This is a genomic window from Cellulomonas sp. S1-8, from assembly GCF_026184235.1.
Taxonomy (GTDB): Bacteria; Actinomycetota; Actinomycetes; order Actinomycetales; family Cellulomonadaceae; genus Cellulomonas.
The window spans coordinates 115,343-173,013 of sequence record NZ_CP110806.1; the positions used below are offsets into that span (position 1 = coordinate 115,343).

General features: G+C 74.7%; 46 protein-coding genes and 2 riboswitches (2 of these 48 running past the window's edge). Of the genes, 27 read left to right on the forward strand and 19 right to left on the reverse strand.

Annotated elements, in window-relative coordinates:
• The 3 genes from OKX07_RS00520 to OKX07_RS00530 form a co-directional block, all read right to left on the reverse strand.
• A protein-coding gene (locus OKX07_RS00520) for an aldo/keto reductase family protein (protein ID WP_265629913.1) crosses the window boundary here: on the reverse strand, positions 1-344 show its 5' portion. Its footprint begins 667 nt before the window's first position; the window shows 344 of its 1,011 coding nt (coding positions 1-344); its start codon is at positions 342-344; its stop codon lies off the left edge, out of view.
• A gap of 44 nt (positions 345-388) precedes the next feature.
• A complete protein-coding gene (locus OKX07_RS00525; protein WP_265629914.1) occupies positions 389-1,477 on the reverse strand; it encodes a hypothetical protein in 1,089 nt (362 codons plus the stop codon).
• 103 nt (positions 1,478-1,580) lie between these two features.
• On the reverse strand, positions 1,581-4,199 hold the full coding sequence (locus tag OKX07_RS00530) for an alpha/beta hydrolase (protein ID WP_265629915.1): 2,619 nt from the start codon (positions 4,197-4,199) through the stop codon (positions 1,581-1,583).
• 568 nt (positions 4,200-4,767) lie between these two features.
• Here OKX07_RS00530 and OKX07_RS00535 point away from each other — a divergent pair.
• Positions 4,768-6,264 (forward strand): sigma 54-interacting transcriptional regulator, encoded by a 1,497-nt coding sequence (locus OKX07_RS00535; protein WP_265629916.1) that lies wholly within the window; start codon positions 4,768-4,770, stop codon positions 6,262-6,264.
• Here OKX07_RS00535 and OKX07_RS00540 read toward each other — a convergent pair.
• The 8 genes from OKX07_RS00540 to OKX07_RS00575 all read right to left on the reverse strand — a co-directional run bounded on the left by OKX07_RS00540 (position 6,201) and on the right by OKX07_RS00575 (position 15,235).
• A complete protein-coding gene (locus tag OKX07_RS00540; RefSeq protein WP_265629917.1) occupies positions 6,201-6,821 on the reverse strand; it encodes a hypothetical protein in 621 nt (206 codons plus the stop codon). The genes OKX07_RS00535 and OKX07_RS00540 overlap by 64 nt on opposite strands.
• A 31-nt stretch (positions 6,822-6,852) precedes the next feature.
• Entirely contained in the window at positions 6,853-7,641 is a 789-nt protein-coding gene (locus tag OKX07_RS00545) for an amidohydrolase family protein (protein ID WP_265629918.1), read from the reverse strand.
• Positions 7,620-8,666: an aminotransferase class I/II-fold pyridoxal phosphate-dependent enzyme gene (locus tag OKX07_RS00550; RefSeq protein WP_265629919.1), complete on the reverse strand. Its 1,047-nt coding sequence runs from the start codon at positions 8,664-8,666 to the stop codon at positions 7,620-7,622. The genes OKX07_RS00545 and OKX07_RS00550 overlap by 22 nt, the downstream gene beginning before the upstream one ends.
• 9 nt (positions 8,667-8,675) lie before the next feature.
• Positions 8,676-10,202, reverse strand: a complete 1,527-nt coding sequence (locus tag OKX07_RS00555; protein WP_265629920.1) for a hypothetical protein — start codon at positions 10,200-10,202, stop codon at positions 8,676-8,678.
• An 11-nt stretch (positions 10,203-10,213) separates the two neighbouring features.
• Positions 10,214-11,581, reverse strand: a complete 1,368-nt coding sequence (locus tag OKX07_RS00560) for a hypothetical protein (protein ID WP_265629921.1) — start codon at positions 11,579-11,581, stop codon at positions 10,214-10,216.
• Complete coding sequence (locus OKX07_RS00565) at positions 11,578-12,723, reverse strand: hypothetical protein (RefSeq protein WP_265629922.1); 1,146 nt, start codon at positions 12,721-12,723, stop codon at positions 11,578-11,580. The genes OKX07_RS00560 and OKX07_RS00565 overlap by 4 nt, the downstream gene beginning before the upstream one ends.
• Before the next feature lie 11 nt (positions 12,724-12,734).
• Entirely contained in the window at positions 12,735-13,379 is a 645-nt protein-coding gene (locus OKX07_RS00570) for a hypothetical protein (RefSeq protein WP_265629923.1), read from the reverse strand.
• Positions 13,380-14,008: 629 nt separating this feature from the next.
• A complete protein-coding gene (locus OKX07_RS00575) occupies positions 14,009-15,235 on the reverse strand; it encodes a hypothetical protein (RefSeq protein WP_265629924.1) in 1,227 nt (408 codons plus the stop codon).
• A 202-nt stretch (positions 15,236-15,437) separates the two neighbouring features.
• Positions 15,438-15,548, forward strand: a riboswitch (glycine riboswitch).
• Between the two features lie 345 nt (positions 15,549-15,893).
• Between OKX07_RS00575 and gcvP the strand changes: the two genes are divergently transcribed.
• The 6 genes from gcvP (at position 15,894) to OKX07_RS00605 (ending at position 22,236) form a co-directional block, all read left to right on the forward strand.
• On the forward strand, positions 15,894-18,773 hold the full coding sequence (gcvP, locus tag OKX07_RS00580; RefSeq protein WP_416220858.1) for an aminomethyl-transferring glycine dehydrogenase: 2,880 nt from the start codon (positions 15,894-15,896) through the stop codon (positions 18,771-18,773).
• Between the two features lie 59 nt (positions 18,774-18,832).
• On the forward strand, positions 18,833-20,008 hold the full coding sequence (gene gcvT / locus OKX07_RS00585; RefSeq protein ID WP_265629925.1) for a glycine cleavage system aminomethyltransferase GcvT: 1,176 nt from the start codon (positions 18,833-18,835) through the stop codon (positions 20,006-20,008).
• Between the two features lie 65 nt (positions 20,009-20,073).
• A complete protein-coding gene (gene gcvH, locus OKX07_RS00590) occupies positions 20,074-20,445 on the forward strand; it encodes a glycine cleavage system protein GcvH (RefSeq protein WP_265629926.1) in 372 nt (123 codons plus the stop codon).
• A 320-nt stretch (positions 20,446-20,765) separates the two neighbouring features.
• Positions 20,766-21,002 carry a helix-turn-helix domain-containing protein gene (locus OKX07_RS00595; protein WP_265629927.1) on the forward strand — a complete coding sequence of 79 codons (237 nt, stop codon included), beginning with the start codon at positions 20,766-20,768 and terminating at the stop codon, positions 21,000-21,002.
• A 156-nt stretch (positions 21,003-21,158) separates the two neighbouring features.
• A complete protein-coding gene (locus tag OKX07_RS00600) occupies positions 21,159-21,614 on the forward strand; it encodes a (deoxy)nucleoside triphosphate pyrophosphohydrolase (protein ID WP_265629928.1) in 456 nt (151 codons plus the stop codon).
• Between the two features lie 184 nt (positions 21,615-21,798).
• Positions 21,799-22,236, forward strand: a complete 438-nt coding sequence (locus OKX07_RS00605; RefSeq protein WP_265629929.1) for an Hsp20/alpha crystallin family protein — start codon at positions 21,799-21,801, stop codon at positions 22,234-22,236.
• Between the two features lie 279 nt (positions 22,237-22,515).
• Here the strand turns inward: OKX07_RS00605 and OKX07_RS00610 are convergent, their stop codons facing one another.
• The 3 genes from OKX07_RS00610 to OKX07_RS00620 all read right to left on the reverse strand — a co-directional run bounded on the left by OKX07_RS00610 (position 22,516) and on the right by OKX07_RS00620 (position 27,267).
• On the reverse strand, positions 22,516-23,670 hold the full coding sequence (locus OKX07_RS00610) for a MalY/PatB family protein (protein ID WP_265629930.1): 1,155 nt from the start codon (positions 23,668-23,670) through the stop codon (positions 22,516-22,518).
• A 142-nt stretch (positions 23,671-23,812) separates the two neighbouring features.
• On the reverse strand, positions 23,813-26,164 hold the full coding sequence (gene metE, locus OKX07_RS00615) for a 5-methyltetrahydropteroyltriglutamate--homocysteine S-methyltransferase (RefSeq protein WP_265629931.1): 2,352 nt from the start codon (positions 26,162-26,164) through the stop codon (positions 23,813-23,815).
• The gene (locus OKX07_RS00620) at positions 26,161-27,267 is read right to left on the reverse strand and encodes a methylenetetrahydrofolate reductase (protein ID WP_265629932.1); all 1,107 of its coding nucleotides are present in this window, start codon (positions 27,265-27,267) and stop codon (positions 26,161-26,163) included. The genes metE and OKX07_RS00620 overlap by 4 nt, the downstream gene beginning before the upstream one ends.
• 73 nt (positions 27,268-27,340) lie before the next feature.
• A riboswitch (SAM riboswitch) is annotated at positions 27,341-27,447 on the reverse strand.
• 241 nt (positions 27,448-27,688) lie between these two features.
• Here OKX07_RS00620 and OKX07_RS00625 point away from each other — a divergent pair.
• Positions 27,689-28,858, forward strand: a complete 1,170-nt coding sequence (locus OKX07_RS00625; RefSeq protein ID WP_265629933.1) for an NAD(P)/FAD-dependent oxidoreductase — start codon at positions 27,689-27,691, stop codon at positions 28,856-28,858.
• The gene (locus OKX07_RS00630) at positions 28,855-29,739 is read left to right on the forward strand and encodes an RNA polymerase sigma-70 factor (RefSeq protein ID WP_265629934.1); all 885 of its coding nucleotides are present in this window, start codon (positions 28,855-28,857) and stop codon (positions 29,737-29,739) included. Before OKX07_RS00625 ends, OKX07_RS00630 begins: the two co-directional genes overlap by 4 nt.
• An 11-nt stretch (positions 29,740-29,750) precedes the next feature.
• Here the strand turns inward: OKX07_RS00630 and OKX07_RS00635 are convergent, their stop codons facing one another.
• Both OKX07_RS00635 and OKX07_RS00640 read right to left on the reverse strand, forming a co-directional pair.
• Entirely contained in the window at positions 29,751-29,969 is a 219-nt protein-coding gene (locus OKX07_RS00635) for a hypothetical protein (RefSeq protein ID WP_265629935.1), read from the reverse strand.
• 51 nt (positions 29,970-30,020) lie between these two features.
• Positions 30,021-30,698, reverse strand: a complete 678-nt coding sequence (locus OKX07_RS00640) for a DNA-3-methyladenine glycosylase I (protein WP_265629936.1) — start codon at positions 30,696-30,698, stop codon at positions 30,021-30,023.
• Positions 30,699-31,141: 443 nt separating this feature from the next.
• Between OKX07_RS00640 and OKX07_RS00645 the strand changes: the two genes are divergently transcribed.
• On the forward strand, positions 31,142-32,689 hold the full coding sequence (locus OKX07_RS00645) for a collagen-binding domain-containing protein (protein WP_265631765.1): 1,548 nt from the start codon (positions 31,142-31,144) through the stop codon (positions 32,687-32,689).
• A gap of 98 nt (positions 32,690-32,787) precedes the next feature.
• Complete coding sequence (locus OKX07_RS00650; protein WP_265629937.1) at positions 32,788-33,069, forward strand: DUF427 domain-containing protein; 282 nt, start codon at positions 32,788-32,790, stop codon at positions 33,067-33,069.
• A gap of 18 nt (positions 33,070-33,087) precedes the next feature.
• On the opposite strand, the gene hrpA is transcribed toward OKX07_RS00650, so the two are convergent.
• Together hrpA and OKX07_RS00660 are read right to left on the reverse strand one after the other, a co-directional pair.
• A complete protein-coding gene (gene hrpA, locus OKX07_RS00655) occupies positions 33,088-37,698 on the reverse strand; it encodes an ATP-dependent RNA helicase HrpA (protein WP_265629938.1) in 4,611 nt (1,536 codons plus the stop codon).
• 124 nt (positions 37,699-37,822) lie between these two features.
• Positions 37,823-38,551 (reverse strand): DUF1361 domain-containing protein, encoded by a 729-nt coding sequence (locus OKX07_RS00660; RefSeq protein WP_265629939.1) that lies wholly within the window; start codon positions 38,549-38,551, stop codon positions 37,823-37,825.
• 248 nt (positions 38,552-38,799) lie between these two features.
• Between OKX07_RS00660 and OKX07_RS00665 the strand changes: the two genes are divergently transcribed.
• The 15 genes from OKX07_RS00665 (at position 38,800) to OKX07_RS00735 (ending at position 56,722) form a co-directional block, all read left to right on the forward strand.
• On the forward strand, positions 38,800-39,402 hold the full coding sequence (locus OKX07_RS00665; RefSeq protein ID WP_265629940.1) for a DUF6318 family protein: 603 nt from the start codon (positions 38,800-38,802) through the stop codon (positions 39,400-39,402).
• 228 nt (positions 39,403-39,630) lie between these two features.
• Complete coding sequence (locus tag OKX07_RS00670; protein ID WP_265629941.1) at positions 39,631-40,302, forward strand: hypothetical protein; 672 nt, start codon at positions 39,631-39,633, stop codon at positions 40,300-40,302.
• Positions 40,303-40,602: 300 nt separating this feature from the next.
• Complete coding sequence (locus OKX07_RS00675; RefSeq protein ID WP_265629942.1) at positions 40,603-40,875, forward strand: helix-turn-helix domain-containing protein; 273 nt, start codon at positions 40,603-40,605, stop codon at positions 40,873-40,875.
• Positions 40,862-42,112 (forward strand): type II toxin-antitoxin system HipA family toxin, encoded by a 1,251-nt coding sequence (locus OKX07_RS00680; protein WP_265629943.1) that lies wholly within the window; start codon positions 40,862-40,864, stop codon positions 42,110-42,112. Before OKX07_RS00675 ends, OKX07_RS00680 begins: the two co-directional genes overlap by 14 nt.
• A gap of 558 nt (positions 42,113-42,670) precedes the next feature.
• Positions 42,671-42,760: a K(+)-transporting ATPase subunit F gene (gene kdpF / locus OKX07_RS00685; protein ID WP_265629944.1), complete on the forward strand. Its 90-nt coding sequence runs from the start codon at positions 42,671-42,673 to the stop codon at positions 42,758-42,760.
• Positions 42,760-44,439: a potassium-transporting ATPase subunit KdpA gene (gene kdpA, locus OKX07_RS00690; protein WP_265629945.1), complete on the forward strand. Its 1,680-nt coding sequence runs from the start codon at positions 42,760-42,762 to the stop codon at positions 44,437-44,439. The genes kdpF and kdpA overlap by 1 nt, the downstream gene beginning before the upstream one ends.
• Positions 44,436-46,517 carry a potassium-transporting ATPase subunit KdpB gene (gene kdpB / locus OKX07_RS00695; protein WP_265629946.1) on the forward strand — a complete coding sequence of 694 codons (2,082 nt, stop codon included), beginning with the start codon at positions 44,436-44,438 and terminating at the stop codon, positions 46,515-46,517. Before kdpA ends, kdpB begins: the two co-directional genes overlap by 4 nt.
• A gap of 30 nt (positions 46,518-46,547) precedes the next feature.
• A complete protein-coding gene (gene kdpC, locus OKX07_RS00700; protein WP_265631766.1) occupies positions 46,548-47,120 on the forward strand; it encodes a potassium-transporting ATPase subunit KdpC in 573 nt (190 codons plus the stop codon).
• 25 nt (positions 47,121-47,145) lie between these two features.
• Positions 47,146-49,776: an ATP-binding protein gene (locus tag OKX07_RS00705; protein WP_265629947.1), complete on the forward strand. Its 2,631-nt coding sequence runs from the start codon at positions 47,146-47,148 to the stop codon at positions 49,774-49,776.
• Positions 49,773-50,453, forward strand: coding sequence for a response regulator (locus tag OKX07_RS00710; protein WP_265629948.1), 681 nt, complete (start codon positions 49,773-49,775; stop codon positions 50,451-50,453). Before OKX07_RS00705 ends, OKX07_RS00710 begins: the two co-directional genes overlap by 4 nt.
• Positions 50,454-50,676: 223 nt before the next feature.
• Positions 50,677-51,177, forward strand: coding sequence for a hypothetical protein (locus OKX07_RS00715; RefSeq protein WP_265629949.1), 501 nt, complete (start codon positions 50,677-50,679; stop codon positions 51,175-51,177).
• A 52-nt stretch (positions 51,178-51,229) separates the two neighbouring features.
• A complete protein-coding gene (locus OKX07_RS00720) occupies positions 51,230-51,751 on the forward strand; it encodes an aminoacyl-tRNA deacylase (protein WP_265629950.1) in 522 nt (173 codons plus the stop codon).
• Positions 51,752-51,978: 227 nt separating this feature from the next.
• Complete coding sequence (locus OKX07_RS00725; protein ID WP_265629951.1) at positions 51,979-52,329, forward strand: STAS domain-containing protein; 351 nt, start codon at positions 51,979-51,981, stop codon at positions 52,327-52,329.
• A 56-nt stretch (positions 52,330-52,385) separates the two neighbouring features.
• A complete protein-coding gene (locus tag OKX07_RS00730) occupies positions 52,386-53,555 on the forward strand; it encodes an exonuclease SbcCD subunit D (RefSeq protein ID WP_265629952.1) in 1,170 nt (389 codons plus the stop codon).
• Complete coding sequence (locus OKX07_RS00735) at positions 53,555-56,722, forward strand: AAA family ATPase (protein WP_265629953.1); 3,168 nt, start codon at positions 53,555-53,557, stop codon at positions 56,720-56,722. The genes OKX07_RS00730 and OKX07_RS00735 overlap by 1 nt, the downstream gene beginning before the upstream one ends.
• A gap of 36 nt (positions 56,723-56,758) precedes the next feature.
• Here OKX07_RS00735 and OKX07_RS00740 read toward each other — a convergent pair whose 3' ends face one another.
• A complete protein-coding gene (locus OKX07_RS00740; RefSeq protein ID WP_265629954.1) occupies positions 56,759-57,175 on the reverse strand; it encodes a hypothetical protein in 417 nt (138 codons plus the stop codon).
• A 168-nt stretch (positions 57,176-57,343) separates the two neighbouring features.
• On the opposite strand from OKX07_RS00740, the gene OKX07_RS00745 reads away from it, so the two are divergent.
• Positions 57,344-57,671, forward strand: partial view of a DUF2993 domain-containing protein gene (locus tag OKX07_RS00745; RefSeq protein WP_265629955.1) — the beginning only. 356 nt of this gene lie beyond the right edge of the window; only the first 328 of its 684 coding nucleotides appear in the window; it begins with the start codon at positions 57,344-57,346; its stop codon lies off the right edge, out of view.

Genomic DNA, 57,671 nt, shown 5'->3' on the forward strand with positions numbered 1-57,671 from the left:
TAGTCGGTCTGCAGCCGCTGCAGCGAGCCGTTGATCGACTCCATGATGTGCTTGCGCGACAGGCCGACGTCGTTCTTGCCCGCCGGGCCGGTCGGCCAGTAGACCTTCGTGAAGATCTCGAGCGACTCGCGCCGCTCACCCTTCAGCGCGTCGCCGAGGACGGTCTCGGCCTTCGTGTTCGCGTAGACGTCCGCGGTGTCGAACGTCGAGATGCCGACGTCGAGGGCCGCGCGGACGCAGGCGGTCGCGGTCTCGTTCTCGACCTGCGAGCCGTGCGTGAGCCAGTTGCCGTACGTGATCTCCGAGATCTTGAGGCCGGAGCTGCCGAGGTAGCGGAATTCCATGCCCCCATCTGACCACCTCCGCGCGGCCCCGGCCCACCGGCGCGTCAGGGCGGCGGGCTCTGCGCGCCCGTCGTCGAGGTCACCGGCTCGCGCGCCACCCCCGCCGCGGCGAGCGCCTCGTCGACCCGGGCCTGCACCTGCCGCGCCGACCGCCGCCGCCACCACCGGACCAGGACCACGGCACCGACGACGAGGACCAGGAGCGCGAGCTGCGGCCACGGCACGGCCCAGACGGTGACCGGCGCGGACCCGGCGCGCATGGCGGCGTCGACGACGTCCTCGCCGACGACCCACGGGCGGACGTCGACGTGCCCGGTGACCCGGACCACGGGCCACACGGGCAGGGACGCCTCGACGACCGCGGACTGGCCGGGCAGCACCTCGCGCAGCTCGGCGGTGTGCGACGCCGCGCCGATGCCGGCCGGGCCGGCGAGGGTCGTAGCAGGCCGGGCGCCGAGCCGCACGTCGCCGGTGTTGCGCACGACGTACCGCACGTGGACCGTGCCCGGGGCGAAGGGGTTCCACGAGGGTTCCCACCGGGTGGTGACGTCGTCGGGGGTGAGCGCGGCCTCGACGTCGCCAGTGACCCGTAGGTGCAGGCGGGTCCCGACGCGGGCCGCGAGCCGCACGGCGTCGTCGGCGACGAGCTCCGCGACGACGCCCGCGGGGTGGTCGCCCGGGGTCGCGTCGGCGGGGACGGTGATGGTCAGCGGGACGGTGGCGGCCGCGCCGCCGGCGAGCGTCAGGCTCAGCCGGCCGTCGTCGAGCGCCTCGGCGCCCTCGGGCGGGCTCAGCGCGATCCACGCGCCGCCGTCCTGTGGGGCGCCGCCCGGCGGGACGTCGAAGTCCCCGGAGTCGGACAGCGTGCCGTCGCCGGCGTACACCAGGAAGGTGGCGGCGCGGTCGCTGAAGTTGGTGACGGTGACGTGCTCGGTGACCGACGCGCCGGGGTCCAGGACGTGCCGCAGCGAGATCCGCCCGTCGGGCCCGTCGGCGGTGGCCGGTTGCACGGTCCACGTCACGGTCGTCGCGGACCCGTCGTCGGTCGTCGCGCCGACGGCGCCGGGCACCGCGACCAGGAACCCGCCGAGCGCGACGGCAGCGGCGACGACGGAACGCAGCAGGATGCGCACGATTGCTCTCTCACGGGCCGAGGGACGGGTGCCGAGCTCGTACTTCGGCGGCTTCCGGCGGGCCGTGGGCCGCCGAAGTACGAGCTCGACGTGGATCAACCCGTCAGTCGACGGGGAACAGCGACAGGCTCAACGTGCCTGCGTACTCACCGGGGTCCGTGTCGACGGGCACGTCGAGCACGAGGTCCGCGCCGATCGTCGCCGAGCCGAGCCGGCCCTCGGGCGTCGCCGAGGCGAGACGTCCGGGGATGACCAGGCCCTCCCCGCCGCCGAGCGCCGTGGCCCGGGCGTCGCCCGCGACGAGGCCCGCGCGCGGGCTCTCGATGCGCGGGGTCCAGCCCAGGTGCTTCGCGTCGAGCAGACGCGCACCGGAGTCGAACGAGTACGCCTGACCCGTGACGGCCCACCCGGTGACCCCCGCCTGCGCGACCGAGCGTGAGTCGGTGACCGTCACCGTGGGCAGCTGGCCCCGGAACCGCAGGGCGGTGCCGGTGTTCTGCGGCCCGTCCAGCGTCACGCCGGAGCCGTCGTCGGCCACGGACAGCGCCAGGACGCCGTTCTCGCCCTCGGGCACGACGGCCCGCAGCTCCACGCCCTCGGTGTTCTCGGGGTCGCGGAACAGCCGCGGCAGGAAGTCGATGAGGTTCTTCTGCCACACGTCGAACCCGTGCGGGCCCTGCGTGACGCCGGCGAACTCGTGGGTGATCCCGTTGGTCTCGAGCAGCTCCAGCAGGTTCATCGTCGCCTGGTAGGTGAAGTCGGTCTTGTCACCGGTGTAGACGCGGGCGAGCCGGGTCTCGGCGTTGACCGCGGCAGGGTCGAACTGCGGGGTGTTGAAGAACAGCCCACCCGAGAACGCGCCCATCCACCCGAACTGCCCCGGACGCGTGAGCCACGTGTTGAGCGTGTTCATGGCGCCCATCGACAGACCGGCGATCGCCTGGTTGGCGGCGTCGTCCGCGATGTTGTACTCGGCCCGCGCCGCGGGTGCCAGGTTCTCCATCAGCTCGGCCGGGAAGTCGGGCGAGTTGCCGTTGCCCATGACGACGACCATCGGGACGATCGAGCCGTCCTTGATGTAGTGGTCGAGGATCTGCGGCGCGCGGCCCACCTCGACCCAGTCGCCGTAGTTCTGCCCACCGCCGTGGTTGAGGTACAGCACGGGGTACGGCTCGGCGCGGTTCGCGTCGTAGCCCTTGGGCGTCCAGACGTACGCCGTGCGCTCCTCGCCGGCGACGGCGCTGTCGTACGTCAGCGTGGACAGGGTGCCGCGCTCGTCCGCGGGCAGGTCACCCAGCAGGCGGTCGGTCTCGCCGGGCACGAACAGCGGGCTGACGCCGGTGAGCGTGTTGACCGTGTCCTCGGGGTCCTTCACGTCCACGCCGTCGACGACGTACCGGTAGTAGTAGAAGCCGTCGAGCGGGCCCATCGCCAGGCGCCAGCGGTCCCCGACCTTCGTCATCGGCACGCGGAACCACGCGCCGTTGGGTGCCCAGTTGGCCCACACCGTGACGTCCTTGGCGTCGGCGAACTGCGTGCCGGTCTCGAACGTGACGATGCCGTTCTCGTCGACGTGCGGCGTCGAGATCGACCCCGTGGCCGGCGGCGTGTACTTCTCGTCGAGCGGGCCGTGCCCCTCGCGCGGGCCGTGGCCCGCGTCGTCCTGGAACACGCGGGACGCGAAGTCGCGCAGGCCCTCGCGCCACGTGTCCCACGTGTCTCCCGAGTCGGGGTCGACGCCGTCGAACTCGTGCTCGACGCCCGTGCGCTCGAGCGTGCGCAGCAGGTCGTGCGTCTTGTTGTACGACGGGTCGAGCACGTTGCCGACGTACACGCGCAGGCGGTCGGTGCCCTCGTTGATCTCGGCGACCTCGGTGCGGTTCGGGTCACGCGGACGTTCGGGGAACGTCACGGAGAACGCCCCGACCTCGCTGAACGTGCCCGGGTCGCTGCGCAGCACCTCGAGCGCCTGGTGCGCGCCCGTGCCGATGCCGGCCACGGCCTGGCCGGCGCCGTCCTCGCTGACGTTGTACGCCCCGCGCGCCGCCGCGACGACACCGTCGAGCAGCTCGGCGCGTGCGTCGTCGCCGCCCACCTGGGCCATCACGACGACCATGTCGGCGAGCGCACCCTCGGCGGCCAGGTTGTCGAGCACCTGCGGTGCACGGCCCAGCTCGGTCCACTCGTCGACGGACTGGTCGCCGTCGGCCAGCAGGTACAGGACGGGGTACGCGTCGGCGCGCTCGGCGTCGTAGCCGGGCGGCGTCCAGACGAGCGTGGTCCGCTCGTCGTCCGCGACGGGGCTGTCGTACGTCAGCTCCGCGACCTCGCCGCCGTTCGCGACGTCGGACATCCACTGCACCGACGGGCCGGGGACGAAGAACGTGTTCCACGTCGGGTGCGACGTGACCGCGACCGGGGTCGCGGGGTTCCGGAACGACTTCTTGGTGCGGTCCGGGAACGTCGCCGTGTACTGGTAGTAGTACAGGCCGGGCTCCAGGATCCCGACCTGCGTCGGGTAGTCGGTGCCGCTGGGGTCCATCGCCAGGTCCGACCATGTGCCCGCCGGTCCGATGTTGCCCTGCAGCTCCACGACCTGCGGCGTGCCCCCGACGATCTCCTGGACCGTCGCCTGCGGGGCGGTGAACCGGTAGTACCCCTCGGGCGTCACCGACACCCACGGGTCGGGCGCGACGCCCTCTGCTGCTGCGGGTGGTGCCATCACTGCCGCCGTTCCCAGTGCGAGCGCGGCCCCTGTGACCACGGCCGTCGTCCTGCGTCGCGCGCCCTGTGCGTCACGTGGCCCCCTGCGAGTCATCCCCATCGATACCCCTCCTCGGTCGCCGACCGGCAGGGCTGCGCATCGGGCCCGTCCCTCGACGTCGAGGGCTGTGCCGCGGTGCCGTCCCCCTGACGGCTGGACACGGGCGTCGTCGACGTCCGCGCCGTCCCCCCGCGGATCTGCAACGCTGCAGGAGCGGGTTGAGCGAATGCTCCCCGGTCGAGAGGTTTAACGTCAACCCTGTCGCGTTGTCGGTATTCGCCCGCGGGGCGCGCGACCCCGCTGGTCGGATCGATTTTTCATTCTTGACCCCGCCCCTGCCCAGGAACAGACTGCCGGAACGGGGCAAACCGGACGCAGCGCGGCAACCGCGACGGCCGACGGTCGCCGCAGGCGTGGTCCGCGGCTGCCCGGCGCAGGGGGAGCGTCGTCGGCGAGGCGCGGGCCGGACGGGTCGCGGTGCCGGGACCCGGGGGCCGCGTCCGGCCGCGTGTCGGACGGGGGCGGCATGGCGTGGTTTCGTGTCACCTCGTCATGCGCGCCGACGGTGCGCGCGCGCCTGTCCGCCGCCGGGCTGCACGACGCGACCGACGACCCGGTCGGCCCGACCGGGGAGCCCGGGGTGGTCGTCCTCGCCGACGCGCGGGCCGCGTTCGACCCGCGGCGCCTCGGCGGGGACGCGGGTCGCGTCCTGGTCGCCCTGGCGCCCGGCGTGGACGTCGACCCCTGGTACCTGCTCGCGGGCGGGGCGGCGGACGTCGTGCACCTGCTCGACGACGACCTGGGCCCCGTCCTCGAGCGGTTGCGCCGCTGGCAGGACGTCGACGCCCTCGTGCGCTCGGAGGCGCAGCGCGCCGGGATGGTCGGTGCCTCGCCCGCGTGGCAACGGTTCCTGCGGGACCTGGTCGAGGTCGCACGGTGGTCCACGGCGCCCGTGCTGCTGGTCGGCGAGACCGGCGCGGGCAAGGAGGTCGCGGCGCACGTCGTGCACCAGGTCGACGCGCGCCGCCGCGAGCGCGAGCTCGTGCTGCTGGACTGCACGACGGTGGTCCCGACGCTCGCCGGCAGCGAGTTCTTCGGTCACGAGAAGGGCGCGTTCACGGGTGCGACGACGGCCCACGAGGGGGCGTTCGCGCGTGCGGACGGCGGCACGCTGTTCCTCGACGAGGTCGGCGACCTGCCCCCCGCGCTGCAGGCCGCGCTGCTGCGCGTCGTCCAGGAGGGCACGTACCAGACGGTCGGTGGCACGCGTCGACGGCGCACGGACTTCCGGCTCGTCGCCGCGACCCACCGCGACCTGCGCGCCGACGGCTTCCGCGCTGACCTCTACCACCGGCTCGCGGCGACGACGCTGCGGGTCCCGTCGCTGCGGGAGCGCCCGGACGACGTGCTGCCGCTGTTCCGCCACTTCCTGTCCGAGCAGCGCGCCCGCGGGGCCCCCGGTGCGTCGGCGGCGGTGCGTCGGGCGGCCGCCGTCCCGCGCGACGCGGGCGCCCCCCGCGACGACGGACCGGAGGTCTCGCCCGAGGTCGTCGACGCGCTACGCGGGCACGACTGGCCGGGCAACGTGCGTGAGCTGCGCCAGCTCGCCGTCCGGGTCGCGGCCCGGCACGTCGGGGACGGCCCGGTGACACCGGGCGACCTCCCGCCGGAGGACCGCCCGGCGCCGGCGTCCGCGCCGCACGGGATCGCGCCGCACGGGATCGCGACGGACGGGATCGCGACGGACGGGATCAGCGCGCCGCACCGCGCGCTGCCGGAGGGTGACGCCCCCTGGGAGTCCGGGCTGGAGACGGCGGTCCGCGACGCACTGAGCGCGGGCGTCGGCCTCAAGGAGCTCAAGGCCCGTACCGCCGACGTGGCCACGCGCGTCGCGCTGGACGTGGGAGGCGGCACGCTCGCCGCCGCGCGCATGCTCGGGGTCAGCCGGCGCGCGCTCGACTACCGGACGGCGGGCCAGGCGCGTCCTGCGTCCACCGGCCCCAGCTCGGATGCGAGCTCGTAGAGGTACTCCGCGATCTCCTTCCACGCCACGTCCGCGCCGGGCTGCTCGGGCTGCTTGCCCGCCGTGAGGTCCCGCGCGCGCTTGTAGTCCGAGAACCGGAAGAACGCGTACCTGATCAGCGGTTCGACCATCGAGCCGCGCCCCGCGGGTCCCACGTCCCGGCCCCACCGGGGCTCGGGGTGCGCGGGCAGCACGAGCGGGACGGGGCTCAGCGCGAACCAGTTGCCGAGGGACCCGAGCCAGGTCACGACCGACGTCCTGCCCGGCCCGGTGATCGCCGGGGCGAGCGCCCCGGTGTGCGGCACCAGCAGGTAGGGCGTGACGGTGCGCGGCGCGAGGTCCTGCGGGTCGTGCCGGTAGGTGATGAGGAACGCCTGCGGGTACGGCGTGCGCGCCTGGCGCTCGCGGATGTACTTCAGTCCCTCGATGATCTCCCGCACGTTGTGCGGCTTGACCTCGGCGAAGCCGCGCACCCCGCCGCCGTAGCGCGGCTTGTTCGCCGTCGACAGCGGCGGGGGCGGCAGCATCGTGCGCCGGTTGTCGGTCTTGGTGGCCATCTCGGTCTCCTCGGCGGATCGGTCCCGGTGCTCACACCGGGACGGGGGTGGTGGCCGGCGCCCGGCGGACGCGGGCGACGAGGCGGCGGACGTTGCCCGCCAGGACGAGCGCGAGGTCGTCGCGCGCGAGGCCGAGCCCGCGGACCTTGGCGAGCTCAGCCGCCGGGTGCAGGTACGGGCCGTCGGTGCCGAACAGCACCTTGTGGGCCCCCGCGCGCCGCACGGCGTCGAGCAGCACGTCGACGTACCGCACGCCGGACGTGTCGGTGTGGACGTTGGGCCGGCGCTCCAGCAGGTCGACGAACCGGGTCTGCGCGCGCCAGTCGTCGGCGAACGACGACAGGTGCGGCACGACCCACGCGACGTCGGGGTAGCGGTCGGCGAAGTGCGCGACCTGGTCGACGTCGCCGCCGGGGTCGTGCACGACGGGCAGCGCGCGGGCCTGGGCGGCGCGGGCGACCTCGTCGGTCATGGGTCCGTCGCGCCAGTGCACCTTGATCGCGCGGAACCCCCACGCGTCGACGGCCGTGGTGACCATGGCGTCGATGCGGCCCGCGTCGGCGCGGGGGCCGACGAACACGATGCCGGTCCACCGCTGCGGGGCGCCCTGCACGATCCGGGCGACGTGCCGGTTCGCCGCGGGGTAGTCGTCGGACGGCGGCGCCATGAGCAGGGTGTGCCCGATGCCGACGTGCCGGGCGCGCGCGGTGTAGCGGCGCAGCGCGGCGTCGGGGTGGTCGTCGCCCAGGGGGTCGGGCATGACGTCCCCGAGCCCGGCGTGGCAGTGCGCGTCGACGATCATCGCGGCACCCCCGGCCATCGCGGCACCCCCGGCCGTGGCCCCGTCGGCGACGTGGCGGCCACGCGCACGGCGGCCAGGACGCGTCGGACGTCGGCGGGCGTGTGCTCGGCCGTGACGACGAACGTCAGGACGGGCGCGGGCAGGCACGCGGGCGCCAGGACGAGGGCCCGTACCCCCCGACCGCGCAGCACCCGCGCCGCCCGTGCGGGGTCGGGTCCGCGGGCGTGCACCACGGGGAACGGTCGTCCGACGATCCCGAGCCCCAGGCGCAGCAGGCCCGCACGCAGGGCCCCGACCAGCCACCACAACCGGCGCCGACGACCCTCGAGCGCGCGCTGCGCGGCCGGCGCGGTCGCGTCGTCGGCCGCCCGCAGGTCCGCGGCCGTCGGCGGGCTCGCGTGCCACCGCGTGCCGTGCACCGCGAGCCGGGCCACGACGTCCCGCGGCCCGGCCGTCACGGCCAGCGGCGCACCGAGGCCCTTGGCGAGCGACACCACCTGCACGGCGCCGACGGGCCGGCCGCCGGACCACCGCCACGTGCCGGCCCCGCCAGGCCCCAGGACGCCGAACGCCTGCGTGTCGTCGACGACGAGCGTGCCGCCCGCCGCCCGCGCCACGCGCTCCAGCGCCGTCAGCGGTGCCGGCCGGTTGCACGCCGCGCACCAGCCGTCGGTCACCACGACGGGCCGCGGCCCCGCCCCCGCGAGCGCGCGCACGAGGTCGTCGACGTCGTGGTGCGCGAAGGTGCGCACCACGGGCGCCGACGCCCCCGCCGCTAGCCTGACCAGCGGGTACGCACCCGCGTCGACGATCACGGCTGACGGCGCGAGCACGTCGACCACGTCGACGAGCGCGTGCAGCGCGGAGCGGTGGACGACCCCCGCGGGCGCCCCGAGGCGGGCCGCGACGCGCGCGGCGACCCGACGGGCGACCGCCGGCTCGCCGAGCGCCGCCGCGCGGCCCGTCGTGAGGGACGACCACCCGCCGGACCGCCCCGCGGGGTGGTGCACGCCCAGGAACAGCGACGACGTCAGGTCGAGCACGTCGCACCCCTAGGCGCGCTGGCGGGCGCGGTTGCGCCGCGCGAGCAGCACCGCGGGCATCGTCGCGTCGACCCCCAGCTGCAGGTCGACGCCCGTGACCGTGCGGTACGCGTGGACGTACCGGTGCACCGGGTCGCGCATGAGCCGCGCCCAGTTGGCCGCCGAGTCCGCCGTGAGGTTCACCGCCGACCAGTCGCCCCACCGCACGCTCATGACGAGCTGCTCGCCGTACACCGCCAGCTCGTGGAAGTGCGTGACGGACGTGTCGCCCCAGCCGCACAGCGAGCGCAGCGTGTCGACGCGGTCCATCCACGGCTCCTCGTACGGCACCATCGGCCGCCCGCCGAGGAACTCGCGCATCTCGGGCTGCGCCAGCACGTACTGCATCGCGAGGGTCTCGATCCGCGACTGCAGCGGCACCCCGTCGAACTGGTTCTCCGCACCCTCCGCGAGCACGCGGTGCGTGTCCCGCAGGGCGTTGAGCACGGGGAACGCGTCCGCGACGACCGTGGTGTCGTCGTCGAGGCGGTAGAACACCAGCGCCTCGTGCAGCAGCGTGTGGAACGACTCGAGGAACCGGCTGCGCCGCTCCACGTACTGCAGCGACCCGGGCACGGCGCGGCCGATGATGTCGAGCCCGTACTCGTACTGGTACTCGGCCGCGCGACGGCGCACCGTCAGCCGGTCGATCTCGTGGTCGCCCCACGTGTACAGCAGGTTCCGCAGCGGCCGCAGGTAGCTCAGCGAGAACCGCTGCAGGGCGTCGCCCCCGCGCGGCAGCCGGCGGTTCTGGAACCGGGCGAGGATGAGGTTGAGCACCTGGAAGATGCCCGACTCCTCGTTCCAGTACGTCCAGATGAGCTCGACCGGTGCCGGCCGGTCGAGCAGGTCGTCGTCGATGTCCGCGACGACGTCGGTGGCCGTGCGGCCGAACCGGGCGTCGGGGTAGCGGCTCGCGACGTTCTCGAGGTACGGCAGGTTGCCGCGCTCCAGGTAGTTGCCACCCGGGTCGATGATCGTCGTGGTGTCGCGCTCGAGGAACTCGCGCGTCGCCCGCAGGATCACCTCGTACGCGGCGGGCGAGAACGCGCCGCCCGTCTCGCGCACCAGCGTGCGGTCGACGTGCAGCTGGTAGTCCGCGAACCGCCGGGCGCGTGTCACCCGCAGGATCTCCTGCGTGAGGACGACGTCGCTCGTCGGGGCCATGGCCGTGCGTGCGAGCTGCACGCGGGCCGGCTCGGGCTCGTCCTGGGGCGTCGACGTGCCGACGACGTGGAACTCGCTCTCGGCGACGACCTGCTCGGGGTCGACCCCGAGGTCCACGACCTGCACGACGTACGAGCCGGACGGGGCGTCGACGATGGGCAGGCCGACCTTCGCGGTGGTGCCGCCCCCGGGGGGCGCCAGCTCACGGGTCGTCGTCCCGAACTCCGCCGGGCCGACCAGCCGGGCCTCGTAGCTGCGGTGGCGCGTGAGCTCGGAGGCGACGAACCGGACCTCGCCGTCCTTGAACCTGGGCGTCTGGATCTTGACCATGGGACTTCCCTTCAGGGCTGGGCGCTGGCCGCGACGGGTGCCGCGTGGCGCTGTGGTGCGGGACGGGTGTGCGGACGGGCCATGACGTCGATGGACGAGCGGACCGCCCACGCGGCCAGCACGTCCGCGAGCACCGCGGACTCCTGCTGCGGTGCGACCAGGCCGGCCCCGCGGGCCTGCCCCATGACCGCGAGCACGAGCGTCGGGGGGCGGCGGGCCAGCACGGCCAGGTCGTCGCCCCACGTGCGGCGCAGCGCCAGCAGACGCTCGGGCCGGCGGGTGCCCAGCGGCAGGACGTCGGCGATCGCCCGCCCACCGAGCGACGGCGGGCAGTGGCTCGCCATCAGGTCGGCGAACGCGTCGGCCGTGCCCTCGAGCCGCGCGATCTCCGCGCGGACCTCCGGGCTCACGTCCTGCTCCGGGTAGCAGGCCTTCCACGCCGCGACGAGCGCATCCCACTGCGGGTGCGGGTAGAACCGGCGGCCGATCGCCGCCGACAGCAGCACCCGCACGTACGGCATGGGGTGGGGGTCGCCGCGCGGCGGGCGGAACGTCAGCGCGCGCGGCAGGCTCACGACGGCCAGCAGGCCGAGCGTCGAGGAGATGCCGAGCTTGCCGACGGACCACAGGTCCGCGACGCACTCCGACACCGTCGAGTGCCACCCGTCCCACGCGGCCGCCTCCGCGGGACGCGCGCGGACGCGGCGCCGGGCGATCGCGTCCTGCAGCGACGGCACCAGCTCGAGCTGCGCCGCGACCTGGTGACCCACCTCGTGGATCAGGGACGACGCGACCCCGTGCCCGACCATCCGCTCCCGCGGGATGCGGATGATCGCCACGGGCGACAGGCGCCCGCCCGGCAGCCGCGTGCGCGCCCGCCGGATCGCGGCACCCGCACCGCGCGCCAGGTAGCAGACCAGGGGCGGCGGCTCGACCGGTGGGTCCGGCATGCGGATCGCGTCCGCCGCCAGCCGGTCGAGCCCCGACAGCCACACCCCGGTGCCCTGCTCGGAACGCTGCGTGACCACCTCGGCGAAGACGTCGAGCTGGGAGAGCACGTCGTTGAAGCGCATGCGGATCGCGACGAACCGGCGCTGCTGCTCCCACGCGGGCGCCGCGGCGCCCGGCCCGGTGAGCCAGTCGAGGAACCCCTCGACCTGGTCGCGCAGCGTCGTGCGCCCGGCGTGCAGGAACTGCTCGATCGCGCGGTGCGCGTCGTAGGGCAGCGCCGCCGCGAGCACCATCGTCTCGGTCATGACGAACGGCCGCAGCCGGCCCAGGCGCACCAGCAGCGCCTCGGCCTCCTGCGCGACGAGCGCGGGCGCCAGCAGGGCGCCGTCCAGGCCCCCGAGGGTGCGCTCCGCATGCGTGGCGGTCATGCGAACTCGAACCCGGTCTCGTCGGCGCCGTCCTCGACGCCGTCCCAGACGTCCGCGCCGTCGTCCCACGGGGTGGCCCAGCCGGGCCACGCCGGGACGGGCCAGGCGTCGCCGCCCCACGCGCCCCAGGACGGTCCGCCGCGCGGGGTCGGACGAGGGCGCCGGCGCGGCTGCCGACGGGGGTCGTACCCGCCGTCACCCGAGCCGCCGTACCCCGAGCCGCCGTACCCCGACCGGGTGCGGGACGTGCCGGACCCGCCGGTCCCGCGGTAGCCACCCGACCCGCCGGACGAGCTCGACCCGCGGTACCCGCCGGACGATCCGCCGCGGCTGGACCCACCACGGCCCGAGGCGCCGCGGGAGGCACCGGAGTGCGCCCCGGAACCACCCTGCGAACGTCCGGTGCGCGGACCGTACGCCGCGCCGAGCCGCTGCCCGCGCCGGTCGCGCCAGCCGGGCGCCGAGGGGCGCACCAGCGCCGGTGCGTAGCGTCGTGCCGCCGCGATCGTCGCGCTGCGGGCCACCGTGGCCGGCGGCACCGAGGGCGGCGCGGCCGCCGCGTACCGGGCGGTCGCGCGTCCGAGCTGCACGAACCGACGGGCGGCCTCGAGCTCGGCCTCCTCCTCGCCCAGCGCCTCGGCCTCCTCCGCCTCGAGCAGCTTGGACGCCATCGAGCCGAGCTTGCCGCCGATCGCGGTGCCCACGCCGGGCGCGACGAAGCTGCCGATCGCGGACCCGACCATGGGCAGCGCGACCTTCGCGACGCTCTTCAGCGCACCCGTGACGGCTTTGCCGACCCCCGACTTCAGGAACTTGCCGGCGCCCTTGACGAGCTTGCCGAGGAACTGGTCGAGCTCCTCCTCGGACGTGATCTCGAGCAGCTCGTACGCGAGCTCCTCCTCCGACTCGCCCTCGTCCTCGCCCTCCCACTCGCCCTCGGACTCGCCCTCGCCGGACCACTCGCCCTCGCCGGACCACTCGTTCTCGGACTCGCCGGTCCACTCGGACTCGCCGGACCACTCGCCCTCGCCGGACCACTCGCCCTCGGACTCGCCCTCGCCGGACCACCCGCCGGGGACCTCCCACTCCTGCAGGGCCACCTCGCCGGACCACTCCTGCCGGCCGTTGCTCTGGTACGTCATGGCACGTCTCCTCACGCGTCGAGCAGGACGATGTTGCGACCGCGGCGCACCCAGCGACCGCTGGCCTTGCGGGGGCCGCCCGGGCGGGTCGGACCCCCGGGCTGGGGCGGGCGCATGCCCGCGACGACGGGCGCGAGCGGCGGCAGGTGCCGGCGTGCGGCGGCGGTGGCGGCGCGCTGCGCGGCCACCTGCGGCGGCATCCCGGGCGGTGCGCCGGACGCGACGCGGGCGGTCTCGTCGGCGAACCGCACGAACGCGCGGCTCACCTCGAGCTCCCGGTCCTCCTGCGACAGCCCTTCGAGCTCGGCCTCGAGCTTGCCGGCGAGGTACCCGCCGGCCTTGCTGCCCGCGTCGGCGCCGAGCCACGGCACCGCCCCGCCGACGGCGCGTCCGACGTGCGGCAGCGCCTGCTTGGCCGCGGTCTTCAGCAGCCCTCCGACGGCGCGGCCCGCGTCGGACGAGACGAACGCCTTGCCGGCGCTCACCGCGCCCTTGAGCAGGGAGCCGAGGAACTGGTCCAGCTCCTCCTCCGACGTGACCTCGAGCAGCTCGGTCGCGAGGCCGATCTCGGCCCGCCCGTCCAGCTCGTCCTCGGACTCGCCCTCCCAGGCGCTCTCCTGGCCCATCTCGAAGAGGGCTCGGTCGATGTCATGCATGGGCACATCCCTTTCCCCGCTGCGGACTTCCGTCACAGCAGGTACATGCACGTTCCGTGCCACACCGCCGACCGCGTCCTCCCGGCGGCTTCCCACCGACCGCAGCCCCGCCGAGCTCGTCCTCCAGCGGCTCCCCAGGAGCCGGAAGCCGCTGGAGGACGAGCTCGACGGCCGTGGGTGGCGGTGGAACGGGGTGGAACGGGGGTGGAGCGGGGGGTGAGCGGGCGGTGGCTGGTGGTGGGGCCCGGGGCACACCCGCACGGAACCCCTCTTCCCTCGCGCGAACCCCCCTTCCACCGACAGACCCCCTTCCACCGACAGACCCCCTTCCACCGGCGAACCCCTTGCACCGGCGAACCCCTTGCACCGGCGAACCCCTTGCACCGGCGGACCCCTGGCACCGGCGGACCCCTTGCACCGGCGCACCCTCCACCGGCGCACCCCTTGCACCGGCGCACCCTCCACCGGCGCACCCCCCCACCCGGCGAGCCCTCCTCCTCGAGCGCGGGGGAAACGTGTCGAGCGCGGGGGAAACAACCCCCGCGCTCGAGCGTTGTCCCCCGCGCTCGGCGAAAGGGGCACACCGGGGGAGGTGGGTGGGTGCGGAGGGGGGCCGCGTCAGTGGGGTGTCAGGGGGTGGTGCGGTACTTGGCGACCGTGCGTCGGGCGACGTGGATGCCGCGGGACGCCAGGCGTGCGCAGGCCTCGGCGTCGGTGCGCGGAGGGTCGTCGGACGCGAACAGCGACCGGACCGCGTCGCGCGCGGCCTGCGACGTGCCGAACAGCGCCGCCAACGGCAGCACCCGCCGCCCGGGCAGCGCGACGACCGCCCCGCTGACCGCGCGGGACACGGTCGACGCGTGCAGCCCGAGGCGGTCGGCGACCTGCGCGCGCGTCAGCGGCCGGTGGGCCGACCGCCCGTGCCGCACGAACCCCTCCTGCACGTCGACCGCGACGGCCGTCACCCGGCGCAGCGTGTCGGCGCGCCGGCCCAGCAGGTAGATCAGGCGGTGCGCGTCGGCCACGTGGGCGTCGCGCCACGCGGCGGCGGCGGGGTCCAGGGCCAGGGCCGTGAGCTCGTCGTCGAGGCCGATCCCCAGGTCGTCGGGGCCGAGCGCGTCGACGACGAGCCGGCCGGCGACCTCGCGGACGACGACGTCGGGCGGGGTGGTGGGGCCGTCGCGGGCGGCCACGGGGAGCGGTGCCGGCGTCAGGCGCGTGCGGATCACGTGCATGGCCGCCTCCAGCGCGTCGGGCGTGGCGTCGACGTGGGTCGCGAGGTCCGGTGTCCCGAGGCGCGCGAGGTGGTCGCGCAGCAGCACGAGGACGAGGTCGGGTGCACCGTGCGCGACGTGCCGGGCGGCCTGGGCGACGAGGCTCGCGTGCAGGCCGCGCGCGGCGGTGCCCGGTGGCGCGGACGCGCGGACGGCGGCGAGTGCGGCGGCGAGCCGCGGCGGCGGGGGGTCGGGGGTGTCGGGCGGCAGGAGCCCCCGGTCGTCGAGGAGCGCCAGCACGGCGTCGACGTCGTCCTCGCGGCCGTGCGGGACGAGGGCGCGGGCGTCGAGCCGCACGCGCTCGCGGGCGTCGACGGGTGAGGCGGGGTCCAGCGACTGCACGTCGACGCCCGACCCGCTGCAGGTGGGGCACCGGCCGCCCCGCAGCGCCGAGGCGCACCACCGGCAACGGCGCGGTGACCCGCGGACGAGCACGGGGTTCGCCGCGACGCGGGCCTCGACGCCTGCGTCGACGTCGGCCTGGGTCGCCGTCAGCACGTCGAGCAGCTGCCGCGCGACGACGCTCAGCGTGCCGTGCTGCTCGAGCCCGTGCGCCAGCGCCGGGCCGTGGGCCCCCTCCACCCCGCCAGTCTGACGCCACCGGCCGGCTGTCGTCGACGCCGGTCCCGACGGCCGGGACGACGGCCGTGCGCGACGGGGCTGAGGTCCCAGGACCCGTCGAGCCGCACCTGAGCCCGGTCTCGACGAGCCGCCGGGAGCCCCTCCGCGTGACGGCCCCGTGGCGTACCCTGGGGCCAGATCAGCCACAACTGAACACGCTGCTCGAACCGCGGCGGGAGAGCTCCCGTCGGCCGCCCGCGAGGGTGGCAGCGCGGGGCGCCGAAGGAGCAATCCTCCCCGGAAATCTCTCAGGCACCCGTACCGCCGCGGCGAGGCAACTCTGGAAAGCGGTGCCGGCTAGGTCCGGCACCCACCGACGGTGCAAGCCGGCGCGCCCCGGAGCCACGGCCCCCACGGGCACGGCTCATGGCGGACCGGCAAAACTCTCAGGTCGCCCCGTACGGGGTGGATGACAGAGCGGGGAGCCCCTGCCCGTCCCGACCGTGCCCCGTCACGGCCGGACGACCCCGTGGAGCAGCCCGTGACCGACCTCGCCGTGCCCGCCGTGGCCCCCGCCGCGCCCACCGCACCCGCCACCCCCCACGCGCCGCCGCGCTCGCCGGCCGCCGACGGCTTCGCCGACCGGCACATCGGGCCGCGCGGGGACGAGACCGCGCGCATGCTCGCGACCCTCGGCTACGCCGACCTCGACGCGCTCGTCGACGCGGCCGTGCCCGCGACGATCCGCACCGACCGCCCGCTCGACCTGCCCGCGGCGCGCTCGGAGGAGGAGGTCCTCGCAGCGCTGCGCGCGATCGCCGGCCGCAACCGCGTGCTGCGCCCGATGATCGGCCAGGGCTACTCCGGCACGGTGACGCCCGCCGTGATCCGCCGCAACGTGCTCGAGTCCCCCGCCTGGTACACCGCCTACACGCCGTACCAGCCGGAGATCTCGCAGGGCCGCCTCGAGGCGCTGCTGAACTTCCAGACCGTGGTGTCCGACCTCACGGGTCTCGACGTGGCCAACGCCTCCCTGCTCGACGAGGCCACGGCCGTCGCCGAGGCCGTCGCCCTGATGTGGCGCGCGTCGCGGGCGACGACGGGCACGGTCGTGCTGGACGCCGACCTGTTCGGCCAGTCGATCGCGGTCGCGCGCGGGCGTGCGGAGGCGGTCGGGCTGCCCGTCGTCGTCGCGGACCTCACCGACGGCCTGCCGGACGTCGACGGGCCGCTCGTCGGGGTCGTCGTGCAGCAGGTGGGCGCGTCGGGAGAGCTGCGCGACCTGCGCGCGCTGGTCGCGGCCGCCCAGGAGCGCGGCGCGCTGGTGACGGTCGCCGCGGACCTGCTGGCGCTCACGCTCGTGACGACGCCCGGTGAGCTGGGCGCGGACGTCGCGGTCGGCTCGGCGCAGCGGTTCGGCGTCCCGCTGTTCGGCGGTGGCCCGCACGCCGCGTTCATGGCGGTGCGGACGGGGTTGGCGCGGACGCTGCCCGGGCGGCTGGTCGGGGTCTCGGTCGACGCCGACGGCGCGCCGGCGTACCGCCTGGCGCTGCAGACCCGTGAGCAGCACATCCGCCGCGAGAAGGCGACGAGCAACATCTGCACCGCGCAGGCGCTGCTCGCGATCGTCGCGTCGATGTTCGCGGTCTACCACGGGCCGGACGGGCTCGCGGCGATCGCGCGGCGCGTCCACGGCGCGGCCGTGTGCCTCGCGGGCGTGCTGCGCGAGGTCGACGTCGAGGTCGTCCACGAGCACGTCTTCGACACCGTGTGCACGCGCGTCCCGGGCCGTGCCCGGGCGGTCGTCGCGGCGGCGGCGGCCCGCGGCATCAACGTCTGGGCCCCGGACGACGACCACGTGCAGGTCGCGTGCGACGAGACGACGCGCGGCGACGACCTGCTGAACGTGGTCCTCGCGTTCGCCGACGCGGGCACGACCAGCATCGCGGCGGGCGACGACGGCGCGCACGACGTGGGATTCGTCGGACCGCGTCCCACGGACGTGCCCGCGCACCTGGCGCGCAGCACCGACTACCTCACGCACCCGGTGTTCCACGTGAATCGTTCCGAGACGGCGATGCTGCGCTACCTGCGTCGCCTGTCCGACAAGGACCTCGCGCTCGACCGGACGATGATCCCGCTGGGCTCGTGCACCATGAAGCTCAACGCGACAGCCGAGATGGAGCCCATCTCCTGGCCCGAGTTCGCCGACGTGCACCCGTACGCCCCGGCCGACCAGACGCAGGGCTACGCGGCCCTCGTCACCGAGCTGCAGGACTGGCTCGCCGAGATCACCGGGTACGCCGCCGTGAGCGTGCAGCCCAACGCCGGCTCGCAGGGCGAGCTCGCGGGCCTGCTCGCCATCCACGCGTACCACGAGGCGACCCGGGCCGAGGGCGACGAGCACCGTGACCTCTGTCTGATCCCCGCCTCGGCGCACGGCACCAACGCGGCGTCGGCGGCGCTCGCGGGCCTCAAGGTCGTCGTCGTGGCGACGGCCGAGGACGGCGAGGTCGACCTGGCCGACCTGCGCGCCAAGCTCGACCAGCACGGCGCGCGCGTCGCGGCGATCATGATCACCTACCCCTCGACGCACGGCGTCTACGAGGCGCACCTGCGCGAGGTCTGCGACCTGGTACACGCCGCGGGCGGGCAGGTGTACATCGACGGCGCCAACCTCAACGCGCTCGTCGGGCTGGCCCGCCCGGGTGAGCTGGGGGGCGACGTCTCGCACCTCAACCTGCACAAGACGTTCTGCATCCCGCACGGCGGCGGCGGCCCGGGCGTCGGGCCCGTCGCGGTCGCGGCGCACCTCGCGCCGTACCTGCCGGGCGACCCGACGCCGGGTGCGCGGCCGCCGAGGGCTGGGACGCCGGGGGCTGGGACGCCGGGTGCGACCGGTCCGGTCGTCCCCCCGGTCTCGGCCGCGCCCTGGGGCTCCGCCGGCATCCTGCCGATCTCGTGGGCGTACGTCGCGCTCATGGGTCCCGACGGGCTGCGGCGCGCGACCGAGACGGCCGTGCTGGCTGCGAACTACCTGGCCACGCGCCTGCGCGAGCACTTCCCCGTGCTCTACGCGGGGCCCGGCGGCCTGGTCGCGCACGAGTGCATCCTCGACCTGCGCCCCCTGACCAAGGCCACCGGCGTCACGGCCGAGGACGTCGCCAAGCGCCTCATGGACTACGGCTTCCACGCGCCGACCCTGTCGTTCCCGGTCGCCGGGACGCTCATGGTGGAGCCCACCGAGAGCGAGGACCTCGCCGAGCTCGACCGGTTCGTCGACGCGCTCGTCGCGATCCGCGCCGAGATCACCGACGTCGCCGACGGCCGCTGGCCGCTGGAGAGCTCGCCGCTGCGCCAGGCCCCGCACACCGCGGCGTCCGTCAGCGCCGACGTGTGGGAGCACCCCTACGGCCGCGAGCAGGCCGCGTTCGGCGTCCCGTCGCTGCGGGCCGGCAAGTACTGGCCGCCGGTGCGCCGCATCGACGGTGCGCGCGGCGACCGTCACCTCGTCTGCTCGTGCCCGCCCGTCGAGGCGTACGCGGACGACGTCCGATGACGCCCGCCGACCCCACCGCGCCCGACCGCACCGCGCCCGACCCCACGCAGGGAGCCCCGATGCCCGACCGCCTCTCCCCCCTGCACGACGAGCACGTCGCCCTCGGCGCCGCGCTGACGCCGTTCGCGGGGTGGCAGATGCCCCTGCGGTACACCTCCGACCTGGCCGAGCACACGGCCGTCCGCACCGCGGCCGGCCTGTTCGACCTGTCGCACATGGGTGAGATCGAGGTCACCGGCCCCGACGCGGCCGCGTTCCTGGACCGCGCGCTGGTCGGCAACCTCACGGCGCTGCGGGTGCTCGGCGCGCGGTACACGATGATCGTCGACGAGCACGGCGGGGTCGTCGACGACCTCGTCGTCTACCGCACGGGCGAGCACGTGTACCTCGTCGTCGCGAACGCCTCCAACCACGAGGTCGTCCTGGCGGAGCTGCGTGAGCGTGCCGATCGCGCCCGGCTCGACGTCGGGCTCGACGCAGCGGTGGCCGACCGCTCCGCCGCCACCGCGCTCGTCGCGGTGCAGGGGCCGCACGCGCTCGCGGTCGTCGAGGCGCTGCCCGGCCTGACGGCCGACCCGGACGGGCCCGCCGACGTGACGCCCGCGACGCTGAAGTACTACGCGTGCCTGCCGCTGCGGTTCGACGGCGCCCCCGTGCTCGTCGCCCGCACGGGGTACACGGGTGAGGACGGCTTCGAGTTCTTCGTCGACGCCGCGGGGGCGCCGGCGCTGTGGCGTGCGCTGCTCGCCGCGGGTGCCGGCCACGGGCTCGTCCCGGCGGGGCTGTCCGCGCGCGACTCCCTGCGCCTCGAGGCCGGCATGCCGCTGTACGGCAACGAGCTCGACCGCACCACGACGCCGCACGACGCCGGCCTGGGCCGGGTCGTCAAGCTCGACAAGGTCGACGCCGACGGGGTGCCGGTGCCGTTCGTCGGCCGCGACGCGCTCGCGGCGCGTGCGCAGTCCGCGTCCGCGCGCGTCCTCGTCGGTCTGCAGGGTCTCGGGCGGCGTGCGGCCCGGCACGGGTACGACGTCGTCGCGTCGACCCAGCCCGACGCGCCCGTCGTCGGGACCGTGACGTCGGGGGCTCCCTCGCCGACGCTCGGCTACCCCGTGGCGATGGCGTACGTGACGCCCGAGGTCGGCGCCGAGGGTCAGGAGCTGGCCGTCGACGTCCGCGGGCGCCGCGAACCCGTGCGCGTCGTGCCCCTTCCCTTCTACCGTCGTCCTCGGTGACGGTCGCTGCGTCGCAGCACCGCCACCTCGACCTCCCCGTACGACCCGACCCGACAGGAGCACCGATGGCTGCCGAGCTGCCGACGACGTTGCAGTACACCGCCGAGCACGAGTGGATCGACGCGGGGTCGCCCGTGACGGTGGGCATCACCGCGGTCGCCGCGGACGCACTGGGTGACATCGTGTTCGTCGAGCTGCCCGCTGCGGGCTCCGACGTCGCTGCGGGGGCCGTGATCGGCGAGATCGAGTCGACCAAGTCCGTCTCCGAGCTGTTCTCCCCCGTGACGGGGACCGTCGTCGAGGTCAACCAGGCAGTCGTCGACGACCCGTCCCTGGTCAACACGGACCCTTACGGCGAGGGCTGGCTGCTGCGCGTCGACGTGACGTCCACGGGTCCGCTGCTGACGGCCGAGGAGTACGGGGCTGTGAACCCTTGAGCCGAACGGGTAGGTGGTGACACCCACGGGGTGAGCCGTTCGGGTGAGAGGTTGGACAACTGTCCATACGTCCGAGTGCTTGCCCCGAACGGGTGACATGGCGCACAGTGCTAGGAGGACGGCGTTCGCCCCGGGACGTATCAGGGGGCTTCGGGCGTCGTCTTGTCAGGTGCAGCGATCGGCACCGCGGGGGGGAACTCACGGTGATTCAGAGAAGTCGGCAAAAGTCGCGTCATAGCGACCGGGTACGGCGCTCTCATCCGGTACGCAGCCCACGCGGAGCCGGAGAGTCCGGCCCCGCCGCCCCACCGGAGGACATCATGAGCATGCTGGACACGAGCGTGAACCCGCACACCATGGGGACCCACTCGCTCACCCGTCGCGAGCGGGTCGTGCTGGCCGAGCTGGCCGAGGACGTGACGCTCGAGGAGATCGCGACCCGGCTGTTCGTCACGCGCAACACCGTGAAGTCCCAGGTGCGCAGCGTCTACCGCAAGATCGGCGTGTCCACCCGCGCCGAGGCGGTCGCCTGGGCCGAGGCCCACGGGATCCGCTGACCCCACGCCGCCCCGGAGGGGCGGGAGGGATCCCTCCGTGCTGCACCCAGCCCGCACGTCCCGTTCGGCCGGTCCTCCCCGGCCGTGCGTGCGACGTGCCCGGCCGCGCCACGATGTCGTGACCCGGCTGTGACACATGGCTGGCAGACTCGTCGCATGACCCCTGTGCTCGTCGTGGCCGCTGCCGTGGTCGACGACCTCGACGACCCTCGCCTGCTGCTCGCGGCCCGCCGCGCCTACCCGGCGAGCCTGGCCGGCCGCTGGGAGTTCCCCGGCGGCAAGGTCGAGGAAGGCGAGACACCCGAGGCTGCGCTGCACCGCGAGATCCGCGAGGAGCTCGGCGTCCGTGTGGGCCTCGGCGTGGAGCTGCTCGGTCCGGACGACGGTGTCTGGCGGATCTCCGAGCAGTACGTCCTGCGGCTGTGGTTCGCCGAGGTGCTCGACGGCGAGCCCGAGCCCCTCGACGAGCACGACGAGCTGCGGTGGCTGCCCGACGGCCAGTGGTTCGACGTGCCCTGGCTCGACGCCGACGTGCGGGTCGTCGAGGGCATCACGCAGTTCGTCGCGTCCTTCCCCTCGAGCGGCCGCAGCGCGATCGGCCGCACCGCCTGAGCGCTGCACGGCCCGTCAGCGGCCCGTGCGCGACCCGTTCGCCTGCAGCGAACGAGGCCGCGCGACCACTTGGCACTCCCCGAGGGAGAGTGCTAATTCTTGACGTGTAGCCACCCGGCGGAGGCTCCCGCCGGGGTACCACGGGACCCGGGAGGTCCGGGCCCGACGTCGAGGAGGTGAGGGCATGGCTACCCGTTTCGACCCGTTCCAGGAGATGGACCGCGTGCTCGCGCAGGTCCTGGCGTCGGACCGCGCCGCGGCCACCATGCCGCTGGACCTGTACCGCGACGGCGACCACTACGTCCTGCACGTCGACCTGCCGGGCGCGGACCCGGGCACGATCGACGTCGGCGTGGACGACCGCACCCTGACGATCCGCGCCGAGCGCACCGCCCGCACGGACCACGACGTGCAGTGGCTCGCCAAGGAGCGCCCCGTCGGCACCTACGCCCGGCAGCTGACCGTCGGCCGCGGCCTGGCGCTCGACAGGATCAGCGCGACCTACGCCGACGGCGTGCTGACGCTGACTGTCCCGGTGGCCGAGGAGGCCAAGCCGCGCCGCATCGAGGTCCAGCACGGCGCCTCGCCGACGTCCATCGCGGCGTCCGCCACCGCCGGCTGACCACCACCCCGGGCTGGATTGCTCTCTCACCCCCCCAGCGGGGTGCGCCCGACCCCCCACGGCCGTGAGAGAGCAATCCAGTTCTGCGCCCCACCCCCTCCACCCCGGTGAGAGAGCAATTCAGATCGTCCCGCGCCGACCCCGACAGCCCGTGAGAGAGCAATCCAGCCCGTCCCGCACCGACCCCAACAGCCCGTGAGAGAGCAATCCAGCCCGTCCCGCGCCGACCCCAACAGCCCGTGAGAGAGCAATCCAGATCGTCGCTCGCGGCGGGTCGCGTCAGGACCGGGCGGCGAGGGTCGTCGTGAGGCGGGCGAGGGCGTCGGTGAGGATCTCGCGCGACGTCGCCAGATTGAGCCGGACGTGCCCGTCGCCGCCGGCGCCGAAGGTCGGGCCCGAGTTGACGGCGAGCCGTCCCTGGTGGAGCAGGATGCGCGCCGGGTCGGTGCCCGCCGCGGCGACGGCCGGGGTCTCGCGGACGTCGAGCCACGCGAAGTACGTCGCCGCGGGCCGGGTCCAGCGCGCCGACGGGAGCTGCTCGGCGAGGGTCGCGGCAGCGAGGTCGCCGTTGCTGCGGATGGCCCCGCGCACGTCGTCGAGCCAGGCGTCCCCGTGCTGGTAGGCGGCCTGGTGCGCGATCGACGCGACGTGGCTGACGCCGTGACCCACGATCTCGGGCAGGCGGGCCAGGTCGTCGGCCGCCGGGCCCGGCACGGCCAGCGCGGCCTTGAGCCCGGCGAGGTTGAACGCCTTCGAGGCCGAGTGCAGCGCGATGGCATCGGGGATGACCGTCGTCGTGGGGACGAACGGCTCGTCGCCGACGGTGAGCGGTGCGTGGATCTCGTCGGCGACGACGCGCACGCCGTGTCGCGTCGCGAGCTCGCCGACCGCCCGCAGCTCGTCCCGGGTGTGCAGGGTGCCCGTCGGGTTGTGCGGGTGGCACAGCAGGTAGACGGACGCGTCCGCGAACGCCCGGTCGAGGGCGTCGAGGTCGAGCCGCCCCTCCGTCGTCAGGGGGGCGGTGACGACCTGCCGCCCCGCGTGCTCGACGAACGCCCGGAACGGCGGGTACACCGGCGGGTTGATGACGACGCGGTCGCCCGGCGACGACAGCACGCCCAGCACCTCGACGATCCCGAGCATGACGTCGGGGAGCATCCGGGTGCGGTCCACGGGCACGTCCCAGCCGTGCTGCCGAGCGGCGAACCCGGCGAAGGCCTCGGCGTAAGCCGTGCCGAGGCGGCTCGTCGGGCCGGCCTCGTACCCGGTGTCGCCGGCGAGCATCGCCCCCGTGACGGCGGTGACGACCGCGTCGAGCGGCGCGGCGTCCATCTCCGCGACGAACGCGGGGAGCACGTCGTCGGGGTACGTGTGCCACTTCAGCGAGGTGCGCCGACGCATCTCGGCGACGGTCACGTCGAAGGGAGATCCCATGCACCGCAGGGTAGGCGAGCCCGCTCGGGGCTGGAACGACCTCTCGCGCCCGGGGGTGGGTGGGGGTGGGGCTGGATCGACCTCTCGCGCCCCTGGTGGGGTGGCCCCTCTGGGGTGAGAGGTCGATCCAGCCCTTCCTGCGTCAGAGCGTGGCGCGGACCGTGCGGGTCGCGGCGACCAGGTGCTCGAGGGAGGGGTCGACCTCCTCGTAGCGGCGGGTCTTGAGGCCGCAGTCCGGGTTGACCCAGAGCTGGTCGACGTCGATGGTGCGGACCGCCTCGGCCAGCAGCTCGGTGACCTCGGCCTGCGACGGGACGCGCGGCGAGTGGATGTCGTAGACGCCCGGGCCGACGGCCCGCGGGTAACCGGCCGCGGCGATGTCGCCGAGGATCTCCATCTTCGAGCGGGCCGCCTCGATGCTGGTCACGTCGGCGTCGAGGCCGTCGATCGCCTCCATGATCTCGCCGAACTCCGAGTAGCACAGGTGCGTGTGGATCTGCGTGTCCGCACGCACGCCGGCCGTCGACAGGCGGAAGGAGCGCACCGACCAGTCGAGGTACGCGGCGTGGTCCTTCTCGCGCAGCGGCAGCAGCTCGCGGATCGCGGGCTCGTCGACCTGGACGATGGCGATGCCCGCGGCCTCGAGGTCGGCGATCTCGTCGCGCAGCGCGAGGGCCACCTGATTCGCGGTGTCGCCGAGCGGCTGGTCGTCGCGCACGAACGACCACGCGAGGATCGTCACCGGGCCCGTGAGCATGCCCTTCATCAGCTTCTGCGTGAGCGACTGGGCGTACTGCGCCCAGGCGACCGTGATGGGCGCGGGCCGCGACACGTCGCCCCACAGGATCGACGGGCGCGTGCAGCGCGAGCCGTACGACTGCACCCAGCCGTTCTGCGTGACCGCGAACCCGTCGAGGTTCTCGGCGAAGTACTGGACCATGTCGTTACGCTCGGGCTCGCCGTGCACCAGGACGTCGAGGCCGATCCGCTCCTGCAGCTCGACGACGCGGCGGATCTCCGCCTTCATCTCGTCCTCGTACTGCTCCGCCGTGAGCTCGCCCTTGCCGAAGGCGGCGCGCGCCTTGCGGATCTCCGGGGTCTGCGGGAACGACCCGATGGTCGTCGTCGGCAGCGCGGGGAGGTTCAGGCGTGCGGCCTGGGCCGCCTTGCGCTCGGCGAAGGGGCCGCGACGGAACTGCTCGTCCGTCAGCGCGGCCGCGCGCTCGCGGACCTCGGGGCGCACGACGCCCGGCGCGGTGGCGCGGCTGCGCACGGCGTCCGACGCCGCGAGCAGCTGGGAGTGGATCGCCTCGCGGCCCTCGGTCAGGCCCTCGGCGAGGGTCGCGACCTCGCGGACCTTCTCGTCGGCGAACGCGAGCCACTGCACCAGGGTGCGGTCGAGCGCGGGCTCGTCGTCGAGGGTGTGCGGGACGTGGAACAGCGACGTCGACGTGCCCACGGTGACGGCCGCGGCGCCGAGCGTCTCGAGCTGCTCGAGGACCGCGAGCTTCGCGTCGAGGTCCGCGCGCCAGATGTTGTGGCCGTCGATCACGCCGCCGACGACCGTCTTGTTCGCCAGGCCCGGGACGGAGACCGTCGGGGCGTCGCCGCGGACCAGGTCGAGCGCGAGGCCCTCGACGTCGGTGGCCGCGAGGGCCGGCAGGGCGGCACCCAGGTCGCCGTACGGCGCAGCGAGCAGGATCGCGGGCCGCTGCGGGCGCGCGAGCTCGGTGGCCAGGACGCGGTAGGCGCGCGTCGCGGCGTCGGCCAGGACCTCGGCCGAGACTCCGACGGAGTCGGAGACGAGCGCCGGCTCGTCGATCTGCACCCAGGTGGCACCGGCCGCCGCGAGCTCGGTGAGCAGGCGCGCGTACACGGGGAGGATGTCGTCGAGGCGGTCGATCGGCGAGAAGCCGGGCGGGGAGTCCTCGGTCGCCTTGGCGAGCGCGAGGTACGTCACGGGGCCGACGACGACGGGCCGCGTGAGGACGCCGTCGGCGAGGGCCTCGGTGAACTCGGCGACGGGACGGTCCGACGCGTAGCGGAACTGCGTGTCCGGGCCGATCTCGGGGACGAGGTAGTGGTAGTTCGTGTCGAACCACTTGGTCATCTCGAGCGGCAGGTCGTCGCCGCGGCCGCGCGCGACCGTCGAGTAGCCGGCCAGGTCGAGGCGGCCGTCCGCGTCCTGCAGGTCCGCGAACCGGGCCGGGACGGCGCCGACGAGCGCGGTCGCGTCGAGCACCTGGTCGTAGAACGAGAACGCGCTGGGGATGGCGGGCGCGTCGGTGGGCAGGCCGAGCTCGGCCAGGCGCGTGCGGGTGCGGCGGCGCAGGTCGGCGGCGACGGCCTCGACCTCGTCGGCCGAGGTGCGGCCGGCCCAGAACGACTCGAGGGCCTTCTTGAGCTCGCGGCGCGGGCCGATGCGGGGGTAGCCGAGGACGGAACCGGCGGGGAAGGCCGGGGTCGCCGGCACGGCGGGCGTGGAGTCGGTCATGACAGGTTTCCTCGCGGGGTCGTCGTGGTCGCGTCGGCGGGGCTGCCGTCGGGCGCGGTGAGGTCGTGGGCGGCGGCCGGGGAGGTCAGGGCCGCGGGGTTCGGGGTGACGGCGCTGCGGCGGCCACCGATGAGATCGGCGCCGTCGAGCAGGTCGAGCGCCGCCTCGTGCGTGTTGAACGTGTAGACGTGGACGCCGGGGGCGCCGCCGTCGAGCACGCCGTTGACCAGGTCGACCCCGGCCTGCGTGCCCCGGCGGTGCCGCTCGGCGACGTCGTCGGTCGAGCCCAGCAGGTCGAGCAGCCGACGCGGGACGGGCACACCCGTCAGCTCCTGCACGCGCAGCAGCCGTGCCGGGTCGGTCGTCGGGATGATGCCCGGGACGATCGGGATGGTGACGCCCGCGGTGCGCGCCTCGGCGACGAGGCCCAGGTACGCCTCGGCCTCGAAGAAGACCTGCGAGATCGCGAAGTCGGCGCCCGCCTCCTGCTTGGCGAGGAGCGACTGCACGTCCTGCGCGCGGGTACCGCCGGTCGCGTGGTTGCCGCGCGGGAACGCCGCGACGGCGACCGACAACGGCCGCACCCGCGCACGGACGGCCTGCGCGGGGCTGCGCCCGCACCGGCCGCGCTCGATGTCGCGCAGCAGGTCGACGAGCTCGGCTGCGGTCTGCACGCCGTCGGGGTGCGGGCTCCAGTCGGCCTCGCCCGCGGGCGGGTCCCCGCGCAGCGCCAGGAACGAGCGCACGCCCTCGTCGAGGAACTCCTCGACGATCGTCGAGACCTCCTCGCGCGACGTCCCGACGCAGGTCAGGTGCGCGATCGGGTTCAGCGACGTCTCGCGCAGCAGCCGACGGACCAGGGCCCGCGTGGTCTGCCGCGTCTTGCCCGACGCGCCGTACGTCACCGACACGAAGTCGGGCTCGACGGCCTCGAGCTCACGCACCGTCGCCCACAGGCGCGGCGCAGCGTCGGGGTTGCGGGGCGGGAACAGCTCGAACGAGACGGTCGGCCGGTCGAGGGCGCCCGCCTGCTCCGCACGTCGTCGCGCGGCGCGCGAGGGGGTGACGGCGGGTGCGGTCGGGGCGTCGGCCACGACGCTCATCGGACGCGACCCGCGGGGCACGCGGGTGCGGTGCGGCGAGGGCCGCACGAGGGGTCGGTGGCAGGAAGGCGCACGCTCATCGTCACTCCATCGTTCCTGGCGGAAGCACCCACACCCTCACGCGGAGGGGGGTTGCTGCGGCGTCGTCGAGCCAGGTCTCTCAGCCGCTCTGGATGGTCGCCGAGGATCGTAGCCCGGCTGCCCGGATGGCGGACAGGATGGCTCGCCAGGTGAGACAGCAGTGTCCGCTCCGCGGGCCCTGACCCTGGACGGGGCAACGGGCCCGCCGGATCGTGTCACACCTGCCCGGTGCGCGGTGTCCCAGGGGTGACGGGTCGGCACCGGCCCGTCACGACCGCCCGTGAGCGTGGGCGACGACATCGGGTCCGTCGCGGGCGGGCACCGGGGAACGAGGGACGTGGTGGCACGGACGACGCAACGACAGGGGACCGGCGACCGGCGCGGGACGGCGGGCGCGCAGGTCGTGGTGGTCGGCGGCGGGTACGCCGGGACGATGGCGGCCAACCGCCTGACGGGTGTCCCGGAGGTGGCGCGCGTGGTCCTCGTCGACGAGCGTCCGCGCCTGGTCGAGCGGATACGGCTGCACCAGGTCGCAGCGGGCACCGGCACCGGGACGCCCGACGACCTGCTCGCCGCGGGCGTCGAGCGGCGCACCGCACGCGTGGAACGCGTCGACGACGGGCACGTGGTGCTCGCCGACGGCACGCACCTCGCGTACGACCGCCTGGTCCTGGCGGTCGGCAGCAGGGCCGGGGTCCCGCAGGACGTGCCCGGCGCGCGCGACCACGCGCTGCCGATCGGGGTGCTCGAGGACGCGCACCGGCTGCGGGACGCGCTCGCGGGCGCGGGGCCCGAGGCGGTCGTGACGGTCGTGGGTGGTGGGCTCACCGGGATCGAGGCGGCCACCGAGCTGGCGGAGGCGCACCCCGGCGTGCGGGTGCGGCTCGTGGCGGGCGGGGTGCTCGGTCCGGGTCCCGCAAAGGTCGGGCGCGGGCGGCGCGCGCTGGACACGGCGCTGTCGCGGCTGGGTGTCGAGGTGCTCGACGGTGCGCGGGTCGCCGAGGTCACCGCCGGTGAGGTCGTGCTCGCCGACGGCCGCCGGCTGCGCAGCGACGTCACGGTGTGGGCGGCGGGGTTCGTGGTGCCGGACCTGGCCAGGGCCAGCGGCCTGCCCGTCGACGACGTCGGCCGGCTGCGGGTGCAGCGGGACCTGCAGTGCGCGACGGATCCGCGCATCGTGGGCGCGGGCGACGCGGTCGCGGTCACGGGGCTGCCGCTGCGGATGACGTGCCAGGCGGCGCTGCCGATGGGCGCGCACGCCGCGGACGTCGTCGCAGCCGGCCTGCGCGGACGCCCCGCCGCGCCCTTCGGGTTGTTCTTCGCCGCGCAGTGCGTGAGCCTGGGCCGACGACGGGCCGTGGTGCTGCGCGTGCACGACGACGCGACCCCTCCCCGGGTGCTGATGCGCGGCTGGGCGGCCGCGGTGATGAAGGAGCTGGTGTGCCGGGTGACGGTGCGGGTCCTGCGGACCGAGGCGCGGCACCCGGGCAGGTTCCGGTGGCTGGGGTGAGCGACGAGCGGGCGCGGGTGTTCGACGACCTGCGCCCGCTGCTGTTCACCATCGCGTACGAGATCACGGGCTCGGCCGTGGACGCGGACGACGTGCTCCAGGAGAGCTGGCTGCGCTGGTCGGGGGTTGATCTCGCGACGGTCGCCCACCAGCGGGCCTACCTGGCTCAAATCGTCTCCCGGCAGGCGCTCAACGCCCTGCGTGCCGCGTCGCGTCGGCGTGAGGAGTACGTCGGGCCGTGGCTGCCGGAGCCGCTCGTGGGGTCCGTCGGCGACATCGCCGACGACGTGGTGCTGGGCGAGTCGGTCTCGATGGCCCTGCTCCTCGTGCTCGAGACGCTGTCCCCGGCGGAGCGCGTCGTGTTCGTGCTGCGGGAGGTCTTCGGGTTCGAGCACGCGGAGATCGCGGAGGTGGTGGGGCGCTCGCCGGCTGCCGTCCGGCAGCTCGCGCACCGGGCGCGCGAGCACGTGCAGGCCCGCAGGCCACGCTTCGAGCCGGTGGGGGACGACGCGGCCCGCGTGGTCGAGGAGTTCGTCCGTGCGGCCGGCAGCGGGGACCTCGACGCGCTGCTGAGGGTGCTGGACCCGGACGTGGTGTGGCTGTCCGACAGCGGCGGCAAGGCCAGCGCCCCACGGCGTCCGCTGCGCGGGGCGGCCGAGGTGGCGCGGTTCATCCTCGGGACATTCCGCAAGGCCACGCCGAGGCACTCGTTCCGCGCCGCGACGGTCAACGGTGCGCCGGGCATCGTGCTGCGCGACGGGGACCGTCTGGAGGGCGTCTTCAGCTTCGACGTCCGCGACGGGCGGATCGTGGGGTTCTACGGGTTCCGCAACCCCGACAAGCTCGGGTCGGTCGACCTGGTGAGGCGCGTGGGGCGCTGAGGGCCCGTGCCTCAGCGGCGCCGGCGGTGCAGGATCTGCGTCGACTCGCGTGACGTGCGCTGGTGCGGCAGACCGAACCAGGACGTGGTGGGTGCCATCACCGGGACGGCCAGCAGACCGTCCTGCACCTGCTCCAGGACGACGGGATCCGCCTCGCCGGGGGAGAGCCACGCATCGTGCGCCGCGCGCACGGCGTCGCGCCGTCCGTCGTGCTCCACGTAGTCCGTCATGTGGGCACCCTAGCGGCGCGAGGCTCGTCTGCCGAGGCCTGGACGCTTGTATCACTCCGCGGGAGTAGTGGCGTGCGGGGCGGCGGCGGGTGTCGACCGCTGTGGGACGACGCAGTCCGCGAGGTGGTCGTCGACGACGCCGCACGCCTGCATCGCGGCGTACGCGGTGGTCGGGCCGACGAACCGGAAGCCCAACGACTTCAGCTCCTTGGCGAGCGCCGTCGACTCCGGGGTGCGGCCGGGGACCTCGTCCCACGTCCGCGGCCGTGACCGCGGTGCGGGTGCGTGGGACCACAGGACGCCGTCCAGCGTGCGGCCGGCGTCGTGCAGCGCGAGCAGCGCACGGGCGTTGGTGATCGTCGCGTCGATCTTGGCCCGGTTGCGCACGATGCCCACGTCGGACATCAGCCGCGCCACGTCGTCGTCGCCGTAGCCCGCGACGACGTGCGGGTCGAAGTCGCCGAACGCCTCCCGGAACGCGGGCCGCTTGCGCAGGATCGTGATCCACGCGAGCCCCGACTGGAACGCCTCGAGCGAGATCCGTTCGTACAGGGCGTGCTCGTCGTGCACGGGGACGGCCCACTCGTCGTCGTGGTACGCCGCGTACAGCGGGTCGTTCCCGCCGAAGCACCGGAACGGCACGGCCCCCGCGGGCGGGGTCGCCGTGGCGAGGTCGGTCGTGTCGGTGTCGGTGCCGGTCGTGTCCGTCGCGGCGGGCGTCGTCGTCATGCCCCGAGTCTGCTCCGGGGAGCCGACACCGTGGGCGGGTCTGCACGGATCTGGGGACGAGGGCGATCCGGACGGGACCTGTGGTCGGCTCACCGGCGCCGCGGGCAGGTTGGCCACGACGGTCGACAGAAGCTCACGCGGCGTCCCGGGGACGTCGCTGCGGGCGACGGCGTGAAGCGCGTGGGAGTACGCAAGGGTCGGGGTGGGTGAGCGCCGCAGCACGGTCCGGGTCGGTGGGGACGATCGCCCCAAGGCAAGGACCGACGCCTCCCCGTGCTATCTGTCACGTTTGCGCGTCTAATAGATTGTCATGAGACGCACGTCACTCGTTGGATCGGTTGCATCGGCCGCAGCGCTCGTCCTCGTCGCCGTCGCGCTGACCGCCAGTCCCGCGTCAGCGCAGGTGGACGACGTCAACCCGGTGCGCGTGCCGGTGAGCGGCCATCCGGCGAACAGCGGCTTCCTGGGTCTTCGTCGAGGGTGACGTCGCGCTCGACCTCGACGAGGCCGAGGGGACCGTCGCGGCGGGCGGCAACCTCAGCTTCACGCAGAACTACCAGGTGGCGCTCGGCGCCGGTGTCTTCGACACCTTCACCGCACCCGGCGACACGGATCCCACGACGCTGTACGTCGGGGGCGGGATCGTCTGGCCGGAGAACCCGTCGATCCTGCAGGTGCTCCGCGGCAACACCAAGGTGGCCGACACCTCGACCTACACCGCGTACAACACCGACAGCAACAACGCCGCGGTGAACTACCGCCTGGTCGAGCCGGGTGCCGTGTACGAGTCGGCACCGACGATCACCGGGACCAACCGCCAGACCCCCGAGTCCATCGCCACGCCCGTCGGGACCGACCTCGTCGACGTCGCCGGCGCGTACAGCACCTATCGGACGCTGACGTCCGACATCGCCGCCTGCGCCGCGACCCTCGAGCTGACGGACGCCGGCGGCACCCCGCTGACGGAGATCACCCCCGGCCAGGCCGCGTTCGTCACCCTGACGGAGGGGCAGACCAACGTCCTCGAGATCAGCGGCGCCGACCTGGCCGACCTGTCGGAGATCACGTTCCGGAACCAGCCGAGCGCGACCACGCCCTTCGTGGTCAACGTCACCGGCCCCTCCTTCGAGGGCGACCTGCCCAACTTCGCGGGCGTCTCCGGTGCCCAGGCCCCGTACATGCTGTGGAACTTCGCGACCGCGACCTCGGTGACGGTCACGGGTGGCGACGGCCTGGAAGGCACGCTCTACGCGCCCAACGCCGACGTGTCCTGGCAGGTGACCGCGAACATCGAGGGCAACGTCATCGCGGCCAACTTCGTCCACGGGCCCGCCAGCCGTGGCATCGTCCGCGAGGTCCACGACTTCCCCTTCGCCACGACGATCACCTGCGCGGACGCCGCCCCGGAGCCCGCCGAGCTGACGCTGGTCAAGGAGGTCGTCGGCGGCACCGCGGCACCCAGCGACTGGACCCTGGGTGCCGCGGGGCCCACCGCGGTCTCCGGCGCGTCCGGGTCGGCCGAGGTCACCGACGTCACCGTCGAGCCGGGGTCCTACGAGCTCAGCGAGTCGGGCCCCGCCGGGTACGCGCCCGGGACGTGGACCTGCGACGGCGGCACGCTGACGGGGACCACGCTGGTCGTGCCGCCCGGAGCGGACATCACCTGCCGAATCGTGAACGCCTTCATCACGCCGACGCCGACGCCGACGCCGACGCCGACGCCGACGGTCGAGCCGACACCGACAGCCGGCCCGACACCGACAGCCGGTCCGACATCGACCCAGTCGCCGGCTCCCACACCGACCCGCACCTGCTCCGTTGCCGCGTCGACGACGTCACCCGGCGCGGCGCCGGGCGGGCGTACGGGCTGCGCAACAACCCTCGCCGCCACCGGGTCGGAGGGCGCGCTGCTGGGTCTGCTGGGTGTGCTGCTCCTGGTGGGTGGGGTGGTCGCGGTCGGCCTGGGTCGTCGCGGTTCAGCGTCCGACTGAGCGCGGGCGCGAGGGCAACGACCTCGGTGGGTCGCCGAGCTGTGACTACGGGTGGGTCGGCCGTTGTGGGTGACGCGGGGGGCGCGCATGCTGGGGGCATGCGCGCCATCTACGACGGACAGGTCCTCGCCGAGAGCAGCTCGACCGTGATGGTCGAGGGCAACCACTACTTCCCGCCCACGTCGGTCGACTGGGAGCTCCTCGAGGCGTCCGACACCCACACGACGTGCCCGTGGAAGGGCGTCGCGAGCTACTGGTCCGTCGTCGGTGCCGGCTCGCCCGGGACCGACGTCGCGTGGGCGTACCCGGACCCGAAGGCCGCCGCGCAGGAGATCACGGGTCACGTCGCGTTCTGGCGCGGCGTCGTCATCGAGCCGTAACCGACACCTCCGGCGTCGTCAGCGGACGGCGGCGACGGCCTTGCGGACGCGCGTCGGCGACACCGGCACCGGTGTGCCGAGCTGCTGCGCGAACAGGCTGACGCGCAGCTCCTCCAGCAGCCAGCGGACGTCGTCGAGGGCCGCGTCGCGGGCGGGGTCCGGTGACGCCGCCGCGGCGCGCGCGCGGGCCGCGGTGTACAGCTCCTCGACGTCGTGCACCTGCCATGCGAGGTCGGCGTCGCGCGTCGGGTTCTCGGCGGCCTTGGTCAGGCGGTGCCTGTCGGCGCGCAGGTAGCGGGCCAGCTGCGGCAGGCGGTCGGCGCCGACCTCGGCGACGAAGCCGTCGTGGACCAGCGTCGCGCCGTGGGTGCGGACGTCCTGGGCGGTGGCGAGCAGCGCGAGGCTGTTGGCCCCGCGGACCTCGGCGTCGAGCTCACGCCAGGCGGTCAGCACCCGGACCAGGTCGCCGACGAGCCCGTGGACGTCGTCCTCCAGGGCGTCGCGCACCGCGGCGCGGACGGTGGCGTACGCGCCGGCGTCGCGGACGTCCCGCGGCGACCTCCCCTGCAGGTGCCGCAGGACGATCCGATCGATCGCCGCGATCTGTACATCGGCGACCAGAGCATCCGTACTGGGGTAGGGGGACGCCGCCAGCGCGAGCGCCTGGGACCCCGTCCAGCGGCTCGTCACGCGCGCGGTCGCCAGTCCGGCGTCCAGCAGCAGCAACCGCCGCAGGCCCCGCCGCGCGGCGGCGTCGGCCACCGCGGCGTCGGCCAGCACGCGCAGCGCGACCGTAGCCCGCGGCCCGGCGCCCTCCTCGAGGAGCGTCGGGTAGGCGCGCACGACGCCACCCGCCGGCGTGCGGGCCTCGATGACGTCGGGCAGCGCGGGCACGTCGGGCCAGGTCGTCAGGCCGGTGCGCTCGAGGTCGGGGGCGGGGCTGGATCGCCCTCTCGCGCCCTGGGGGGTGGGGGCGCCGGCGGCGGGCGCCGGGCCCGTGCGCGTCGTCGATCCGCCCGTGGTCGATCCGCCCGTGGTCGAGCCGCCTGTGGTCGAGCCGGTGTGCGTCGTCGCGCCCGTCGTGGATCCGGTGTGCGCCGTCGTCCCACCGGGTGCCGCACCCGCCTGCGCGGCGGCCTCCTCCATCGCGGCCCGCACCGCCGTGCGTACCGCGGACGCGACCGCGTCCTGCGCGCGGTCGGCGAGCCGGCGCTGCAGCACCAGCAGGTCCTTGCCCTCGTCGACGACGCCGCCGCGGTCCCCGACGACACGGAAGGTCATGCGCAGGTGCGCGGGCAGCCGGTCCTCGTCGACGGCGTCGGCGGGCACGTCGACGTCCCGGAGCGCGCGGACGGCGCGCGCGAACATCTCACGGAACGACGGCGCCGCGTCGCCCGCGCGCACGGTGTCGACCCACGAGGCCGCGTGCTCGGTGAGCCACGCGTCGACGGCGCGGGCGACGTCCGGTGCGGGGACCAGCTGCACGCGTACCGGCTTCGGCAACGCGCGGATCGTCGCCGTCAGCAGCTCGGCCCGCATGCCGGGGACCATCCAGTCGAAGCCCTCGGGCCGCACGCGCGGCAGCTGGGAGATCGGGATGTGCACGGTCACGCCGTCGGCCTCGGTGCCGGGCTCGAACTGGTAGGTCAGGGGGAACGACAGGTCGCCCTGCGGCCAGCGCGACGGGAAGGCACGCTCGTCGATCTCGGCGGCCTCGTCGCCGACGAGCAGGTCCCGCGTGAACGACAGCAGGTCCGGGTCGGTGCGCTGCGCGCCCTTCCACCAACGGTCGAAGTGCCGCGCGGAGACCACGTCGGCGGGCACGCGCACGTCGTAGAAGGCGAACAGCGCGTCGTCGTCGATGACCAGGTCACGGCGTCGCGCGCGCGCCTCCAGGGCCTCCGCCTCGTCCAGCAGGCGACGGTTCTCGTGGAAGAACTGGTGGTGCGTCGTCCACTCGCCCTGCACGAGCGCGTGCCGGACGAACAGCTCGCGCGCCTGCTCGGGGTCGACCTTGGCGAGCAGGGAGCGGCGGTCCGCGACGACGGGCACGCCGTACAGCAGCACCTTCTCGGTGACCATGGCCGCGCCCTGCCGCGTCGACCACGCGGGCTCGGAGTATGTGCGCTTGACCAGGTGCGACGCGGCCTCCTCGACCCACTCGGGGTCGACGCGGGCGACGTCGCGGGCCCACAGCCGGGACGTCTCGACGAGCTCGGCGGCCATCACCCACGACGGGGGCCGGCGCGCCAGCCCCGACCCGGGGAAGATCGCGAACCGTGCGCCGCGCGCCCCCAGGTACTCGTTGCGGGCGCGCGCGTCGGGCTTGCGCGGCTTGCCGTCACGCCCCTTGGGCGGGTTGCCGGCGGCGACGTCGGTGACGAGCTGCATGCCGATCTGCGACAGCAGGCCAGGGAGCATCGCGCGGTGGATCGCGTCGCCGTCCCAGGTCCAGCGGGTGCGCACGGCATCGGCGGTGTCGTCGGCGGCGGCCTGCTGCGTCGGCGCGCCCGCGGGGACGTGCCGGCCGCCGTCGCGCCGCCCGTCGCGGCCGTGCCCCGCAGCCGCCGGGGCGTCGTCGGACGTCGGCGTGGGGGCGCCCTTGGCGTCGATGCCCAGGTCCTTGACCATCTCCCGCAGCTGCCCGACGACGTCCTGCCACTCGCGGACCCGCAGGTGGTGCAGGTGCTCGGACTTGCACAGGCGGCGGAACGCCGAGCTGGTCAGCTCGCGCTGCTGCTCCCGCAGGTAGGTCCACAGGTTGAGGTAGCTGAGCAGGTCCGACGACGGGTCGGCGAAGCGACGGTGCAGGGCGTCGGCCGTCTCACGCTGCTCCGCGGGACGCTCGCGCGGGTCCTGGATCGACAGCGCGGCGGCGATGACGAGCACCTCGCGCGCGACGCCCCGACGTCCGGACTCGACGACCATGCGCGCCAGCCGCGGGTCGATGGGCAGCCGCGCGAGGGCGCGGCCCGTCTCGGTCAGGCGCGTGGCGCCGTGCACGACCTCGAGGGCGTGCAGCTCGGTGAGCAGCGCGACGCCGTCGCGGACGGAGCGGACGTCCGGCGGGTCGACGAACGGGAAGTCCACGACCTCGTCCGGCGACGTCACGACACCCACTGCGATCATCTGCAGGATCACCGACGCGAGCGATGTACGAAGGATCTCGGGCTCGGTGTACAGGGGGCGGGAGTCGTAGTCGTCCTCCGCGTACAACCGGATGGCGATGCCCGGCGCGACGCGCCCCGACCGTCCCGACCGCTGGTTGGCCGACGCCTGCGAGATGGGCTCGATCGGCAGCCGCTGCACCTTCGTCGCCTTGGAGTACCGCGAGATGCGCGCGGTCCCCGGGTCGACGACGTACCGCACGCCCGGCACCGTCAGCGACGTCTCCGCGACGTTCGTCGCCAAGATGACGCGCCGCTTGGTGTGCGCCTCGAACACCCGGCGCTGCTCGGCCGCCGACAGCCGCGAGTACAGCGGCACGATGTCGACGCCGTTCGGGTGCCGCGCGTCGGTGACCCGGGTGCCCAGCGACCCGCGCAGCGCGTCCTCGGCGTCACGGATCTCGCGCTCCCCGGACAGGAACACCAGGATGTCGCCGGGGCCTTCGCCCATCAGCTCGCCGACGGCGTCCGTGATGCCGGTGACGAGGTCGCGGTCCGGGGCGTCGTCGGGGGACAGCGGCTGGTAGCGGAGCTCGACGGGGAACGTGCGCCCGCTGACCTCGACGACGGGCGCCGGGACGCCGTCGGGAGCGTCGACGGTCGGCGGGGTGCCGAAGTGCCGCGCGAACCGGTCCGAGTCGATCGTCGCCGACGTGATGACGAGCTTGAGGTCCGGGCGCTGCGGCAGCAGCCGCGTGAGGTACCCGAGGATGAAGTCGATGTTGAGGCTGCGCTCGTGCGCCTCGTCGATGATGAGCGTGTCGTACATCCGCAGCATCGGGTCGCGCTGGATCTGCGCGAGCAGGATGCCGTCCGTCATCACCTTGACCAGCGTCGAGTCGCTCGACTCGTCCGTGAACCGCACCTGGTACCCGACGACCCCGCCCAGCGGGACGCCCAGCTCCTCCGCGATGCGCTCCGCGACCGACCGCGCCGCGATCCGCCGCGGCTGCGTGTGCCCGATCTGGCCGGCCCGCCCGCGCCCCAGCTCGAGCGCGATCTTCGGGATCTGCGTCGTCTTGCCGGACCCCGTCTCGCCCGCGACGACGATGACCTGGTGGTCGCGCAGCGCCGCCGCGATCTCCGAGCGACGGGCCGAGACGGGGAGCTGCTCCGGGTAGACGATCGGTGGGAGGACGACCGCCGCGCGGGCCTCGGCGGAGCGGGTGAGCTGGGCGTCGGTGCGGCGGGCGCGGCCACGGTCGCGGGACTCGCGCTGGGTGGCCTCGCGCTGGCGGCCGCCCCCCTGCCGGCCGTCGCGCTGCTGACCGTCGGTCGGCTGACCGCCCTGCTGACCGCCCTGCTCACCGCCGTCCTGCCGGACACCGCCCTCGCGCAGGCCACCGTCGCCACCCCGGCCTCGCCGCGACCTGCCCGCACCGCGCCGACGGCCAGCCGGACGCGCGCCGGCAGCGCCGTCGGCTGCGACGGCGTCGGTGGGGATGGAGTCGGACGTGCTCACGACGGACCATCCTCCCAGGCGGTCGCCCGGGGCTCATCTCGATTGCTCGGAGGCGCGGGGCTGGTCGTGCGTGGCGCGACGCACCCGGCACCCCACGCACACCACGTGCACGCGCTCGCGGACGTCAGGGCCTCGTCGCCTCGCGGAGCTGCTCCAGGTCCACCAGCCCCTGGATCACCGGCCCGATCACCACCAGGTACATCAGCGCGAAGAACGCCGCCCCCAGCAGCGTGAACCCGAGGGCGTTGCCGCCCGCCCCGGGCGACCGCAGGTGCGCCACCACCTTGCCGAGCACGACGTGCGGGCGCTTCACGTCCCACGAGTTCAGGCGCACGTGGCGTCCCAGGTAGATGCCGAACGCGACGAGCAGCAGCAGCACGGCCTCGAACAGCCGCGCCTGCGGGCTCGCGAGCGCGGCTGCGGAGTCGTCACGGACCACGGCCAGCACCACCAGCTGCATGAGGAAGACGTTGAGGACCGTCGTCAGGACCCCGGACATCGCCAGGACGAGCACGAGCATGACGTCGTACCACTCGGGCACGCGCTCGCCCTCGCGGCGGTGGTTGAGGTTGAGCTCGGTGATGAGGTAGCCGGAGTTGGGCAGCAGCAGCAACCAGACGAGCGCGAGGACCGCGGCGATCGTCGCGACGACGGGCCGGGCGACTCCGACGACGACCAGCGGGAGCACGACCACCACGGCCACGCCGAGGACGACCAGCGGCGCCGCCGACAGCACGAGGTTGAGCAGCATCGGGCGGTACAGCCGCGTCCGGTAGACGGGCGCACGCGCGACCACCAGTGCCGCGGCGAACAGGTTCATCAGCAGGACCCCGACGACGAGGCTGTTGAGCACGTGCACCCCTTCCGACCACTGCGGGCGCCCATCATCCCGTAGCCCCACCAGGCTCGCCCGGGCGAACTCCGCGTGCCCGGGCGGCCGGAAGTGGTCACAGATCTGCCCACTTCCTGCGCGGAGCCGGGCAGATGTGACCACTCTGCGCCCGGCCGGGAGTCCGGTCGTGGGGCGGGGGCCGCAGGCGGGTTCAGCCGTTGTCCACAGGGGGTCCGCGCGGGGATGTCCGATCTCGGTAGGTTCTGCGCATGCGTCGACAGGGGCAGGGCGTCGTGAGGCGAGCGTGGGCGGTGGCGGCCGTCGTCGCGGTGGTGGTGGCCGGCGGGTGCACGGGGGAGCCGGGACCCGCGCCGACGGCGGCGGAGGTGACCGCGGCCGTGACGGCAGACCCGAGTCCTGCGCCCAGCCCTCCACCTCGGCCGGAGACCCCGGAGCGCCCGGAGGCGATGAGTGAACCCACCCCAGAAGGTGCGATTGCGGCCGCGACCTACTTCCTCCAGGTGTACGACCACGCTTTCAGCACGGGCGACGAGTCGTACTTCGTCGCACTGTCCGGCGGTGACTGCCTCTTCTGCTCGGAGGCGATCGCCGAGGTCGCAGCGATGAGAGGCGATGGCTCCCGAGCCGTACGTGAACCGATCGACATCCTCCACTCATCAGCAACAGAGGTGCGCGCGGACGAGTGGTTCAATGTCGAGCTCCGTGTGAGGCAGGGCCGGATCGATGTCGTCAGCTCGACCGGGGAGGTCACAGCGAGTGCCGAGAGCGAAGTCGTGGACGTGCGACTCGCGATGAGCTGGGCCGGCGGCTGGACGGTGGACGCGGTCGACCTGGCACCGGCCACGTCATGATTCGGAAGATCAACGTGCCGGCCGTGCTCGTCACGGCAGCGATCCTGGTATCTGCGCAGGCGGCCGCGGCGGACGGCATCCCTGGCAAGCTCGACGAGCGCTACAGCAGCAGCTTCACCGACCAGTTCATCGACACCACCGGCGCGCGGGGCAGTCGAGCGGCCGCCGACGAGGCTGCTCCCTTCGTGCCGGCCTCGACCGGGCGGCAGTGGCGGGTCGGTGCAGTCGGTGGGGTGCACCCGGGGTGTCGAGGGGGTCGCTCCGGACATCGACGGGCTGTGCAGCGCGGGCGTACCGCTGGTCCACGTGATGCTGTGCGACCCCGCCGACTGGCAGCCGCCGCGCTGGCGCAGCTACCTCGACCCCGGCGCGACCGCGTGGAGCCCGTGGGAGCAGGTCGACTACGGGACGTGCCCAGCGGACCGGGTCCCCGCTATGACGGCCGAGGACTTCCGGCGGTTGCCGCTGCCGGCGCCGACGCTCGTCATGCAACCCGAGGGCGACTGGGTGCTGGTGAACATCGAGACGGTCGTGCGCACCGACCCGACGCCGGTCGTCCTCGTCACCGACCTGCTCGGTCACCAGCTCGAGGTCGAGGCCCGGCCCAGCCTGTTCACGTACGACTTCGGTGACGGCTCCGACCCTCTCGTGACCCGCGACGCCGGGAAGGCGTGGCCCGACTTCACGACGCACCACGTGTACGAGGCACCCGGGCAGGCGGCGATCACGCTCACCACCACGTGGACGGGTCGTTACCGGCTCGTGGGCACCCAGGACTGGCTCGAGGTCTCCGGCACCGCGCAGACCAGCACGGCGGGCCAGCCGTTCCGCATCGAGGAACGCACCTCCCGCCTGGTGACGGACCTCTGCACCGACCGCCCCAAACCCCCCGACTGCTGACCCCCCGGAAGTGGTCGCACATCTGACCACTTCCGGCCTGTCGCCGGGCAGACGTGACCACTTCCGCGGTCACGGCCCGGCCCCACCGCACCGCACCCGTCCGGGGTTCGTCAGGATCCGCCTCGCGCTCAACCGGACGGCCCTCATCCTGGCCGCTGGACCCAGGTCAACGTAGAGTGACGCTACAACGTCGCTTAGAGCGTTTAAACGACGGTATACCAGCACTTTGGAGGGGTGATGGGTTCTAGGCCACGCACGTACTCGCGCCCGTCACGGCTCGCGGTCGAGGTCCTCGGCGCGATGATCGCGAACGCGCGCCGCGAGCGGCGCTGGACTGCGCGCGACCTCGCTGCCCGTGCGGGCATCTCCGTGCAGACGTTGCGCAACGTCGAGCGAGGCGAGCCGACCGTGGCCATCGGTGTGGTCTTCGAGATTGCAGCGCTGCTCGGCATCCCACTGTTCAGCGACGACCGCGGCGCGGTCAGCGAGCTGCGCGTCGGGGAGTCGCGTCGCGCGCTGCTGCTGCCGCAGCGGGTCCGGGCGAGCAAGGGAGTGGTCGATGACAACTTCTGAGCCGACGACGGCGTACGTGTGGGCATGGTCGGAAGGGGCGCTCGAACCGGTCGTGGTCGGGCGTATCGACGTCGTGCCCGACTCCGGAGGCCCGGACGAGCAGCGGCACACGTTCACCTATGGCCGCAGGTACCGCGACGCACCCGGGGCCGTGCCGTTGTACGCGCCCGAGCTGCCTCTGGTCCCGGGGGTCATCGAACCGCTGGGAGCCCTGCGGATCGCGGGCGTCCTGGGTGATGGTGCGCCTGACGCCTGGGGGCGCCGCATCCTGGAAGACCGCGCGGGGGCCTCGGGGCAGCTGAGCACCCTGGAGTACCTGCTCGGATCGGGCTCTGACCGCATCGGTGCGCTGGACTTCCAGGAGTCAGCGACGACGTACGTGCCGCGCAACGTCGACCCGGTGCCGTTGGAGCAGCTCATGACCGCAGCGCAGTACCTCGAGGAAGGTCAGGAGCTGACCCCTGCGCTGTCCGAGGCGCTCCTGCGCGGTACGTCCGTCGGTGGCGCACGCCCCAAGGCGCTGATCGAGGACGACGGCCGGCACCTGATCGCGAAGTTCTCCTCCACGACCGACACCGGGCCGCGGGTCAAGGAGGAAGGCGTCGCGATGGACCTCGCGCGCCGCGTGGGACTGAACGTCGCCCCGACGCAGGTCATCACGACCGCAGGCCACGACGTGCTGCTCGTCGAGCGCTTCGACCGCGCCCCCGGCGGTGGGCGCCGCATGATGGTCTCGGCGCTGACGTTTCTCGAGGAAGACGACCACTTCGGGCACTACCTGACCTACCCCGAGCTTGCGGACAAGATCCGGGCCACGTTCACCGACCCCGTCGCGACGCTGCGCGAGCTGTTCTCCCGCATCGTGCTCAACGTCGCGGTGGGCAACTTCGACGACCACGCACGCAACCACGCCGCGTTCTGGGACCCGGCCACGGGAACGGCGACGCTGACGCCGGCGTACGACATCGACCCGCGTCCGCGCTCAGGGGAGTACGCGGCCCAGGCGCTGGCGATCGGGCGAGGCGGCGAGCGGGAGAGCAAGTTCGCGGTGTGCGTCAACGCGGCCGAGGTGTACCTGCTCGATCGGGCAGAGGCGCAGGACATCGTCGACGAGCAGGTCGCGATCATCAACGCGCAGTGGAACGAGGCAGCCGACGCCGCGCTGCTGACCAAGCGCGAACGCGAGCGGTTGTGGGGCACCAAGATCATGAACCCGTTCGTCTTCCAGGCGCCGTGACCTGACCCGAGCCGGCGTCGGTCAGCAGGTGATGACGCGGACCGCCGCGGACAGCTGGCTGACCCACCTGCGTACTCGTGCCGGGGTGCGGGGTCAGGGCGTGCGCGCCGCGCCCGTCCAGGTCACGCGGAACGTCGAGGCGGCGGCCCGACTGCTGAGTCCGCGGAATTGGTCGCACATCTGACCACTTCCGGCCCGCCGCCGGGCAGATGCGACCACTTCTGGCTCGCTCACCGCCCCGGGCCCGCACCGCCCCGCCCCGCACCCGCCCCGCCCCGCACCCGCATCGCCCCGCACCCGCACCGCCCCGCACCGCCCCGCACCGGGCGGCCGTCCGGGGGGCGTCAGGATCCGGGTCCGGGGCGTCAGGGGAGCGTCCGGAGGAGCACCCGCGACCCGGCGGGGGCGGTGAATGGTCTCCGGGCCCGCTCGGGCCCCCCGCTGCATGAGCAGCGGTGCTGACCTGTGGGAGCTGATCGTGGCTGACCTGGTGTTCGTCCTGCTGACGGCTGTGTGCTTCGCGGTGCTCGCCGCCGTGGTGGCCGGGGTGGCGCGGCTGTGAGCGGGGAGTCGGTCGTCGCGCTCGTCGTCGCGGTCGCGCTGGCGGGGTACCTGGTGTGGGCCCTGCTGCGTCCGGAGCGGTTCTGATGTCCCCGGTGCTGATGTCCCCGGTGCTGGCGGCCGTCCTGCAGGTCGGGATCGTCGTCGCGGTGCTCGCGGCGGTCCACGTCCCGCTGGGCGACTACATGGCCCGCGTGTTCACCACGGCCCGGCACAGCCGTGTCGAGCGGCTCGTCTACCGCGCCGCGGGGGTCGACCCCGACGCGGACCAGACCTGGGTCGTCTACGCCCGGTCGGTGCTGGCGTTCTCGTTCGTCGGTGTGCTGCTGCTCTACGCGCTGCTGCGCCTGCAGGACCGGCTGCCGCTGGGTCTCGGCCTGCCGGCGGTGGCACCGGACGGCGCCTGGAACACCGCCGTCTCGTTCGTCACCAACACGAACTGGCAGTGGTACGCCGGCGAGAGCACGGTCGGGCACCTGGCGCAGATGGCCGGGCTCGCGGTGCAGAACTTCGCGTCGGCCGCCGTCGGTCTGGCGGTCGCGATCGCGGTCGTCCGCGGCTTCGCGCGCAGCGGCACCGACCGGCTCGGCAGCTTCTGGGTCGACCTGGTCCGCGGCACGTTGCGGATCCTGCTGCCGCTCGCGTTCGCCGCGGCCGTGGTGCTCGTCGTCGGGGGTGTCGTGCAGAACTTCGCCGGCCCGGCCGACGTCACCACGCTCGACGGCGGCACGCAGACGATCGTCGGCGGGCCGATCGCCTCCCAGGAGGCGACCAAGGAGCTCGGCACCAACGGCGGCGGCTTCTTCAACGCCAACAGCGCCCACCCGTTCGAGAACCCGTCGGGGTGGACCAACCTGCTGCAGGTCGTCCTGCTCCTGGTGATCCCGTTCAGCCTGCCGCGCACGTTCGGCCGGATGGTCGGGGACCGTCGTCAGGGCGTCACGCTCGTCGCCGTCATGGGGAGCCTGTGGGCCGCGGCGGTCGGGCTGGTCACGTGGGCGGAGCTGCGTGCACCGGGCACGGTCCCGCAGCTGGCCGGCGGGGCGATGGAAGGCAAGGAGGTGCGCTTCGGGCCTGCGGCGTCCGCGCTGTTCGCGGCGTCGACGACGGGCACGTCGACCGGTGCCGTCAACGCCTCGCACGACTCGCTGACGGCCGCGGGCGGTGGCGTCGCGATGCTGAACATGATGCTGGGGGAGGTCGCCCCGGGCGGTGTCGGGTCGGGGCTGTACGGGATGCTCGTGCTCGCGGTCCTCGCGGTGTTCCTCGCCGGGCTGATGGTCGGCCGCACTCCCGAGTACCTCGGCCGCACGATCGGCCGCACGCAGGTGACCCTCGTGGCCCTGTACGTCCTGACGATGCCCGCGCTGCTGCTCGTCGGTGCGGCGGTGACCGCGGCGACGCCCGCTCTCGTCGAGGCGTCCGTGCAGGACCCCGGCGCGCACGGGCTCTCGGAGATCCTCTACGCCTACGCCTCCGCGACCAACAACAACGGCTCGGCGTTCGCCGGGTTCGCCGCCGGCACGACCTACCAGAACGTCGCGCTCGGCCTCGGCATGCTCTTCGGCCGCCTGGTGCCGATCGTGCTGGTGCTGGCCCTGGCCGGCAGCGTCGCGCGGCAGCGTTCGGGCGCCACGAGCGCCGGCACCCTGCCCACCCACGGTCCCGTGTTCGTCGGCCTGCTCGCGTTCGTCGTGCTCGTCGTCGCGGGCCTCACCTTCTTCCCTGCGCTTGCCCTGGCGCCCGTCGCGGAGGCACTGCTGTGACCACCACCGTCCCGTCGTCCCGCCGCCACCACCCCACACGGGTCCGCGCGGGCGCCTTCGAGCCCCGTCAGCTCCTCGCCTCGCTGCCGCAGGCGCTGCGCAAGCTCGACCCGCGCCACCAGGTGCGGTACCCGGTGATGTTCGTCGTGTGGGTCGGCGCGGTCGGCGCCACGGTCCTGGCGGTGCGGCACCCGAGCGTCTTCGCGTGGTCGATCGCGGTGTGGCTGTGGCTGACGGTGGTGTTCGCGAACCTCGCGGAGTCCGTCGCCGAGGGGCGTGGCCGCGCGCAGGCGGACTCGCTGCGCGCCACCCGCACGCACACCCTGGCCCGTCGGGTCGTCGACGGCGTCGAGGAGCAGGTCGCGGCGGCCGCGCTGCAGGTGGGCGACCTGGTCGTCGTCGAGGCGGGCGAGGTGATCCCCAGCGACGGTGACGTCGTCGAGGGCATCGCCAGCGTCGACGAGTCCGCGGTGACCGGTGAGTCCGCGCCGGTGATCCGCGAGTCCGGCGGCGACCGCAGCGCGGTCACCGGCGGCACGCGGGTGCTGTCCGACCGGGTCGTCGTGCGCATCACCGCACGCGCCGGGGAGACGTTCCTCGACCGGATGATCGGGCTCGTCGAGGGCTCGGCACGGCAGAAGACCCCCAACGAGGTCGCGCTGAACCTGCTGCTGTCCGGCCTGACCCTCGTCTTCCTGCTCGCGGTCGTCACGCTGCAGCCGTTCGCCGTGTACTCCGGGCAGGCCCAGCCGCTCGTCGTGCTGGTGGCGCTGCTGGTCTGCCTCATCCCGACGACGATCGGCGCGCTGCTGTCCGCCATCGGCATCGCCGGCATGGACCGGCTCATTCAGCGCAACGTCATGGCGCTGTCCGGACGTGCCGTCGAGGCGGCCGGCGACGTCGACGTCCTGCTGCTCGACAAGACCGGCACCATCACCTTCGGCAACCGGCAGGCCGTCGACCTCGTCACCGCCGAGGGCGTCGACGAGCGCGCGCTCGCGGAGGCGGCCCAGCTCTCCAGCCTCGCGGACGAGACCCCCGAGGGCCGCTCGATCGTCGTCCTGGCCAAGGAGCGGTACGGGATGCGCGCGCGCTTCGGCAGCCAGCTGCCCAACGCCACGTTCGTCGCGTTCACCGCCCAGACCCGCATGAGCGGCGTCGACCTGGCCGAGCGGGACGGCACGTGGCAGATCCGCAAGGGCGCCGCCGCGGCCGTCATGGCGTGGGTCCGGGAGCAGGGCGGCCACCCGACGGCCGAGGTGGGCAGGGCTGTCGACGCGATCAGCGCGTCGGGCGGGACGCCGCTGGTCGTCGCGGAGCGCGTCGGCGACGCCCCCGCGCGGGCCGTCGGCGTCGTGCACCTCAAGGACGTCGTCAAGCCCGGCATGCGCGAACGGTTCGACGAGCTGCGCCGCATGGGCATCCGCACCGTGATGATCACCGGCGACAACGCCGTGACGGCCCGCGCCATCGCGCAGGAGGCGGGCGTCGACGACGTCCTGGCGGAGGCGACCCCGGAGGACAAGCTCGCCCTCATCCGCCGCGAGCAGGCCGAGGGGCGGCTCGTCGCCATGACCGGCGACGGCACCAACGACGCGCCCGCCCTGGCGCAGGCCGACGTGGGCGTCGCCATGAACACCGGGACGTCCGCTGCCAAGGAGGCGGGCAACATGGTCGACCTCGACTCCGACCCGACCAAGCTCATCGAGATCGTCGCGATCGGCAAGCAGCTGCTCATCACGCGCGGCGCGCTGACGACGTTCTCGATCGCGAACGACGTCGCCAAGTACTTCGCGATCGTCCCGGCGATGTTCGTCGGCCTGTTCCCGCAGCTGGACCGGCTCAACGTCATGGGCCTGTCGTCACCGGAGTCGGCGGTGCTGTCCGCGGTGGTCTTCAACGCGCTGATCATCGTCGCGCTCGTCCCCGTCGCCCTGCGCGGCGTGCGGTACCGGCCCGCGCCGGCGGCCGTGATGCTGCGCCGCAACCTGCTCGTCTACGGCGTCGGCGGGGTCGTCGCGCCGTTCGTCGGCATCAAGGCCGTCGACCTCGTCCTGTCCCTGCTGCCCGGCTTCTGACCGCCGGTCCCGAAGGAGCTGATCACCGTGATGCCGTTCCTGCGCCAGTCCGCCGCGGGCCTGCGCCTGCTGCTCGTCCTGACCGTGCTGCTCGGTCTGCTGTACCCCACCGCGGTCTACGCGGTCGGGCGCCTGGTGCCGGAGCGGGCCGACGGCTCGCTCCTCGAGGTCGACGGCCGGGTCATCGGGTCGCGCCTGCTGGGGCAGGCCTTCGACGGCGACGAGTGGCTGCTGCCGCGCCCGTCCGCGGCCGGCGACGGCTACGACCCGCTCGCGTCGGGCGCGTCGAACCTCGGGCCGGAGAGCCCGGAGCTGGCCGCGACGGTCGCCGAGCGGCGCGCCGACGTCGCGCGTCGTGAGGGCGTCGCGGTGGACCTCGTCCCGCCCGACGCGGTGACGGCGTCCGCGTCGGGCCTCGACCCGCACGTCTCGCCGCAGTACGCGGACCTGCAGGTGCCGCGCATCGCCCGCGTCCGGGGGCTCGACGAGGCCACGGTGCAGGCGCTGGTCGACGACGCGACGACGGGCCGGGAGCTCGGCGTCCTCGGGGAGCCGCGCGTCGACGTCCTGCAGGTGAACGCCGCGCTCGCAGTGCTTGACTGAGGGCACTGTGGGGACCGAGGACGCTGTGGGGACCGAGGACGACGCCGTGGGGACCGAGGACGCCGGGGGCGCGACCGGCACCACCCGGCCGCCCGGTCCCGCGCGACCCGGCGACCGGCGACGCGGGCGCCTGCGCGTCTACCTGGGCGCGGCGCCCGGCGTCGGCAAGACGTACGCGATGCTCGACGAGGGCCGGCGACGCCGCGACCGGGGCGTGGACCTCGTCGTCGGCCTCGTCGAGACGCACGGCCGGCAGCACACCGCCGCGCTGCTCGGCGGCATGGAGGTCGTCCCGCGCCGCACGGTGCGCCACCGCGGCACGGAGGTCACCGAGCTCGACGTCGACGCCGTCCTGGCGCGCGCCCCCGGGGTGGCGCTCGTCGACGAGCTCGCGCACACCAACGCCCCGGGCAGCGAGCGCGCCAAGCGGTGGCAGGACGTCGAGGAGCTGCTGCGCGCGGGCATCGACGTGGTCACGACCGTCAACGTCCAGCACCTCGAGAGCCTGAACGACGTCGTCGAGTCGATCACCGGCGTCCGCCAGCAGGAGACCGTGCCGGACCAGGTCGTCCGGCACGCCGACCAGATCGAGCTGGTCGACATGAGCCCCGAGGCGCTGCGGCGCCGCCTCGCGCACGGCAACGTCTACCAGGCCGACACGGTCGACGCGGCACTCGCCAGCTACTTCCGCGTCGGCAACCTCACGGCGCTGCGCGAGCTCGCGCTGCTGTGGACCGCGGACCGCGTCGAGGACACCCTCGAGACCTACCGGCACCAGCACGGCATCCGTGACTCGTGGCCGACGCGCGAGCGGATCGTCGTCGCCGTGACCGGCGGCCCCGAGAGCGAGACCCTCGTGCGCCGGGCCGCCCGGATCGCGCAGCGCACCAGCGGCACCGAGGTGCTCGCGCTGCACGTGCTGCGCGGGGACGGCCTCGCGGGCGTCGCCCCGGAGGCGCTGGCGGGGCTCCGCACCCTCGTCGAGTCGCTCGGGGGCACCTGGCACGCGGTCCTCGGCGACGACGTCGCCGAGGCGGTCCTGGACTTCGCCCGCGGCGTGAACGCGACGCAGGTCGTCCTCGGCGTGACCCGCCGCACCCGCCTGGCGGCCGTGCTGTCGCCCGGCATCGGGTCGCGCGTCGTCCACGGGTCCGGCGACATCGACGTCCTCATCGTCACGCACGAGGGCGCGTCCCACCGGCGTCGCCCCCCGCCGCGTCGCGGTGCGCTGAGCCGGCGGCGGCTGGCCGGCGGGTGGGTGCTCGCGGCGCTCGGACCGGGCCTGCTGTCGCTGGCGGTGCGCGCGGCCGACGGGCCCGGCGGGCTGTCGCTCGTGCTCATGCTCTTCCTCGCACTGACCGTGGGCGTGGCCCTGGTCGGCGGGCTGGCCCCCGCGCTCGCGGCCGCACTCGTGGGCGGCCTGCTGAGCAACTACCTGTTCGCGCCACCCGTCGGCACGTGGACCATCGCCGAGCCGCAGAACGCCCTCGCGATCGTCGTGCTCGTCGCGGTGGCGGTCGCCGTGTCGGCCGTCGTCGACCTCGCCGCGCGTCGGACGCTCGAGGCCGCGCGCAGCCGCGCCGAGGCGGGCGCGCTGACGACGATCGCGGGGACGGTCCTGCGCGGCGGGGACGACGCGGTCCCGGTGATGCTGGAGCAGCTGCGCGAGTCCCTGCAGCTGCGCGGCGTGACCCTGCTGCGGCGCGACGGGGACACGTGGCGGGAGGGTGCGTCGGCCGGGACCGCCGGGACGGACGCGACGGCCGGGACGGACGCCGCCGACGTCCACACCGTCCACGTGTCCGACGACCTCGCGCTCGCGCTCGCAGGCCCCGCGCCCTCGCCGCAGGGGTACCGGCTCGCCGGGGCCGTCGGCCAGCACGTGCAGGCCGCGCTCGAGCGGGACCGTCTGGGCACCGAGGCCCGGGCGACGCGCCAGGAGCGGGAGCGCGGGGCCATGCGCACCGCGCTGCTCGCGGCGGTGTCGCACGACCTGCGCACGCCGCTCGCGTCCATCAAGGCCGGCGTCACGGCGCTGCGGACCAGCGGCGAGATGATCCCGCCGACGGAGCAGGCCGAGCTCCTCGCCGACGTCGACCACGAGGCCGACCGGCTGCAGCTGCTCATCGACAACCTGCTGGACATGAGCCGCCTCGACATCGGCGCCGTCGCGCCACGCCGGGAGCGGGTCGCGCTGGACGAGCTGGTGCCGCGGGCTGTCGACGCCGTGCCCGACGGCGGCGTCGTCATCGACGTCCCCGAGACGTTGCCGCTGGTGGACGCCGACGCGGGGCTGCTCGAGCGCGCGCTGGCGAACGTCGTCGAGAACGCCGTCCGGTACAGCCCGCCCGGGTCGCCGCCGACCGTGCAGGCGCAGTGCGTGGGCCCGGACCTCGTCGTGCGCGTCGTCGACCGCGGGCCGGGGGTGCCCGACGACCGCAAGGCGCAGATGTTCGGCGCGTTCCAGCGCCTGGGCGACACCCCGCAGGGGCATGGCGTCGGCCTCGGCCTGGCGGTCGCGCGGGGGTTCGTCGAGGCGAACGGCGGCACGCTGGACGCCGAGGACACGCCCGGCGGCGGGCTGACGATGGTGCTGACGCTGCCGTTGCCGCAGGCTGGCGAGCCGGCCCCGGACCCCTCAGGAGCGACGACGTGAGCGACCGCGTGCTGATCGTCGAGGACGAGCCCGCGCTCGCCCGCGCGCTGGCCGTGACCCTGCGCGCCCACCGCTACGAGACGACGGTGGCGCACACCGGCGCCGCCGCGCTCGACGCGGTGGCGACCTGGCACCCCGACCTCGTCGTCCTCGACCTCGGCCTGCCCGACCTCGACGGGATGGACGTCCTGCGGACCGTCCGGGGGTGGTCGTCGGTGCCCGTGGTGGTGCTGTCCGCGCGGCAGACGAGCGACGACAAGGTCGAGGCGCTCGACGCCGGTGCCGACGACTACGTGACCAAGCCGTTCGGCATGGACGAGCTCCTCGCGCGCCTGCGTGCCGCCGCCCGTCGCGGGCGCACCGACGAGGCGCCGCCGGTCGTCGTGACGGCCGCGTTCACCGTGGACCTCGCGGAGCGCCGCGTCCGCCGGGCCGACGGGCAGGACGTGCGGCTCACCCCCACCGAGTGGCACATGCTCGAGGTCCTCGCCCGGCACGTCGGCAAGGTCGTCGGGCGCCGCGAGCTGCTGCAGGAGCTGCGTGGCCCCCACCTGGACCGCGAGACCCACTACCTGCGCGTGTACCTGGCCCAGCTGCGCCGCAAGCTCGAGCCGGACCCCACCCACCCCCGCCACCTGATCACGGAACCGGGCCGCGGCTACCGCCTGGAACCGTGACCGATGCAGGAGTGGTCAGATGTGCGCCCACTTCCTTGATGGGGCCCAGCACGTGTGACCACTTCCGGGCGGTGCGAGGCGGACGCCGTGCTACCGCTCGCCCAGATGAGAGAACCCTCACCCGTTGGGGTGAAGAGTGCATCGGGACCGGCCGCGGGGCGGCATGCTGGGGGCCCGGGCGATTCGTCCGGAACGACCGATACCGGCGACGGGAGGGGCAGCAGTGCTCGAGCAGCCGTGGCCGCCCCCCGCGACCGGGCCCCAGCAGCCGCGCGACGCGCACGGGTCCCTGTGGGCGAACGACGTGCGTCGCGCCCGCCGCCGCCCCGTCCGTCCCGTCCGTCCCGCGTCGTCGGACGTGCGCCCGGACGTCGCGTGGACCGACCTGACCGGCGGTGCCCCGGCGACGTGGCGCCGCACACCCGACGAGGGCCGTGAGCTCGACACGCGGACCGCCGACGGCGCCGAGCGGGAGCGCGCGGCGCGGCCGCGACCGCTGCCGGCCCGGTGGGTGCCGCAGGAGGAGTGGATCCCGGACCCGTCGCCGTCGCCGGAGCAGCGCTGGACGCCCGAGCAGGACTGGATGAGCGTGTTCTCCGAGGCGAGTGCCGCCGACGTCGCGGCGCCGCCGGTCGGCAGGTCCCACGCGCAGGGCTGGGCGGTGCTCGGCGCGGCGGTGCTGCCGCTGCTGCTCGTCGTGGCGTTCGTCGTCTCGCTGCTCTGACCTGCTGCGACCGGCTCCGACCTGCTGCGACGTCGGCGGTTACGGTGGAGGCGTGAGCGACGCGAGCACGTCCGGACCCACGGCGGCCCCCGACGCCGAGCTGCGCACCGACGGCGAGCGGCGGACCGTCGAGGCCCTCGACGCGGCAGGCGTGGCCTACGTGCGCACCCGGCACGGGCGGGTGGGGTCGCTCGCGGAGGCCGCCGCGGCCCGCGGGATCGACCCGGCCGACCTCCTCAAGACGATCGTCGTGCGGCGCGGCGACGACGACTACCTGCTCGTGCTGCTGCCGGGCGACCGGACGATCTCCTGGCCGCTGCTGCGTGCGCTGCTGGGCGTCAGCCGGCTGTCGATGCCGGACGCGGCGGTCGCCCGCGACGTCACGGGGTTCGAGCGCGGCACCATCACGCCGTTCGGGACGACGCGCACGTGGCCGGTGGTCGTGGACGCGCGCGCCGCGGGTCGACGGGTGTCGATCGGCGGGGGCGGGCACGGCGTCGGGATCGAGCTCGCGGTCGACGACCTGGTCCGCGTGCTCGGGGCCGCGGTCGCGGACGTCAGCGAGGACGGCTGAGCGCGCCCGGCGCTACGTCTTCCCCAGGGCATCCCCAGGTCATGTCCAGGTCAAATGCAGGCGGTCGAAGGTAAGGTGTCGGTACTGCGTCGACCTGGACGCGGTTCGGCGCAGCGTCGCGCAGGCTCGCCGCGCCGATGTCGGTGGCGATGGGTACCGTCGTCCCGCCCGCCGCACCCGGTACGACGACGTGCCGACCCGAGGCAACGAGGAGCGCGAACGCCACCATGACCGAGCTGACCGCACACGTCGAGCGCACGCCGGAGCCCGCGGACGACGAGATCCGCGTCGAGCACCGAGCAGGTCGAGCCGTCGTCTGCCTGGTCGGGGAGATCGACGCGTCGCTGCGCGAGTCCGCGTCGGCGTCGATGGGGATCGCGCTCATGAGCGGCCTGCCGCTGCTCGTCGACGCGTCGGCCGCGACCTTCATCGACTCGTCCGGCATCGCGTTCGTCCTGCAGCTCCACCTCGCGGCGTCGGAGGCGGGCGTCGACCTCACGCTGCACGACCCGCACCGCGTGCTGCGCGACCTGCTCGAGATGGTCGGGATGGGCGGCGAGATCCCCGACGACGAGTGAGCCGGGCGCCGCGGGTCGTCCGCGGCGATGTCGGAGGGCTCGGTTACGTTCGCGGCATGCGGTTGCTGCACACGTCGGACTGGCACCTGGGCCGGACCCTGCACGGGGTCGACCTGCTCGACCACCAGGCCGCCTCCCTGGACCACCTGGTCGACGTGGCGCGGTCCGAGCAGGTCGACGCGGTCGTCGTCGCGGGTGACGTGTACGACCGCGCGATCCCGCCCGTGGAGGCCGTGACGCTGCTGTCGGAGACCCTCGCGCGGCTCGCGGAGCACACGACCGTCGTCGTGACGTCGGGCAACCACGACTCCGCGACGCGGCTGGGGTTCGGGGCCGCGCTCATGCGGGAGCGGGTGCGGCTGCGCACGCGCGTCGCGTCGCTCGCCGAGCCGGTCGTGGTGGGGGACGTGCTCGTCTACGGCCTGCCGTACCTCGACCCCGACGTGTGCCGGGCCGAGCTCGCCGACGTCGCGCCCGACGGCACGCGCACGCTGCTGGCCCGGTCGCACCAGGCCGTCACGGCCGCGGCGATGACGCGCGTGCGCGCCGACGTCGGGTCCCGGCGGGGCGGCGCACGGCCGAGGGTGGTCGTCGCGGCGCACGCGTTCGTCGTCGGCGGCCGCGCGAGCGAGTCGGAGCGTGACATCCGCGTCGGGGGCGTCGACCACGTGCCCGCCGACGTGTTCGCCGGCGCCGACTACGTCGCCCTGGGGCACCTGCACGGCCCGCAGGTCGTCCACGGGCCGGCCGGGACCGTGCTGCGGTACTCCGGGTCACCGCTCGCGTACTCCTTCTCCGAGCAGCACCAGACCAAGTCGTCGGTCCTGGTGGACCTGTCCGGCGACCAGCCGGTGACGACCCTCGTGCCCGCACCGGTGCCGCGGCGCCTGGTCGACGTCACGGGCACCCTGGAGGACCTGCTCGGCGCCGCGGGCGAGCCCCACGTCGACGACTGGGCGCGCGTCACGGTGACCGACGTGACGCGTCCCGCAGACCTGTTCCGACGCGTGCGGCAGCGGTTCGCGCACGCGCTGGTCGTGCAGCACCGACCCGAGCGCCCCGACGAGGCGGCGCCCCGGCCGGTGCTCGTGACGTCGGCCGCCGACCCCGTGCAGGTCGCCGCCGACTTCGTCGCGCACGTCACCGGCGTCGCTCCGACCGCAGCCGAGCGCCGGGCGCTGCGCGACGCGCACGAGCACGTCGCCGCCGCGGAACGGAGCGCCTGATGCACCTGCGCTCGCTCACCGTGCAGGCCATCGGCCCGTTCGCGGACCGGCACACCGTCGACCTCGACGCCCTCGGCTCGTCCGGCCTGTTCCTGCTCGAGGGGCCCACGGGCTCGGGCAAGTCGACGCTCATCGACGCCGTCGTGTTCGCCCTGTACGGCAAGGTCGCCGGCGCCGACGCGTCGGACGAGCGGCTGCGGTCCGCGTACGCGCCCGACGACGTCGAGAGCGTCGTCGACCTCGTCTTCGAGGTGCCGTCGGGCCTGTACCGGGTCCGTCGCACGCCCGCGTACCAGCGCGCCAAGCGGCGCGGCGCGGGCACGACGACCGCGCAGGCGAGCGTCAAGGCGTGGCGGCTGCCCGCCGACGCCGACGTGCCCGGCGGGCCCGACGCGCTCGACGGCGTCGGCGTGCTGCTCGGCACACGACTCGACGAGGTCGGGCTCGAGCTGCAGCGGGCCGTCGGCCTGGACCGCACGCAGTTCGTCCAGACGGTCGTGCTGCCGCAGGGCGAGTTCGCGCGGTTCCTGCGCGCCACCGGCGAGGAGCGCCGGGTCCTGCTGCAGAAGATCTTCGGTACCCAGGTCTACGAGCAGATGCAGCAGCGGCTCGCGGCGCGCCGGGCCGAGGCGGCGCGCACCGTCGACGCCGCGCGCACCCGACTCGGGGAGTCGGTCGCGCACCTGCTCGGCGCGTGCGCGCTCGACGCCGACGAGCAGGCAGCGGCGCGCGCGGCGCTCGACGAGGCTGTCGTCGGGACGCCCGTCGCGGAGCGCGTCGCCGCGGTCGTGGTCGCCACCACCGCCGCGCTCGACGCCGCCGCGGACGCGCTCGCGCTCGACGCGGCCGCCGCCCGCTCGACGTGGGACGCCGCGCGGGCCGCCCACGAGCACGCCCGCGGGACCGCGGCCCTCGCGGCCCGCCGCGTGGCGCTCCGCACCGAGCGCACCCTCCTCGACGCCGCGGCCGGTCTGCACGAGGACGAGGTGCGCCGGCTCGGGCTCGCCCGGTCGGCCGCCGCCGTGCGCCCGCTGCTCACGGGCTGGCGTGACGCGTGCACGGCGCACGACGCCGCCGCGAAGTCCCTGGTCGCGTCGGCCGACGGTGCCCCCGCCGACCTGCTGCCCGTCGGCGGCAGGCTCGGCCGCGCCGCCGGGGCCGACCCGGCCGACCCGGGCGCCCCGCTCGACCCGGCCGCCGCGCTCGACCCGGCCGCCCTCGCCGACGGACCCGGCACGTCGGCGCTCGACGCCTGGCGTCCGCACCTGCGCGCCGAGCGCGACGCCGCCGCGGACGCCGCTGCCACGCTGCGCCGCGCGGTGGACCTCGAGGCCGGGCTCGTCGAGCGCCGCCGCGCCGTCCGGGACCTCGCCGCCGTGCTGGACGACCTGCGGGCCGAGGTCGACGCCGCCGGCGCCTGGCTCGCCGAGCGTCCGGCGGGCCGCGCGGCCCTCGACCAGGAGCGGGACGCGGCGCGCGCCCGCGCCGGTCGCGCCGACGCCGCCGACGCCGCACGGGCGGCCGCGCGCGTCCTCGTCGCCGACGTGCGCGCCCTCGCCACCGCCCGCTCCGACCTCGCCCGGGCCCAGGCCGCGGTGGCGGCTGCGGCGGACGAGGCGCTGGGCGCGCTCGCGACGGAGTCCGCCCTGCGCGCCGCACGGGTCGCCGGTCTCGCCGGGGAGCTCGCCGACGGCCTCGCCCCCGGCGACGCGTGCCCGGTGTGCGGCGCGTGCGACCACCCCGCGCCCGCGTCCGTCGGGGCGGACCACGTCACGGCCGAGCAGGTCCTGGCCGCGGAGCAGGCGCGGGCCGCGGCCGAGGCCCGGGTCGCCGAGGCGGCTGCGCTCCGCGCGGGCCTGGTCGAACGCGTCGACGGCCTGGTCGCGCGCACCGGCGAGCACGACGCCGCATCGGCCGCCGCCCTGCTGCAGGCGGCGCAGGACGAGGTCTCCGCGGTCACCGCCGCAGTCGCCCGGTGCACCGAGGTCGACGCGCTGATCGCGGCGCACGACGCCGCCACGCGTCGCCGGGAGCACGTGCGCGACGAGGTGCTCGCGCAGGTCCGGGGCGCCGAGCTCACCCTCGAGACCGAGCGCGACGCGCTGGGCCGCGCCGAGGCGGACGTGGTCGAGGCTCGCGGCGAGCACCCGACGGTCGCTGCGCGCCACGCCGGCCTCGACGCGCGGGCCCGGCAGGCAGCCGACCTGCTCGACGCGCTCGACGCCGAGCGCGCGGCCGCCGCCGACGCGGGTCGGCGCCTGTGCGAGCTGGACGCGGCACTCGCCGAGCACGGCTTCGCCACCGCCGCCGCGGCGCACGCCGCCTGGTGCCGCCCGGACGACCTGGCGGCCCTCGAGCGCCGCGTCGTCGCGCACGCCGCCGACGTCGCGCGCGTCGCCGCCGGCCTGTCCGCCCCGGACCTCGCGGACCTGCCGGAGGACCTCGAGGTCGACGTCGTCGGTGCGCAGGCCGCGGAGGTCACGGCCCGGCGGGCCGCCGCCGAGGTCGAGGGACGCGCCCACGTCACCGCGTCCCGTGCCGAGGCCGCGGGCGAGGCCGCCGGGCGCGTCCGGCAGGCCGCCGACGCGCTGGACGACGCGGTCGCCGCCGCCGCGCCGGTCACGCGCATGGCGAACCTCGCGTCCGGCACGGGACCCGACAACCCGCACGCGCTCTCGCTGGCGACCTACGTGCTCGGCCGACGCTTCGAGGACGTCGTCGCGGCGGCCAACGAGCGGCTCGCGGTGATGTCCGACGGTCGGTTCGAGCTCGTCCGGTCCGACGAGAAGGAGGACGTCCGCGCCCGCGCGGTCGGGCTCGCGATGCGGGTCGTCGACCACCGCACCGAGCGCGCCCGCGACCCGCGCACACTCTCGGGCGGGGAGACGTTCTACGTCTCGCTGTGCCTCGCGCTCGGCATGGCCGACGTCGTCACGGCCGAGGCCGGGGGCGTCGAGCTGGGCACCCTGTTCGTCGACGAGGGCTTCGGTGCGCTCGACCCGCACGTCCTCGACCAGGTCCTCGCCGAGCTGGGCCGGCTGCGGCACGGCGGACGCGTCGTCGGCATCGTGTCCCACGTCGAGGCGCTGAAGCAGGCCGTCGCGGACCGCATCGAGGTCCGGCCGACACCCGCCGGCCCGAGCACCCTCACGGTCCTGGCGGGCTGACCGCCCTCACCACGTCCGCCCTCACCACGTCCGCCCTCACCACGTCCAGCCTCGTTCGGTGAGCGCGACCTCCTCGCGGAATCTCTCCTGCGGGTCACCCTTCGCCGCCGGGAGCACCTCGACCCCCGCCATCCGGCACGCCTCGGCGAGCAGCTGGTCGTAGGCGAGCTGCGAGGCGATGATCCGCTCGGCGCGCGCGAACGTGCGGTCGTCACCCTCCAGGCGTTGCACGTGGGTCGCGACCGCCCCCAGGCGCTCCTGCACGCGCAGCGTGAGGAAGGGGTCGTACGGCTCGGCGTGCCGGCGGCGCAGGTGGTCGGCGACGACGTCGAGCCGCTCGGCCAGCGCGACCCGCCACCGCGGCGGCTCGTCCGGTGAGGGGAACATCGCCCAGACGGCGCAGAAGATCGCGGCGGGTGCCACCAGGGCGAGGAAGAGGAGAGCCCAGATCATCGCGCGTCCTCCGTTGGGCGTGGCACGAGCCTAGGCACTTGCTGTGACGTACGCCACAGGAATCACGTCCCCGGGCGGCGGCCGCGGCCGGTGCACCTGGGCGTCGCCCGGGTCCGCCGCCTACGGTGGGCACCGGACGCGGTGGTGACGACGACGGACAGGACACGCATGGGTGCGAAAGGGCTGGTCACGGGCGTCGTCGCGCTCGGGCTCGTGGCGGTGGGGGCGTACGTCGCCGACGGGTACGCGCGCGGCAACGCCGAGGACCAGGCGGCGGCGGTCGTGACGCAGCAGCTGCAGGTCGACGGCACGCCGGACGTGCAGATCGCCGGGTTCCCGTTCCTCACCCAGCTGCTCGCCCGGTCCCTCGACGACGTGACGGCCACCGCGCCGGGTGTCGTGCTCGACGGCATCGCCGCGACGGACGTCACGGTCGACGCGCACGACGTCTCCCTGGACGCTCCCTACCGCGTCGGCTCGGTGCTGATCGAGGCGA

Excerpts from the sequence above, each read along its gene's own strand:
- OKX07_RS00530 (WP_265629915.1), bottom strand. The coding sequence starts at position 4,199 with ATGGCACCACCCGCAGCAGCAGAGGGCGTCGCGCCCGACCCGTGGGTG.
- OKX07_RS00535 (WP_265629916.1), top strand. The coding sequence starts at position 4,768 with ATGGCGTGGTTTCGTGTCACCTCGTCATGCGCGCCGACGGTGCGCGCG.
- OKX07_RS00540 (WP_265629917.1), bottom strand. The coding sequence starts at position 6,821 with ATGGCCACCAAGACCGACAACCGGCGCACGATGCTGCCGCCCCCGCCG.
- OKX07_RS00545 (WP_265629918.1), bottom strand. The coding sequence starts at position 7,641 with ATGGCCGGGGGTGCCGCGATGATCGTCGACGCGCACTGCCACGCCGGG.
- OKX07_RS00555 (WP_265629920.1), bottom strand. The coding sequence starts at position 10,202 with ATGGTCAAGATCCAGACGCCCAGGTTCAAGGACGGCGAGGTCCGGTTC.
- OKX07_RS00560 (WP_265629921.1), bottom strand. The coding sequence starts at position 11,581 with ATGACCGCCACGCATGCGGAGCGCACCCTCGGGGGCCTGGACGGCGCC.
- OKX07_RS00565 (WP_265629922.1), bottom strand. The coding sequence starts at position 12,723 with ATGACGTACCAGAGCAACGGCCGGCAGGAGTGGTCCGGCGAGGTGGCC.
- OKX07_RS00570 (WP_265629923.1), bottom strand. The coding sequence starts at position 13,379 with ATGCATGACATCGACCGAGCCCTCTTCGAGATGGGCCAGGAGAGCGCC.
- gcvP (WP_416220858.1), top strand. The coding sequence starts at position 15,894 with ATGCTCGCGACCCTCGGCTACGCCGACCTCGACGCGCTCGTCGACGCG.
- gcvT (WP_265629925.1), top strand. The coding sequence starts at position 18,833 with ATGCCCGACCGCCTCTCCCCCCTGCACGACGAGCACGTCGCCCTCGGC.
- gcvH (WP_265629926.1), top strand. The coding sequence starts at position 20,074 with ATGGCTGCCGAGCTGCCGACGACGTTGCAGTACACCGCCGAGCACGAG.
- OKX07_RS00595 (WP_265629927.1), top strand. The coding sequence starts at position 20,766 with ATGAGCATGCTGGACACGAGCGTGAACCCGCACACCATGGGGACCCAC.
- OKX07_RS00600 (WP_265629928.1), top strand. The coding sequence starts at position 21,159 with ATGACCCCTGTGCTCGTCGTGGCCGCTGCCGTGGTCGACGACCTCGAC.
- OKX07_RS00605 (WP_265629929.1), top strand. The coding sequence starts at position 21,799 with ATGGCTACCCGTTTCGACCCGTTCCAGGAGATGGACCGCGTGCTCGCG.
- OKX07_RS00610 (WP_265629930.1), bottom strand. The coding sequence starts at position 23,670 with ATGGGATCTCCCTTCGACGTGACCGTCGCCGAGATGCGTCGGCGCACC.
- metE (WP_265629931.1), bottom strand. The coding sequence starts at position 26,164 with ATGACCGACTCCACGCCCGCCGTGCCGGCGACCCCGGCCTTCCCCGCC.
- OKX07_RS00620 (WP_265629932.1), bottom strand. The coding sequence starts at position 27,267 with ATGAGCGTCGTGGCCGACGCCCCGACCGCACCCGCCGTCACCCCCTCG.
- OKX07_RS00635 (WP_265629935.1), bottom strand. The coding sequence starts at position 29,969 with ATGACGGACTACGTGGAGCACGACGGACGGCGCGACGCCGTGCGCGCG.
- OKX07_RS00640 (WP_265629936.1), bottom strand. The coding sequence starts at position 30,698 with ATGACGACGACGCCCGCCGCGACGGACACGACCGGCACCGACACCGAC.
- OKX07_RS00650 (WP_265629937.1), top strand. The coding sequence starts at position 32,788 with ATGCGCGCCATCTACGACGGACAGGTCCTCGCCGAGAGCAGCTCGACC.
- OKX07_RS00665 (WP_265629940.1), top strand. The coding sequence starts at position 38,800 with ATGCGTCGACAGGGGCAGGGCGTCGTGAGGCGAGCGTGGGCGGTGGCG.
- OKX07_RS00675 (WP_265629942.1), top strand. The coding sequence starts at position 40,603 with ATGATCGCGAACGCGCGCCGCGAGCGGCGCTGGACTGCGCGCGACCTC.
- OKX07_RS00680 (WP_265629943.1), top strand. The coding sequence starts at position 40,862 with ATGACAACTTCTGAGCCGACGACGGCGTACGTGTGGGCATGGTCGGAA.
- kdpA (WP_265629945.1), top strand. The coding sequence starts at position 42,760 with ATGTCCCCGGTGCTGATGTCCCCGGTGCTGGCGGCCGTCCTGCAGGTC.
- kdpC (WP_265631766.1), top strand. The coding sequence starts at position 46,548 with ATGCCGTTCCTGCGCCAGTCCGCCGCGGGCCTGCGCCTGCTGCTCGTC.
- OKX07_RS00725 (WP_265629951.1), top strand. The coding sequence starts at position 51,979 with ATGACCGAGCTGACCGCACACGTCGAGCGCACGCCGGAGCCCGCGGAC.
- OKX07_RS00730 (WP_265629952.1), top strand. The coding sequence starts at position 52,386 with ATGCGGTTGCTGCACACGTCGGACTGGCACCTGGGCCGGACCCTGCAC.
- OKX07_RS00735 (WP_265629953.1), top strand. The coding sequence starts at position 53,555 with ATGCACCTGCGCTCGCTCACCGTGCAGGCCATCGGCCCGTTCGCGGAC.
- OKX07_RS00740 (WP_265629954.1), bottom strand. The coding sequence starts at position 57,175 with ATGATCTGGGCTCTCCTCTTCCTCGCCCTGGTGGCACCCGCCGCGATC.